Genomic DNA, 55357 nt, shown 5'->3' with positions numbered 1-55357 from the left:
ATGCCGGCGCCGACCTGCTCCATGACCTTGAGGTTGATGGAGAGAAGATCGTCGCGGCTCATGCCGGGCTTGCGCGGCACGCCGGCGGTGACGATGCAGACCTTGGCGTTGTCGAGCGCCTCGTAGGAGTTCGCGCCGGTGTAGTGGGCGTCAAAACCGTCGACCGGCGAGGACTGCGCGATGTCGAGCGCCTTGCCCTGCGGCACGCCTTCGGCGATGTCGAACATCACCACGTCGCCCAGCTCTTTCAGGCCGATGAGATGAGCCAGCGTTCCGCCGATCTGACCGGAGCCAATCAAAGCAATCTTGTCGCGCGCCATGTGAGCCTGTCCTTTAGACACGTAAGGTGGGGAAAACTGAGAGGGTGGTTATCCCTTTCGCCTCCCCCGTTCAAGTCGCCGGATGCCCAATTGTCGGGCTTGGCGCGATAGCAGCCATACAGGTCCGTGATTCCGGGGCGCGCGAAGCGCGAGCCCGGAATGACAGCGCTAGCGAATAGGACTTAAGTCTCTACCAGCCCCTTGGTAGAGCCGCTTGCGGTGGAATCCTTGCGGCCGTGAGCCAGCGCCAGATAGGATTCCGAGCTCATCTCGATCAGGCGCGACGCAGTCCGCTTGAACTCCATGGCCTCGGTGCCCTCGTGGGCCAGGTAGAGCGAGATCGGGTTGGCATCGGCCGAGGCCATCAGCTTCACGGCATTGTCATAGAGCGCGTCGATCAGCGTGATGAAGCGCTTGGCGGCGTTGCGCTGGGACTGGTCCATCACTGGAATATGGTCGACCAGGATAGTGTGATAGTCGTGCGCCAGCCTGAGGTAGTCGGATGCGCCCAGCGGCTTCTCGCAGAGATCGGCAAACGAGAACCGCGCCACGCCATGGGCCGAGCACGGCACGTGCAGGATGCGGCCCTTGATCGAAATGTCGCGCGACTTGCATTTGGCGCTGCCCGACATCCGCGACCAGGCGCGGTCGAGCGCCGCGTCCGCATCGACGTCCGCCGGCGTCAGCCACATCGGCACGCCCTGAAGTTTTTCCAACCGGAAATCGGTGCGCGCATCGAGCCGCGCGACGTCCATGTGGTCGGTGATCTGCTTGATGAAGGGCAGGAACAGCGACCGGTTCAGGCCGCCCTTGTAGAGATCGTCAGGCGCGACGTTGGAGGTCGCGACCACGACGGTGCCGAGCTCGAACAATTTGGCGAACAGGCGGCCCAGGATCATCGCGTCCGCGATGTCGGTGACGTGGAATTCGTCGAAGCAGAGCAGCCAGCTCTCCTCGAAGATCGCGTTGGCGGTCAGCGCAATGACGTCGCCGTCGGCGATCTCGCCGCGCGCGATGCTCTGGCGATAATCGTAGATGCGCTCATGCACGTCCGCCATGAATTCGTGGAAATGCGCCCGCCGCTTGTGCTCGACCGTGGCGTGCTGGAAGAACAGATCCATCAGCATGGTCTTGCCGCGGCCGACCTCGCCATGGATGTAGAGCCCGCGCGGCGCCTCATCCTTGTCGCTGCTGAACAGGCGGGCGAGCAGGCCCTGCTTGCGCTGGGGCTTGTAGTCCGCGAGCCGCAGGTCCAGCGCGGCATAGGCTTCGGCGACTTCGGCTTGCGCAGCATCGGCCTCGATCGCGCCGGAGGCGATCTGGGCCTGATAGGCTTCGCTGAAGGGGGAACTGGGGGTCGAGAGCATGGCCCTTTACCGCCAGAGACGGACGGAAATTGCAACCGCGTATTGACGCAACGGCTTATGCAGTTGTCCGCCCCGCCCGATCAATTGGACTAAGGCTGGAATTTCAAAGAGTTAAGAGACGATGCGGGTTTTTGTTTCGCATCGGACAGCGCTTATATTTGCGCGACCAATATCGCGGAAACCCGACATGGCCCTCATTATCGAAGATTCCGAGACCGAGCACCTAGCCGAGAGCCTCGCAAAGCAGACAGGCGAAACTATTGAAATGGCAACGAAGCGAGCCATTGAAGATCGACTTCGCCGAATTAGCAGCCGACCCCACCAAGCAGCCTTGTTGGAAGACATGGCGGAGATTCGGCGGCGCTGGAGCCAGCTGCCGGTGATCGACGATCGGACAGCCGAAGAGATTGTCGGGTACAACGAACGCGGCTTGTCGCGTTGAACAACTCACCCCCGGAGCGATGGCTCACGCACACAGCTCGTAGGCGTCCTCGACCACATAGGGGCCGCCGCCTGTTGATGCGCGCGACGAGAACAAGACAAAACGTTCCGCCATGAACGCCTTGCTCGGGAAGTAGCCACGCAGCGAGAGATAGTCGGCGACGTCGCGATCGGAGGCATCGTGCAGCCGGGCGAGCGTGACATGTGGGATGAATTTGCGGCCTTCAGGGTTGAGGCCGATCCGCTGCATCATGCGCTCGAGCTCGGCCTGCAATTCCATCAGCGGCTTGCTCGGCGCGATCGTCGCAACGACCGCTCTCGGCTTGCGACCGCCAAAACTCGTCAGTCCCTGCACCTTCACCTCGAAGGGCTTGCGGTCGACGCGAAACAGCATCGATGCGATCTCGTTGGCGGACAGGCCGTCGATATCGCCGATGAAGCGCAGGGTGACGTGATAATTTTCGGGATCGATCCAGCGGGCGCCGGGAAGGCCACCCCGCAAATTGGAAAGCGTCTGGCTGACTTCGGCCGGGATTTCCAGACCAGTGAACAAACGCGGCATCGTTTCGCACTCCCGATGCTTGGGCATGATCCGTGGGACAGACCATATCCAAATTTTAGAGCCGGTGACGAATCACCGGTACCCTGATTCCTATCGCAGTTGTGTGACTCTGCGAAGCATCGCGCGCCTCACCCCGGTAAAACCCTGGGTATGAGGGTTGGCGCTGCCCGCTTTTCAACGTCGTTGCTCAGCGATGGTGCCAAGGAATGCCTCCGCGGTGGGCATGATGTTGCCGACGATGATGTCGACGCCGGCCGCAGTCGGATGAATGCCGTCGGCCTGGTTGAGCTTGGCGTCGGCCGCAACGCCCTCGAGAAAGAACGGATAGAGCGGCACGTCGAATTTCTTCGCCAGGTCCGGATAAATCGAATTGAAGCGCGCGGCATAATCGGCGCCGTAATTCGGCGGCGCCAGCATGCCGCACAGCATCACCGCGATCTTGCGCGCCTTCAGCCGCTGGACGATGTCGGTCAGTGCGGCGCGCGTCAAATCGGGATCGACGCCGCGCAGCGCGTCGTTGGCGCCGAGCTCGACGATGACGCCGTCGGTTCCGTTGGGGACCGACCAGTCGAGCCGGTCGCGGCCGCCCGAGGAGGTGTCGCCGGACACCCCGGCGTTGGTCATGTCGACCTCTATACCCTTGTCCTGCAAGGATTTTTTGAGCTTGGCCGGGAACGCATCCTGGGCCGGGAGGCCAAGGCCCGCACTCAGGGAATCGCCGAGGACCACGAGCTTGATCGGCTTGGCCGCCGGCTGGGCCTGCAACGACGGCGTCGTCGCGATCGTCATCAAACCGAGCATCAACACGGCTATGTGCATGAACAATCCGTAACGCCTCTCGACCGCGCTATCGGAGTTGCCATATGACCGGACCATGGACACTCGCATCGAACCCTCTTCGCTCACCGCAGCCGCGGACACTATCGCCATCTCCAACGTCAATCTCTCATTGGGTACGGGCGCGGCACGCGTTCACATCCTCAAGGATATCAGCTTGCGGGTCGCCTCGGGCGAGACGGTCGGCCTGATCGGCCCGTCAGGTTCGGGCAAATCCACGCTGCTGATGGTGATGGCGGGGCTGGAGCGTCCTGATAGCGGAGAGGTGGTGGTGTCGGGCACGCCTTTCAATGCCCTCGACGAGGACGCGCTGGCCCGCTTCCGCGGCCGCCAGGTCGGCATCGTCTTCCAGTCCTTTCATCTGATCCCGACCATGACGGCGCTGGAGAACGTCGCGGTGCCGCTGGAGCTTGCCGGCAATCCCGACGCCGCAACGCGTGCGGCGCAGGAGCTGCAATCGGTCGGGCTCGGCGACCGCCTGCATCATTATCCGGCGCAATTGTCCGGCGGTGAGCAGCAGCGCGTCGCGCTCGCCCGCGCGCTGGCGCCCGATCCCGCCATCCTGGTCGCGGACGAGCCGACCGGCAATCTGGATGAGGCCACCGGAAAGCAGATCGTCGACCTCCTGTTCAGCAAGCATGCCGAGCGCGGCATGACCCTGGTGCTGGTCACGCACGATTCCTCGCTCGCGCATCGCTGCGACCGCGTGATCCGCCTGCGCTCGGGCCGCATCGACACGCAGTCTGCGCCGGCATGAGCGCCTCGGCCGAACCCTTCGCGAAGCCAAACGGCATCGCGCTGTCGCTGCGTTACGCGCTGCGCGAATTGCGCGGCGGCCTGCGCGGTTTCTACGTCTTCATCGCGTGCATCGCGCTCGGCGTGATGGCGATCGCCGGCGTCGGCTCGGTGTCGGCGAGCCTCTCCGACGGCTTGGCCCGCGAGGGCCGCACGCTGCTCGGCGGCGACGTCTCCTTCGTGCTGTTCCAGCGCGAAGCGAAACCTGAAGAGGTCGCCTTCCTGCGCTCACGCGGCACGGTCTCGACCGCGGCGACCTTGCGCGGCATGGCGCGCGCGGCCGATGGCCAGCTCGCACTGGTCGAGATGAAGGCGGTCGACGACACCTATCCGATGCTGGGACAGCTGACGCTGGCGCCACAGCTGCCGATGTCCGACCTGCTCGCAGAGCGCGACGGCGCGTTCGGCGCCGCCGCCGATCCGACGCTGCTGGCGCGGCTCTCGCTCAAGACCGGCGACCGCGTCACCATTGGCGCCGCGACATTCCAGATCCGCTCAACCGTCGAAGCCGAGCCCGACAAGCTCGCCGGCGGCATCGGCTTCGGCCCGCGCTTCCTGATCAGCGAGGCGGGCCTGCGCGCCACCGGCCTGATCCAGCCCGGCAGCCTGGTGCGCTGGGTCTACCGGGTGAAGCTGCCTGATACGGCGAACAACGAGCGCGCCACCGAAGCCTTCATCGCGGACGCGCGGAGCGCCGCGCCGCAGGCGGGCTGGGAAATCCGCAGCCGCTCCAACGCCTCGCCGCAGCTCGAACGCAACATCAACCGCTTCACGCAGTTCCTGACCCTGGTGGGCCTTGCCGCGCTGCTGGTCGGCGGTGTCGGCGTCGCCAATGCCGTGAAGAGCCATATCGACCGCCGGCTCGAAGTGATCGCGGCGCTCAAGGCCGTCGGCGCCACCGGGCGCGACGTGTTCGGCATCTATCTCGCGCAAGTTCTCCTGCTCGCGGGCATCGGTTCGATCATCGGCCTTGCGCTCGGCGCCGCGATGCCGTTCGCGATCGTCGGCCTGTTCGGCAAGCTGCTGCCGCTGCCGGTGGTGCCGGCCGTGCATGCCGACGAGCTCGCGCTGTCCTTCGTCTACGGCCTCCTGACCGCGCTCGCCTTCGGCCTGTGGCCGCTCGGGCGCGTCCACGACGTGCCGGTGGCCGCGCTGTTCCGCGACACCATCAGCTCGGAATGGCATCGGCCGCGCGCGAGCTATCTCGTGTTCATGGCCGTCGTGATCGCGCTGCTGATCGCGGTCGTGATCGGATTGTCGTTCGACAAGCGCATCGCGGCGGTGTTCGTGGCCTCCTCGGCCGTCGTGTTCGCCCTGCTACGCGGCATCGCCGCCCTGCTGATGGCGATCGCGCGGCGGCTGCCGCGGACGCGGCTGCCGATGCTGCGGCTGGCGATCGCCAACATCCACCGGCCGGGCGCGCTGACGCCCTCGGTGGTGCTGTCGCTGGGGCTCGGGCTCGCCGTGCTCGTCACCATCACCCAGATCGACGGCAATCTGCGCCGGCAGTTCCTCGCAGCCCTGCCGGACCGCGCGCCGTCCTTCTTCTTCATCGACATCCCGAGCACGCAGGCCGAGCAGTTCGACGGTTATCTGCGCCGGATCGCGCCGGGCGCGACGGTCGAGGACGTACCGATGCTGCGCGGGCGCATCGTCGCCGCGCGCGGCGTGCGCGCCGAGGAGCTCAAGCCGACGACCGATTCGGAGTGGGTGCTGCAGAGCGACCGCGGCCTGACCTATACCGGCGAGCTGCCGAAAGGCTCCAAGGTGGTCGAGGGCGAATGGTGGAGCGCCGATTATTCCGGCCCGCCGCTGGTCTCGATGGAGAAGAAGATCGCCGACGGGCTCGGCCTCAAGCTCGGCGACGAGGTCGTGGTCAATGTGCTCGGCCGCGACATCCCGGCTAGAATCGGCAATCTGCGCACCATCGACTGGCAGGGGATGGGCATCAACTTCGTTCTGGTGTTCTCGCCGAACGCCTTCAAGGGCGCGCCGCACACCCATATCGCGACGCTGACGGAAACGGGCGGAACTGCGGCAGGCGACGGCAAGATCATCAAGCAGGTCGCCGACGCCTATCCGATGGTGACGAGCGTGCGCGTGCGCGAGGTGATGGAGACGGTCGGCTCTGTCGTGACCAATCTGGCGCTGGCGATCCGCGGTGCCAGCGCCGTGACCCTGATCTCGGCGATCCTGGTGCTCGGCGGCGCGCTCGCCGCCGGCCATCGCCACCGGGTCTACGATGCGGTGATCCTGAAGACGCTGGGCGCGACGCGGCTGCGGCTGCTCGGCGCCTATGCGCTCGAATACCTTCTGATCGGGCTCGCGACCGCGGTGTTCGGCGTGATCTCCGGCAGCATCGCGGCCTGGATGATCGTGACGCGGCTGATGACGCTGAGCTTCGTCTGGCAGGCCGGCAGCGCGGCGGGCGTGGTCGCGGCCGCGCTTGTCGTCACGGTCGGGCTCGGGCTCGCGGGCACGCTGCTGGCGTTGAACAAAAAGCCCGCCACGGTGTTGCGGAATTTGTGACAAAATGTAGCGGAGGGCCGCGCGAGAGCGAAATCGCACGATTTCTGCGATTAACCACGACTGCTCGTCAGGTTCGCGTCAGGATTGCCGCCAAGGGCGACATTCAGCCGCGCGTGGAAGGTTGCAGCGAATGTGTTAGTTTCCCACATATCGAATGGGTTCGGAGCCCCGATTGTTAGCCAAAATTTAGTCGGTTGGCGTCGGTATCCGAGATAGAGTTTGACGAACCGGCGGCATGGCGACCCTCGTGCCGGACCGGACCAACCAACGGGAATTCGACCATGTCGGACCTAGACCGTAACTACGCTTCTCCTTTCGGCAGGGCCGCCGGGCGTGTTGACGCCGCGACGGTCGATGCCGGCCTGCGCGCCTATATGCTGCGCATCTACAACTACATGAGCATTGGCCTGGCCATCACTGGCCTTGCCGCGCTCGGCGTCTACATGGCTGCCGTGACTGATGTCCCGACCGCGGACGCCGTCCGCGTCGGCAAGCTGTTCCTGACGCCGTTCGGCTACGCGATGTTCGTCAGCCCGCTGAAATGGCTGTTCATGCTCGCGCCGCTCGCCATGGTGTTCGTGATCTCGGCGGGCATCAACCGTCTGGCTCCCTCGACCGCCCAGATCCTGTTCTGGGTGTTCGCGGCGCTGATGGGTATCTCGCTGTCGTCGATCTTCCTGGTGTTCACGCACACCTCGATCGTGCGGGTGTTCTTCATCACCGCGGCCACCTTCGGTGCGCTGAGCCTGTACGGCTACACCACCAAGCGTGACCTGACCGGCATGGGCTCGTTCCTGTTCATGGGCCTGATCGGCATCATCATCGCGAGCCTGGTGAACCTGTTCCTGGCGAGCTCGATGCTGCAGTTCATCGTGTCGGTGGTCGGCGTGCTGGTGTTCGCGGGCCTCACCGCCTGGGATACCCAGCGGCTGAAGAACGACTACATCTACGGCTACGCCTCGGCCGGCGGTGACATCGCAGAGCGTGCGGCCATCACCGGCGCGCTGTCGCTGTACCTGAACTTCATCAACCTGTTCACGCTGCTGCTGCAGCTCCTCGGTCAGCGCGACTAAGCGCAACGACGAGAGAACGGATAGGAACCCCGGCCGAAAGGCCGGGGTTTTTGTTTGGGCGCGGGGGCGCTCGTAGCCCGGATGGAGCGCAGCGAAGCAATCCAGAGTCCCTCCGCGGATGCATTTCTGGATTGCTTCGCTGCGCTCGCAATGACGGGTGTGGCAACACCGTTGCCCCTTTCAGCGGAAGCGGGAAGGCTCTAATCTTGCCCCATGTCCGCACCTGAAATCAGGCCTACAACCGAGGCCGACCTTCCCGCCATCACCGCCATCTACCAGCAGGCCGTCCGCGAGGGCACCGCGACGTTCGAGCTGGAGCCGCCTGACCTCGTGGAGATGACGCGCCGTTATCGCGCGCTGGTCGACGGCGGCTATCCCTATTTCGTCGCCATCCTCGACGGCCGCGTCGCCGGCTATGCCTATGCCGGCGCCTACCGCCCGCGCCCGGCCTACCGCTTCACGGTCGAGAACTCGATCTATCTCGATCCCTCCTTCCACCGCCGCGGTGTCGGATCAAAGTTGCTGGAGCGACTGGTCGCCGAATGCGAGGCGCGCGGCTTCCGCCAGATGATCGCGGTGATCGGCGATTCCGCCAATGCCGGCTCGATCGGCGTGCACACCAGGGGCGGCTTCAAGATGATCGGCACACATCCCAATGTCGGGCTGAAATTCGGCCGCTGGCTTGATACGGTGATGATGCAGCGCGACCTCGGCGAGGGCGCGAGGAGCGTACCGACAAAGTAGGTCTCGTAGGGTGGGCAAAGCGATAGCGTGCCCACCATATCCCGGCGATTGAGAAAGCTCGTGGGCACGGCGCTACGCGCCTTTGCCCACCCTACGGCACCGGTCGTGTGGCTACACCACCGCCAGCTTCCGATCGATCACCAGCAGCACGCGCTCCAGCTCGTGGCCGCGGCGCAGGATCAGACCGGTCGCCGAGATCACGCTGTACATGCCCTGCTTGCGCGCCAGCCGCGGGTCCTTCTCGATGCGGTAGATCGGCACTTCCGAGGCACGGCGATAGACCGAAAACACGGCGCGATCCCTCAGGAAGTCGATGGCATAGTCGCGCCATTCGCCGTCGGCGACCATGCGGCCGTAGAGATTGAGAATACGGTGCAGCTCGAGCCGGTTGAACGTCACCCGGCTCAGTTGCGTCGTCGCCGCGGCGGGGCGCGCCGCCGCGCGCTGCTCGCTCGGATCGGCATCCTCCGACAGACTCATGGAGCGCTTCCTCATCGCACGGCATGACCCGAATCCGCGAAGACCGTCCCCGGAACCTGGATCATGACAGCTGCATGATTGCGCCAACCGGCCACCGCCGCAAGAGGCTCCTGATTCAACCGGTCGAATCGGTTACGAATCGGGGCACACGCTATGGTGGAACTCCCTCGCGGCAAACCGTCACGGGATCGTTAGCAGGAATCATACTCTCGCCGCTTTTCCGCCTAGCGACTGCCGCCCTGCATTGCGAAAAGGCTCACGTGCGTTGACCCGGTCCTTTCGGTTCCGGATTCCTCAGCCCCCAGCCCCCCGGGGTCGAACAGGATCGGGTCTGTACGCGCTACAAGGAGGGCCAACGCAAGTTGGTCCTTTTTTGTTTGTGTCGGGATGTTTCTGCTTCGGCGAAATTCTTCTCTCATCAGCGCCAACGGTCTCTCCCCTGATCCTGAGAAGCCGCGCGTCCTTCGCGCGGCGTCTCGAAGGATCGAGGCCGAGCTGCATGAGCGGGCCTGCATGGTTCTCACGGCGATTCGAGACATCGTCCGGTAGACGCGCGCAAGTGCGCGCTCCTCACCATGAGGTTGGCAGTGAGTACGACGCTAGAGAATTGAAATCAGTGCAGCGACGTGTACGCCGCACCCAGCATCGTGCCGGGCTTGTCGCGGCTGCCGTCCTGGACATAGACCACCGCGCCGTCGACGCCGTCGCGCGTGAGGTTCTCGATCGGCACCGTCCAGCTTTCCGAACGCCCGGTCCAGTCACCGACCTTGAGCAGGTTGCGCACCACGTTGTGATAGGTGACCTGCTGTCCGCGATTCTCGCCGCGGGTGATCGCGATCGGGACCGACTTGGCGATCGAACAGATCCAGACCTCGCCATGCGAGACGGCCGGCTCGTTGCTCGCCGCCACCGACACGTTGATCTGCTTGCCCGCGAGCGACATCGTCACCGGCACACTCATCACACCCGTGCCCTTGTCGGTCTTGCCGATCGCGCTCTCGATGCCGACACGATCGCTGCCGATGACATGGGTGGAGCCGTTGACCACGACCTGCGGCGTGTAGACCTCGCGGTCGCCGCGCATGCGCGAATAAGCCCGCTGCCGTGCAGAGAAGCGCGAATCCGCCAGCGTGTCCTTCCAACCCAGATAGTCCCAATAGTCGATCGGCATGCTCAGCGCGATGATCGACGGGTCTTTGGAGAGATCGCCGATGATCTGGTCGGCGGGCGGGCAGGAGGAGCAGCCCTGCGAGGTAAACAATTCGACAACGGCGCGGGGATCGGCCTCGGCAGGACGGATGACGGCGACGATCGCACAGATGCCGAGAGCTCCCGACCAGAGCACACCGGACCAACGTGAAACCAGATGAGAAGCCGTCATTGTTGTCATGTCGAACGCCGCACACCATTGCTCGTGGAAAGGAGATCTTATCGCCGGATGGTCACCGTAGTCTTACGGGGCGCGACACACCCAACCGCCCAGGCCAACCATCCGAAGGGAGGTTTTCCACCGGGCGGGCCCATCTGGAGCATGCCGCAAACGCACGAAGGCGGCCTTGTGATAGGCCGCCTTCGTTTAACCTTCTACTCACGTCGCGGTGAGCCACCGTTCACAAATTCGCGTTTAGGCCGCGAGCTTGCGCAGCACGTAGTGCAGGATACCGCCGTTCCGGTAGTAGTCGAGCTCGTCCAGCGTATCGATGCGGCAGAGCAGCGAAACGCGCTGCAACGAACCGTCGCCGGAGACGATCTCCGCGGTCAGCTTCTGGCGCGGCTTGAGGTCGCCGACGAGGCCACGCAGCGTGACCTTCTCGTCGCCCTTGAGGCCGAGCGACGACCAGGAGGTGCCCTCCTCGAAGGTCAGCGGCAGCACGCCCATGCCGACCAGGTTGGAGCGATGGATGCGCTCGAAGCTCTGGCAGATCACGGCGCGCACGCCGAGCAGACGGGTGCCCTTGGCGGCCCAGTCGCGCGAGGAGCCGTTGCCGTATTCGGCACCGGCGAACACCACCAGCGGCACCTGCTCCTGCTGGTACTTCATCGCGGCGTCGTAGATCGACATCTGCTCGCCGTCGGGCCAGTGCTTTGTCAGGCCGCCTTCCGGAATATTTCCATCCGCGCCCTTCAGCATGAAATTCTTGATGCGGATGTTGGCGAAGGTGCCGCGCATCATCACTTCATGGTTGCCGCGGCGCGTGCCGTACTGGTTGAAGTCGGCGGGGCGCACCTGGTGCTCGCTGAGATACTTGCCGGCGGGTGAGGTGAGCTTGATCGAACCGGCCGGCGAGATGTGGTCGGTGGTGATCTTGTCGCCGAACATGGCGAGGATGCGCGCCTCGATGATGTCGGTGACCGGCTCCGGCTCCTTCTTCATGCCGTCGAAATAAGGCGGGTTCTGCACATAGGTCGACGACATGTTCCAGCGATAGGTCTCGCTCTCGACGGTCTTGATCTTGCGCCAGTTGGTGTCGCCCTTGAACACGTCGGCATACTTCTTCTTGAAGATCGACGCGGTCACGAACTTCTTCATGAAGGCGTTGATCTCCTTGGTCGTCGGCCAGATGTCCTTGAGGTACACCGGCTTGCCGTCCTTGCCCTCGCCGAGCGGCTCGACCGCGAGGTTCTTGGTGACGCTGCCCGCGAGCGCGTGCGCGACCACCAGCGGCGGCGAGGCCAGGTAGTTCGCCTGCACGTCCGGCGAGACGCGGCCTTCGAAGTTGCGGTTGCCTGAGAGCACGGCGGCGGCGACGATGCCGTTGTCGTTGATCGACTTCGAGATCTCCTCAGGCAGCGGACCTGAATTGCCGATGCAGGTGGTGCAGCCGAAGCCGACCAGGTTGAAGCCGACCTTGTCGAGATCCTTTTGCAGACCGGAATCGGCGAGATAGCCGGCGACGACCTGGCTGCCCGGGGCCAGCGAGGTCTTCACCCACGGTTTTGCTTTCAGGCCCTTCGCGGCGGCGTTACGGGCCAGCAGGCCGGCGCCGATCAGCACGCTCGGGTTCGAGGTGTTGGTGCAGGAGGTGATGGCGGCGATCACGACGTCGCCGTGGCCGATCTCGAAATCCTTGCCTTCGACGGCGAAGCGCTTGCTGGGCTCTTCGGCCTTCTTGTACTCGGTGCCGAGCGCAAGCGAGAAGCCCTCGGCGACCGACGGCAGCGCGATGCGGCCTTCGGGACGCTTCGGACCGGCCATCGACGGCACGACGTCGGCGAGATCGAGCGTCAGCGTTTCCGTGAACACCGGATCGGCCGACTTGGCGGTGCGGAACAGCCCTTGCGCCTTGGCATAGGCCTGCACCAGCGCGACGCGCGGCGCCGCACGGCCGGAGGTCTTGAGATAGTCGATCGCGGCGGCGTCGACCGGGAAGAAGCCGCAGGTCGCGCCGTATTCGGGCGCCATGTTGGCGATGGTCGCCTTGTCGGCGACCGAGAGATTGTCGAGGCCGGGGCCGAAGAACTCGACGAATTTGCCGACAACGCCGAGCTTGCGCAGCATCTGCGTCACGGTGAGCACGAGGTCGGTGGCGGTGACGCCTTCCTTCATCGCGCCCTTCAGCTTGAAGCCGACGACGTTGGGCAGCAGCATCGACAGCGGCTGGCCGAGCATGCAGGCTTCCGCCTCGATGCCGCCGACGCCCCAGCCGAGCACGGCCAGACCGTTGACCATGGTGGTGTGGGAATCGGTTCCGACCAGCGAATCGGGATAGGCGACCTCGAAGGTGGCGGTCTTCTTTCCGACCGTCATCTTCTCCTTCTTGGTCCAGACCGTCTGGGAGAGATATTCGAGATTGACCTGGTGGCAGATGCCGGTGCCGGGCGGCACGACGGAGAAGTTCGAGAACGCCTTCTGGCCCCACTTCAGGAACTCGTAGCGCTCCTGGTTCTGCTTGTACTCTTCGGTGACGTTCTTGCCGAAAGCCTTGTTGTCGCCGAAGAAGTTCACGATCACGGAATGATCGATGACGAGATCGACCGGCACCAGCGGGTTGATCTTCTCGGCATCGCCGCCGAGCTTCTGCATCGCGTTGCGCATCGCGGCGAGGTCGACCACCGCGGGCACGCCGGTGAAGTCCTGCATCAGCACGCGCGCCGGACGGAAGGCGATCTCATGCTCCAGCGACTTCTTGCGCAGCCATTTCGAGACCGCGACGATGTCCTCTTTCTTGACCGAGCGGCCGTCCTCGTTGCGCAGGAGGTTCTCGAGCAGGACCTTCATCGAATAGGGAAGTTTCGAGATTCCCTTCAGACCATTCTTCTCGGCCGTGGGCAGGCTGTAATAGACATAGGTCTTGGCGCCGACCTTGAGGGTCTTTTTGCATTTGAAGCTGTCGAGCGAGGTCATGTAGGAATCCCAATTGTTAGTTATACCCGGCAGGGTATTTTAACACCGTTAGCGTATCAGGCTGGGCCGCTTGCAGGGGCAGGTTGAGTTGCTGCATCAAGTAGTTCCGGGCTTATAGAAGCTTTCTAACCGCGCCGCCACAGCCACAATCGTACCGCAGCATTCGCGAGCCAAAAATTCCCATGCGCTACCCCAAGTTTTCCTGAGGCCCGGCTTTGAGCGGGGTGGCACGAGGCAAGATGCAGCTGTCCGGACGCGGGATCGTTTGTGTGCGCGGCGGCCGCGAGGTGTTTGCCGGGCTCGATTTCGAGGCCGTCGCCGGCGAAGCGGTGGCGGTCGTCGGCCGCAACGGGTCGGGCAAGACCTCGCTGCTGCGGCTGATCGCGGGCCTGCTCGTACCGGCGGGCGGGACGATCGTACTGGACGGGGGCGACGCTGAAATGACGCTGCCGGAGCAGTGCCACTATCTCGGCCATCGCGATGCCCTGAAGCCCGCGCTCAGCGTGGCGGAAAACCTGACTTTCTGGGCCGATTTCCTTGGAGGGGAGCGTTTTGACTTCGCCGAGAGCCTTGCCACGGTGGGGCTCGAACATGCCACCCACCTCCCCGCCGGCTTCCTGTCGGCGGGCCAGCGCCGCCGGCTGTCGCTGGCGCGCCTTTTGACGGTGCGCCGCCCGGTCTGGCTGCTGGATGAGCCGACCAATGCGCTGGACGTGACGGGACAGGATATGTTCGGCGGCCTGATGCGCGAGCACCTGTCGCGCGGCGGCCTGATCGTTGCGGCGACCCATTCCCCGCTGGGGATCGATTCGCGGGAGCTGCGGATCGGGGGTGTGGCGTGAGGCGACACGACCCTCAGCTTTCCGAGCGGCGGGGCCCCGCTCTCTCCGTTCCCTCCCCCCTTGTGGGGTCCGAGGCGAGCGAAGCTCGCTCTCGAGGGCAGGGAGGGGGGTGCCACACGGCAAGACGTCTCGGTTCTAGCCTTCAAAAGGCGGGCGCTCTGTTGCTGGCGATCCGTTTCCAACGAGCATCTCTCCCGGGGCTACCCCTCTCCCCCGCCCTCCCCCACAGGGGGGGAGGGAGCGCAGTCTGCCTGAGGCGCGGGCCGAACCTTCATGGCGACTCCGCCGCCGGAGCCACTCCATGACCGCCCTCACCGCCCTCATCCGCCGGGACATCAGGATCGCGCTCCGCGTCGGCGGCGGGGCGCTGATTGGCGTGCTGTTCTTCCTGACCGTGGTGGTGTTGATGCCGTTCGCGGTGGGGCCGGACCTGGCGCTGCTGTCGCGGCTGGGGCCGGCCATCCTCTGGCTCGGCGCGCTGCTGGCGAGCCTGCTCACCCTCGACCGGCTGTTCATGGCCGACCACGAGGACGGCTCGCTCGACCTGATCACGATGAGCCGGACGCCGCTGGAACTCGCCTGCGCCGCCAAGGCGCTGGCGCATTGGCTGGCCGCCGGCCTGCCGCTGATTGTCGCAACCCCCGTGCTCGGCCTCTTGCTCAACCTCGACATGGTCGCGACCGGCGCGGTGGCGCTGACGCTGCTGGCGGGCACCCCGGCCCTGACCTTCACCGGCATGATCGGTGCGGCGCTGGCGGTGACACTGCATCGCGGCGGGCTGCTGATGGCGGTGCTGGTGCTGCCGCTGTCGATTCCTGTGCTGATTTTCGGGGTTGCGGCCTCGCAGGCCGTGATCGTCGGTCCGATGTCGTTCGGCGCGCCGTTCTCGATCCTGTGCGCGCTGTCCCTGGTCAGCCTCGTGATCGGCCCCTTCGCAGCCGCAGCGAGCCTGCGGCACGGGCTCGACTGAGATGGGCTCGACTGACCTTGACCCCGATCAACTTTCGTCCCTCGCTTTCGTGCTGATTGCCTGAGCGGCCACCGATGATTATCAGGGTACCATGACGCTGATTGACCTCGCCAACCCCACGCGGTTCCTCGCGCTGACAGCGCGGGTCTTGCCGTGGCTTGCGGCCGCGACCGTCCTGCTTCTTGCGATCGGTCTCTATCAAGCCGCGCTTGCGCCCGACGACTACCAGCAGGGCGCGACCGTGAAGATCATGTTCATCCACGTGCCCAATGCCTGGCTGTCGATGTTCGTCTGGGGCGTGATGAGCATCGCCTCGCTGGGCACGCTGGTGTGGCGGCATCCGCTCGCCGACGTCGCCGCCAAGGCCGCAGCGCCGATCGGCGCCGCCTTCACCTTCCTCGCGCTGCTGACGGGCTCGCTGTGGGGTCGTCCGATGTGGGGCACCTATTGGGAATGGGATGCGCGGCTCACTTCTGTGCTGATCCTGTTCCTGATGTATCTCGGCCTGATGGCGCTGTGGCGCGCGGTCGATGATCCCTCGCGCGCCGCACGCGCCGCCGCGGTGCTGACCCTGGTCGGCGCGCTCAACCTGCCGATCATCAAGTTCTCGGTCGACTGGTGGAATACGCTGCACCAGCCGGCCTCGGTGATGCGCATGGGCGGCTCCGCGCTCGACAAGTCGTTCCTGATTCCGCTGCTGGTGATGGCGATCGCGTTCACGCTGCTGTTCGTCACGCTGCATCTGGCGGCGATGCGCAACGAGATCCTGCGCCGCCGGGTCCGCTCCCTGCAAATGATGCAGGCGAGCCGTGTCGCGTTCTCCAGCGAAATGGGCGCCGGTGCGCGCGGGCAAAACGCGTCGAAAGAAATTGGGGCCGCAGGATGATGTCGCTCGGTCCGTACGCATCCTTCATCGTGACGTCCTATGCCGCAGCGGCCCTCGTGGTCGTGATCCTGATCGGCTGGATCGTGCTCGACTATCGCAACCAGACGCAGCGCCTGCGCGAGCTCGAGGAGCGCGGCATCACCCGCCGCTCCGGCCGTAGCGCCGTGGACGCGTCATGAGCGAACGATCGACCTCCGCAGCGCCGCAGCGCCGCACCTTCCTGATGGTGCTGCCGCTGATCGCGTTCATCGCACTGGCACTGCTGTTCTGGTTCCGGCTCGGCAGCGGCGATCCCTCGCGGATTCCCTCCGCGCTGATCGGCCGTCCGGCGCCGCAGACGGCGCTGCCGCCGCTCGAGGGATTGCAAATCGACAACGCGCAGGTGCCCGGCCTCGACCCCGCCGCGTTCAAGGGCAAGGTCAGCCTGGTCAATGTCTGGGCGTCCTGGTGCGTGCCGTGTCATGACGAGGCGCCGCTTTTGACCGAGCTCGCCAAGGACAAGCGCTTCCAGCTCGTCGGCATCAATTACAAGGACGCGTCCGACAATGCGCGCCGCTTCCTCGGGCGCTACGGCAACCCGTTCGGTCGCGTCGGCGTGGATGCCAACGGCCGCGCCTCGATCGAATGGGGCGTCTACGGCGTGCCCGAAACCTTCGTCGTCGGCCGCGAAGGCACCATCGTCTACAAGCTGGTCGGCCCGATCACGCCGGACAATCTGCGGACGGTGCTGCTGCCGCAAATGGAGAAGGCGCTGAAGGCGGCGGGGACCTGAGCACCGCGCTCGTGCCACACGCTCAACTGTCATCGCCCGACTTGATCGGGCGATCCAGTATTCCAGAGACGTCAGTCGTATACGGAAAAGCTGCGGCGTACTGGATGCCCCGGTCAAGCCGGGGCATGACAGCGGTATGTGGAGCGACGCTTCGGCCTATCCCTTCCTCACGTCCCCCGCGTCCGCCTCGCTGGCCTCCAGCGACGCCGGCTCAACACCGTAGCGCTTGGTCAGCGGCATCTGGGCGATGGCGAAGATCATCGTGATCGGGGTGACGCCGAACACCTTGAAGTTCACCCAGAAGTCGGTGCTCTGGGTGCGCCAGACGATCTCGTTCAGCACCGCCATGCCGGCAAAGAACAGCGCCCAGCGCAGCGTGAGGATGCGCCAGCCCTGCGGCGTCAGATTGAACATCTGGTCGAACATGACGGCGATGAAGGAGCGGCCGAACAACAGGCCGCCGCCGAGGATCGCGGCGAACAGGCCGTAGATAATGGTTGGCTTGAGCTTGATGAAGGTCTCGTCGTGCAGCACCAGCGTCAGCGTGCCGAACACCAGCACGATCACGCCCGTGACGATCGCCATGATCGGAATGTGGCGCGTCACCACGTAGGAGGCGACCATCGCCGCGACGATCGCGACCATGAAGGCGCCGGTCGCCGCGAACAGATTGAACTTCGCATTCACGAAGAAGAACACGAGCAGCGGCCCGAGCTCGGTCGCCAGCTTGAACAGCGGATGCGGCTGGGTCTTGTCCATTCTTCAGCTTTCGATTCCGGCGATGGCGCGGGCAAAGTCGCGGGCGGTGAACGGCGCGAGATCGTCGACGCCTTCGCCGACGCCGATGAAGTGCACCGGCAGTTTGAACTTTTCCGCGAGCGCCACCAGAATGCCGCCGCGCGCGGTGCCGTCGAGCTTGGTCATCACGAGGCCGGTGACCCCGGCGGTGCGATGGAAGGCCTCGACCTGCGACAGCGCGTTCTGGCCGACGGTCGCATCGAGCACAAGCAGCACGGCATGCGGCGCAGTGTCATCCACCTTGCGGATCACGCGCACAACCTTTTCGAGCTCGTTCATCAGCTCGGCCTTGTTCTGCAGGCGGCCGGCGGTGTCGATCAGGAGCACGTCGACATTCTGCTCCTTCGCCGCCGTCAGCGCGTTGAAGGCAAGGCTCGCCGAATCCGAGCCCTGCGCGCCTGCGATCACCGGCGTCTTCGTCCGCTCGCCCCACACCTTGAGCTGCTCGATGGCTGCTGCGCGAAACGTGTCGCCGGCGGCCAGCATCACCTTGCGGCCTTCGGAGGCGAATTTCTGCGAGAGTTTTCCGATGGTGGTGGTCTTGCCCGAGCCGTTGACCCCGACCACGAGGATCACGAACGGCTTCTGCGCCGTATCGATCTCGAGCGGCTTTGCCACCGGCGCCAGCACCTTCTCGACCTCGGTGGCGACCACGTCCTTGACCTCGTCCGCCGAGATCGCCTTGTCGTAGCGTCCGGCGCCGACGGCGTCCGCGATCCGCACCGCGACTGAGGTGCCGAGGTCGGCGCGCAGCAGCACGTCCTCGATGTCGTCGAGCATGGCGCGGTCGAGCTTGCGCTTGGTGACGAGGTCGGCGACCGCGGTCCCGAGCGAGGACGAGGTGCGCTTCAGCCCGTTGGACAGGCGGCGCCACCAGCTCAGCTTGGGGGGATCTGACGTGGTATCGTTCATGGTGGCGGTGTGTTAGCCGTTCCGGCTGCCAAACGAAAGTCTTGACCGAAAGTCCTGCAATTGCTCGATGTTCCCCAATTGACGGCCGATGAAATTCTGGCCCGCGTGCTCCATCGCGACGGGCTGATGCTGGTCATCGACAAGCCGGCCGGCCTTCCCGTGCATCGCGGTCCCAAGGGCGGCGCCAATCTGGAGGCCTCGTTCGACGCGCTCTGTTTCGGCCTGCCGCGGCCGCCGGTGCTGGCTCACCGGCTCGACAAGGACACCTCCGGCTGCCTCGTGCTCGGCCGCCACCGCAAGGCAACGGCCTCGCTCGGCCTCCTCTTCAAGCACGGCAAGATCGGCAAGACCTACTGGACCGTGGTCGAGGGGGGCCCCGCCGAGGACGCGGGCACCATCGACATGCCACTCGGCCGGCTCAACGCCGAACGCGGCTGGTGGCAGAAGCCCGATCCGGAAGGACAGAAGGCGATCACGAACTGGAAAGTGATGGGCCGGGGCGACGGCTTCACGTGGCTGGCCATGGAACCGGTGACCGGGCGGACCCATCAATTGCGGGTGCATTCGGCCGCGACCGGCTGGCCGATCTTCGGCGATAACATTTACGGCAACGGCCCGCGTTTCGGCGAGCCGAAGCTGCACCTGCATTCCCGCGAGATCGTGGTGCCGATCTCCCGGAACAAGGAGCCCGTCCGCGTCGTGGCGCCGGCCCCACCCCACATGCACGAAAAGCTCCGCGCCTGCGGCTGGAACGGGGAATAGCCTTTCAGATCCTCATAGTGAGGAGCTTAGCAGTGCCGGGCTACCGGCCCATGGTTTACGAAACGTTCAGTGCTCGCCGCTAATGATGACGGTTGCTTAGAACAAGCTTCTGTAACCGCTCAGGATGAGCAAGGCGTGATGTCCAAGGCCGAGCTATCGATCATCGAAGAGGTCGAATCCGCGATTCGCGCAGGCTCGGCGGAAAAGGGCCTGGAAACGGCCCGGCGCGTCACCGACCTGTTCCTCTCCTCCGCCGGCAGTTTCGACGACGAGCAGATCGCGCTGTTCGACGAGGTGCTCGAGCGCCTGATCGGCACCATCGAGCTTCGCGCCCTTGCCGACATGGGCGCACGCATCGCGCTCGCCGAGATCAGCGCGCAGCTGGCGCCGATCGCGCAGGCGCCGCCCTCCGTGATCCGCCGCCTCGCCAGCAATAACGAGATCCGCATCGCCGGTCCCGTGCTGCAGGAATCCGCCCGCCTCGACGACGGCGAGCTGGTGAAGATCGCATCATCCAAGGGCGAGCCGCATCTGCTGGCGATCGCCGGCCGCTGGTGGCTGAAGGAGATCGTCACCGACGCCTTGCTGGCGCGCCGCTATCCCAGCGTCAGCCGGCGGCTCGCCGCCAATCCCGGCGCGCGCGTCTCCGGAAACGGATTCGCCGCCATGGTCGGGCAGGCCGAGGCCGATCCTGAACTTGCCGTCAGTGTCGGCGTCCGCCTCGACCTGCCGTCGGAGCTGCGCCGCCGATTGCTGCGCTCGGCGAGCGATGCCGTGCGCGCCCGCCTGCTGTCGCGCGCGCCGCCGCATCTGTTCGAGGAAATCCAGAGCGCGATCGCCGCCGTCACCGTCGGTGTCGATCGCGAGATGTCGGGCGTCCGCGATTTCGAAGGTGCCAAGCGGGCGATTGCAATGCTCAAGGCAACCGGCCATCTCAGCGAAGCGACACTGTTCGGTTTCGCCACGCAGCGGCGCTATGAAGAGACCGCCGCGGCGCTGGCGGCCCTGTCCGGATCGACCGTCGAGGTGATCCGCCCGCTGATGCAGAGCCTGCGCGACGACGGCTTGCTGGTGCCGTGCAAGGCGGCGCAGCTCAGCTGGGAGACCACCACCGCCGTGCTCGAAAGCCGTTTTGCCACAGGCGCAATGAAGCCGGCCGATCTTGCAAGAGCGCAAGGTCACTATGCGCGCATGACGCCGGAGAATGCCAAGCGGACGCTGCGGTTCTGGCAGGTCAGGGCGTCGTAGGGGGCGCTGTCGCCAAACTAGCGGTGTCATCCTCCGCGAAAGCGGGGGATCCAATATTCCAGAGACGTCAGTAAGATACGGAGAAGCCGCGGCGTACTGGGTCGCCCGGTCAAACCGGGCGACGACAACACGCTAAGCAATCAGCCGCTCACCATCGCTGCCGGCAATCACAAGCCGCACCACGCTGCCAACCCGCTCGCCCGCGATCGCCGCCGGCAGATAGTGCTCCGTGCGGCCCTGCGTCTCGCTCTCGATCAGCACATTGCGCGTCGCGCCAATCTCGGCCTGCAGCCGCCGCCGAAGCGCCGCTTCACCCGCCGCACGCAGTCGCTTCGCGCGCTCCTTGATCACGCCGCCCGCCACCTGCGGCATCCGCGCGGCCGGCGTGCCGGGGCGGGGCGAATAGGGGAAGACGTGCAGGAATGTCAGGCCGCATTCCTCGACCAGATCGAGCGAGCACGAGAACATCTCCTCCGTCTCGGTCGGGAAACCCGCGATGATGTCGGCACCGAACAGGACATCGGGGCGCAGGCGGCGCACCTGGTCGCAGAACGCGATCGCATCCTGCCGCGAATGCCGCCGCTTCATGCGCTTCAAGATCATGTCGTCGCCGGACTGCAGCGACAGATGCAGATGCGGCATCAGCCGCGCATCGCCGGCGATGGCGTCAAGCAGATCAGCATCCGCCTCGATCGAATCGATCGAGGAGATGCGCAGGCGCTTCAACTCCGGCACGTGCCGCAAGATCTGCTTCGTCAGCATGCCGAGCTTCGGCGCGCCCGGAAGGTCAGTGCCGTAGCTGGTGAGATCGACACCGGTCAGCACGATCTCGGCATGGCCGCGTTCGGCCAGGGTGCGCACCTGCTCGACCACCGCGCCCATCGGCACCGAGCGCGAATTGCCGCGGCCATAGGGGATGATGCAGAAGGTGCAGCGATGATCGCAGCCGTTCTGCACCTGCACGAACACGCGCGGCAGGCCGCTCGTATAGCCGTCGATGAGATGCGGCGCCATCTCCCTCACGGCCATGATGTCGCTGACAGCGATCTTCTCGCCGGTGCCGAGATCGAAGGCATCGCGCGCTTCGCGCCAGGCGGATGACCGCATCTTGTCGTCGTTGCCGACGACGCGATCGACCTCGGTCATGTCGGCGAACATGCCGCTTTGCGTCTGCGCCGCGCAGCCGGTGACGACGATGCGTGCCTCGGGCCGCTCGCGTTTCAGTTTGCGGATCGATTGCCGCGCCTGCGCCACCGCCTCATTGGTGACAGCGCAGCTGTTGATGACGATGGTGTCTGAAAGGCCAGCGCCCTCGGCCTCGCGGCGGATCACTTCGGCCTCGAAGGCATTGAGGCGGCAACCGAAGGTGACGACGTCGACGGCCATCAGGCGGCCGGCGCAAACAGCGCCGGATCGAATCTGCCCTCATATTCGAAGGTCGCCGTGCCGGTCATCAGCACGTGATCGTCGCGTTCGCGCCATTCGATGCCGAGCTTGCCGCCGGGCAGCGTGATCTCGACATTGCGCTCGACCCGCTTCAGGCGGGCTGCGGCCACTGCCGTGGCGCAGGCCGCCGAGCCGCAGGCCTGGGTCAGGCCGGCACCGCGTTCCCAGGTGCGGATGGCGATGTGCTTGTCATCGACGATATGGGCAAGCGTGATGTTGGCGCGCTCCGGGAAGATCGGATGGTTTTCGAGCAGCGGACCGAAACGTTCGAGATCATGGGCGTTGACGTCGTCGACCCAGAAGATCGCGTGCGGATTGCCCATGCTCACCACCGAGGGCGAATGCAGGATCGGATTGTCGATCGGCCCGATCTGCAATTCGATATAGCGGGTGTCGCGGAACTCTTCCGCCAGCGGAATGTCCTGCCAGCCGAACCTCGGCGCGCCCATATCGACGGTGTAGAGATCGGGCGCCGGGCCCTGCCAGGCATTGAGCAAGCCAGCCGCCGTCTCGAACGTCGCGGTGGTCTGCCCGTTCTTCTCGAAGATGCGCCGCACCACACAGCGCATGCCGTTGCCGCAGGCGCCGGCCTCCGAGCCGTCATTGTTGTAGATGCGGATGAAGGCTTCGGTGCCGTCGAGCTGCGGCTTCTGCAGCACCATGAGCTGGTCGTAGGCCACGCCACCGTTGGCGGACGCCACCGCGCGGGCGTCGTCCGGCGTCACCTTTGCTGCGGAATCGCGCATGTCGACAACGACGATCTCATTGCCGATGCCGTTCATCTTGGCAAATGCGTGGTTGGCCAGCGCGCTCATGAAAATTCCCGAATTTCGCCTGTCTTATATGGCGATCCTTGGCGGCTTGGCCAGTGATTTGCCGCCGGGCGCCAGGAGGACTGCCAGGAGAACTGCCATGACGCATCTGTCATGGGACGAATTTGGCAACCGCGTGTTAAAACGGCGAAAGTTCGCCGCGAACCGGGATGCGTGGCCGGGCTCAAGCCGGATTAGGCCTTGGTGGGCAAGGTCTTGCTGATGAAGGGCCCTGGTTAAGGCCTTGGGGAGAATAAAAATGATCAGGTTTCGTCGTCTTGCTCTGGCCGCGCTGATCCCGGCAGCGGCCTTGTCGCTTGGCCTGCCTGAGGTTCTGGCGCAAACCCCGAGCCCGGCACCGGCGGCCTCGGCAAGTCCCTCGCCGGCCCCATCGGCTTCTCCCGCCCCGGCCGCGAGCGCCTCGCCTGCCCCAGCGGCGCCGGCCTCGCCCGCGCCGTCGCCTGCCGCCAGCGCGTCGCCGGCCCCAACAACGTCGCCCTCGCCCGCAGCCAGTGCCTCACCCAGCCCAACGGCCCCACCACCCGCGGCCGCCGCGACACCCGCTCCGGTGCAGACCGCCGATCCCTTCGGCCTGGAAACCACGCTCGAGGCCAAGAAGGTCGTGATGGTCAAGGGCACTGCCAATTGGGACTCGGCCTTCGACACGCTGATCGACGCGTTCAAGGCGCTGAACACGCTCCTGGACAAGCAGGGCATCAAGCCATCAGGCAATGCGATGATCGTCTACACCTCGACCGACGACACCGGCTTCACCTTCCTTGCCGAGATCCCGGTCGAGCAGGATCCCAAGAACCTGTCCAAGGACATGAGCATCGGCAAGTCTCCGGAGGGCAAGGTGCTGAAATTCGTCCATCGCGGTTCCTACGACAACATGGACAACACCTACGAGGCGATCACCAATCACCTCGACGACAAGAGGCTTGAAGCCAAGGACACCTTCATCGAGGAATACCTCACCGATCCCCTGAAGACGGCAGAGGACAAGCTCGTGATCAACGTTTTCGTGCCGCTGAAGTGAGACCAATGAAAAAGACTGCCGTACTTGCTACGTCCCTTGCCGCCGTTTTCGCCGCCACGCTGCTGACAACGCCCGCGCTTGCCGACGATTTTCCATCCGCCATTACGGTGAGCGGCGAAGCCAACATCTCCGCGGCGCCTGATCTCGCGCAGATCGACGCCGGCGTCGCCAACGACGCCAAGACGGCGAAGGAAGCGTCCGACGCCAACAACGCCGCGATGGGCAAGGTGCTGCTGGCGTTGAAGGGCGCCGGCATTGCCGAGAAGGATTACCAGACCTCGCGGCTGTCGCTGCAACCGCAATACGGCCAGAACAAATCCACCGGCGCATCCCCGGTGGTCGGCTTCCGCGCCAGCAACCGTGTCACCGTAAAAATTCGCGACGTGACCAAGGTCGCCACCATCATCGACACGCTGGTCGGCGCCGGCGCCAACGACATCGGCAACATCTCGTTCGAGGTGACGCAAGCCTCGAAGCTGCTCGACGACGCGCGCGAGCAGGCGGTCGTGGACGCCCGCCGCAAGGCCGAGATCTACGCCAAGGCCACCGGCGTGACGCTGGGCGCTCCGCTCAGCGTCACCGAGGGCGGCGGCCCGGTGCCGCTATTCAAGGGGCGGATGGCAACAGCGCCGATGGCAGCGCCGCAAGCCGCGGTTGCGCCCGGCGAGGAGACGCTGTCGGTGACGGTGACTGTGAGCTGGGCGATCAAGGCGAAAGAGCAATAGGTCTCGTGTCCCGGACGCGCTGCAGCGTGAAACGCTGCTGCGCAGAGCCGGGACCCAGCAAGCTACTCGGCACATCGCGGCGGCATGGGCCCCGGCTCTGCAGCGCACCGCTGAAGTAGCGCTGCGCTGCGTCCGGGGCACGAGCGGTGTGCGTGGCGAGACCTAAATCTCCACCACCTGCCCCGGCTGCATCGCCACGAACCGCTCCTGCGGAAGCTTCGCAGCATCCAGCGCCTCGAGCAGCGCCTTGGCCGGCGCGTCGATCGCCTCATCCGTGAGCTGGAACGTGCCGTGGTGATGCCCGAGCGCGGCCTCGGCGCCGCAATCGCGCAGCGCCTTCACGGCGTCCTCCGGGTTCATGTGCTGATCGCGCATGAACCAGCGCGGCTCGTAGGCGCCGATGGGAAGGATGGCGAGGCGCAGCTTGCCGTGCTTCTCTGCGACACGGCGAAAGTGCCGGCCATCGCCATAACCGGAATCGCAGACGACGTAGATTTTCCCGGCCGGCGTCTCCAATACAAAACTCGCCCACAGCGCCTTGTTGCGATCGAACATGCCGCGCGCCGTCCAATGCCGGGTCGGCACCAGGTGCACGGCGATGCCGCCGCCGAGCTCGACGCGATCATGCCAGTCGAAGGCCTCCACCTTGATCGTGGAATCCCAGCTGCGCATCGTCACGTCGTTGCCGAGCGGGGTGACCACGCGCGGAGCAAAATTCTTGGTGAGCCGCGACAGCGTCGCGATGTCGAGATGATCGTAATGGCCGTGCGAGACCAGCACGACATCGATCTTCGGCAGCTTCTCGAAGGCGATGCCGGGATCGTTGTGCCGCTTCGGCCCGGCCCAGGCGACCGGCGAGACCCGCGTCGACCAGACGGGGTCGACCAGGATGTTGAGGCCGCCGGTCTGGATCAGCCAGCTGGCATGCCCGACGAAGGAGAGCCGCACCTTGTCGCCATCGACCCGCGCCGGCGGCGTGTCGGCATGGGGGCTGGGGGCCCAGTCGGGCCAGGTGGCGCGCTGCCGCTTGCCGCCGAGCTGCCAACGCAGCACCTCCCGCAGCGATTTCGGCGGCGCGCCGTCCGGATCGAAGAAGTTCAGACCGTCGAAATGGTCGGAGGCGGGACCGTCATAGGTTTTCATGCGGGACATCCAGAGGGACGGGACACCGACCAGAGCGCCAGCCCCGGCAAGCAGCCCGAAAACGCGGCGGCGGGTGATCGGCACAGGTTGGCTTCAGGACTGGTGGCGGAGGTAAGTCATCACCTTCTATATGGGCGGGCCCAAAGGAAAAGGAACCGACGGTCAAAAGCGACGTATTTTCAGAACCTTACCTTGGCAGAGGCATTCCCGCGCCCTAACTTTCCTTGACTTTTGGGCGTGAGCGGCGTTTAACCCCGCCACTTTCTCGGAAAGGCTTTCTTTTCGACCCGCCGACTGGTCCTCGAGGCCAGAGGTCAACGCCCGACAGCGCTGTGCGCCCTCGGGCGTAAAGGTGTTTGGACGATTGCTTATCCAAGGAAGTGGTCATCGCCCGACTCGATCGGGCGATCCAGTATCCCAGAGGCGGCTCGGCTGGAACCGAGATGCCGCGGCGTACTGGATGCCCCGGTCAAGCCGGGGCCTGACAGCGGTGAGTAACGGAGCGCTCTTCCCGTCGGGAAGACAGCAACAGGACAACGGCATTGTTCGACAATCTGTCGGAACGGCTTGGCGGAATTCTCGATCGTCTGACGGGGCGCGGGGCGCTGACCGAGAAGGACGTCGATGCCGCGATGCGCGAGGTGCGCCGCGCGCTGCTGGAGGCCGACGTCGCGCTTGAAGTGGTGCGCGGCTTTACCGAGCGCGTGCGCGAGCAGGCGATCGGCGCCACCGTCGTCAAGTCGGTCACCCCCGGCCAGATGGTCGTCAAGATCGTCCATGACGAGCTGATCAACACGCTCGGCGCCGAAAGCCAGACCATCGACGTCAATTCCGTGCCGCCGGTGCCGATCATGATGGTCGGCCTGCAGGGCTCGGGTAAGACGACCACCACCGCAAAGCTCGCCCGCCGTCTGGTCCAGCGCGACAAGCGCAAGGTGCTGATGGCCTCGCTCGACGTCTACCGTCCGGCGGCGATGGAGCAGCTGGCCGTGCTCGGCCGCTACCTCGACATTCCGACGCTGCCGATCGTGGCGGGACAGCAGCCGCCGCAGATTGCCAAGCGCGCGCTGGAAGCTGGCAAGCTCGGCGGGTACGACATCGTGCTGCTCGACACCGCCGGCCGCACCACGCTCGACGAAGACATGATGGCGGAAGCCGCCGCGATCAAAGCCGCGGCCAATCCGCATGAAGTGCTGCTGGTCGCCGACAGCCTCACCGGTCAGGACGCCGTGAATCTCGCGCGCGCGTTCGATCAGCGCGTCGGCCTCACCGGCATCGTGCTGACACGAGTTGACGGCGACGGCCGCGGCGGTGCGGCGCTGTCGATGCGCGCGGTCACCGGCAAGCCGATCAAGCTGATCGGCACCGGTGAAAAGACCGATGCGCTGGAAGACTTCCACCCCGATCGTATTGCCGGCCGCATCCTCGGCATGGGCGACGTGGTGTCGCTGGTCGAACGTGCCGCCGCCAATATCGACGCCGAAAAGGCCGCACGCACCGCCGAGCGCATGCGCAAGGGTCAGTTCGACCTCAACGATATGCGCGAGCAGCTGCTGCAGATGGCCAGCATGGGCGGCATCAGCGGGCTGATGGGCATGATGCCCGGTATCGCCAAGATGAAGAACCAGATCGCGGCGGCCGGCATCGACGACAAGATTTTGAAGCGCCAGGTCGCGGTGATCGACTCCATGACGCGCGACGAGCGCCGTCATCCCGATTTGCTCAAGGCCAGCCGCAAGAAGCGTATCGCTGCAGGGTCCGGCCAGAGCGTCGAGCAGGTCAACAAGCTGCTCAAGATGCACCGGAACATGGCCGACGTGATGAAGGCGATGGGCTCGGGCAAGCGCGGCCCGCTCGCCGGCATCGCGCAGGCCATGGGCTTTGGCGGCGGCATGAAGCCGCCCTCGCCGGAAGAGATGAAGGCCCTGCAGGAGAAGATGCAGAGCGGCGGCGGGCAGGGTCTGCCCAATTTGCCGAAGGATTTGCCTGCCGGCTTGCGTCAGGGCCTGCCGAATGTGCCGGGGCTCACGGGCCTCAGCGGAAAGCCGATGCTGCCGGGCCTCGGCGGTTTTCCCGGCAAGAAGAAATGAGGAATTCGTCGCACGGGATCGCACTGGTCCCGCGCAACGCGAAAATACCGATCAACCGAACAAACCGTACTTTGCAAACCGTACTTCGAAGGAGAACTGAATGTCCGTCGTTATCCGCCTCGCCCGCGCAGGCACCAAGAAGCGTCCCGTCTATCACGTCGTCGTCGCCGACTCGCGCTTCCCGCGCGATGGCCGCTTCATCGAGCGTCTCGGCTATTTTAACCCGCTGCTGCCGAAGGACAACGAGACTCGCCTGAAGCTCGACATGGACAAGGTGAAGGCCTGGCTTGCCAAGGGCGCGCAGCCGTCCGACCGCGTGGCGCGTTTCCTCGACGCTGCCGGCGTCAAGAAGCGCGAAGCGCGCAACAATCCCGAGAAGGCCGTGCCGCGCAAGGAGCGCAAGGCGCAGGCCGAAGCCGCCGCGAAGGGCTAAGGCTAGAACATGTCGGCGCTGGTCTGCGTCGCGCGGATCGGCGCCGCGCATGGTGTGCGCGGTGCGGTCAAACTGTGGACCTTCACCGAGGATCCCTTTGCCGTCAGGCGCTACGGTCCGCTGCTGTCCAAGGACGGCAAGCGCCAGTTCGAGGTCGCAACGGCGCGCGAGGCCAGGGATCATCTGGTCGCGACGTTCAAGGGCGTCACGACCCGCGATGAGGCCGAGCGCCTCAACGGCATCGAGCTTTACGTCGCGCGCGAAAAACTGCCCGCGACCGATGCGGACGAATATTACCACACCGATCTGATCGGGCTCGCCGCCGTCACCACGGAGGGCGACGCGCTCGGCCGCGTGCTCGCGATCCACAATTTCGGCGCCGGCGACATCATCGAAATCGCGCCGCCCAAGGGCACGACGATGCTGCTGCCGTTCACGAACGCAGTGGTGCCTGAGGTCGATCTCAAAGGCGGCCGCGTCGTGATCGCGCTGCCGCAGGAGATCGAGGGCGACGACGCTCCCTCGGCGGGTCCCCGCGAACGCGGGGACCCATAACCACGGGCCGTGGTTTTTGGCTAAGCTGATTGCGATGGCAAACCCCTCACCCTGGCGCGCGACGGTGCTGACGCTGTTTCCGGAGATGTTTCCGGGGCCGCTCGGCGTGAGCCTGGCCGGCCGGGCGCTGGCCTCCGGGCTCTGGGAGATCGAGGCGCGGGACATAAGGGCGTCCGCCACCGACCGCCATCGCAGCGTCGACGACACCCCGGCCGGCGGCGGGCCGGGCATGGTGCTGCGGGCGGATGTTCTGGCGGCGGCCATCGATGCCGCCGAGATCGCCCCTGAGCGGCCGCGCCTGCTGATGAGCCCGCGCGGTCGGCCATTGACCCAGGCCCGCGTCACAGAGCTCGCCCAGGGCCCCGGCCCCCTGATCATCTGCGGGCGGTTCGAGGGGATCGACCAGCGGGTGATCGACGGGCGGGGCCTGGAGGAGGTCTCGATCGGCGATTACGTGCTGTCCGGGGGCGAAATCGCCGCTTTGGCTCTGATCGACGCCTGCGTCCGGCTGCTGCCGGGCGTGATGGGCAAGGAGGCCTCGGGAACCGAGGAAAGCTTCTCCGATGGCCTGCTCGAATACCCCCAATACACCCGCCCGCAGCTGTTCGAGGGGGCCCCGATTCCGGAGATCCTGACCTCCGGCGACCACGCCAAGGTGGCCAGCTGGCGGCGGGCGCAGTCCGAGGCCCTGACGGCGGCCCGGCGGCCCGATTTGTGGGCCCAAATCCCACCCAAGCCGGCGAATCGCGCCGGTCGCCAAAAAACACCAAAAAACAAGACAGACGGGTGACAAACGCTCCGGCTTGCCTTATAGGAGCGGCCAAATCCGCAATGGCTGGATAGACGAATTTTGCGCAGCCCCCCGTTTCCAGGGCTGGGCGCGCCGATGGAGATTTACCCATGAACCTGATCAAGCAGCTCGAGCAAGAGCAATTCGACAAGCTGTCCGCCGGCAAGGACATTCCGGAATTCGGTCCCGGCGACACCGTGATCGTCAACGTGAAGGTCGTCGAAGGCGACCGCACCCGCGTGCAGGCCTATGAAGGCGTCTGCATCGGCCGTTCCGGCGGTGGCCTCAACGAGAGCTTCACCGTTCGCAAGATCTCCTACGGCGAGGGCGTGGAGCGCGTGTTCCCGGTGATGTCGCCGATGATCGACTCGATCAAGGTGGTGCGCCGCGGCAAGGTGCGTCGCGCCAAGCTCTATTACCTCCGCAGCCTTCGCGGCAAGTCGGCCCGCATCGTCGAGAAGACCGAGCACGCCAAGGCCGTCAACGAGTAGGCTCCGCCATCAGGCAAGTTTTCGAAAGCGCGGGGCTCGGCTCCGCGCTTTTTTGTTTTGCTCACCGTCATTGCGAGGAACTCTGGCGACGAAGCAATCCAGACTGTCTGCGCGGGCGCATTCCTGGATTGCTTCGCGGAGCCTGTCATCGGGCCGCGCTACGCGCGGACCCGGTGGCTCGCAATGACGAACTTGAAGCCCTCGCGCTTTTACCGCTGCATGCTATATAGCTTCTAGAATGTTTCCAGATCCGACCAGCCTTGCCCCCGTCAAGCGCATCGTCATCGACGATCGCTCGCGGCTGCCTGGCCGGTTCTTCGGACGCTTCGCGACCTCGGCAACGTCAGAGCTTACGCGCGCAGCCTAAAAGCTGCGCTGACGATTTTGTTGCCCGCGCGCCGCGCGCGCCTATCCGCTGACACAACATTCTTTCGGAGCTCAAGCTCATGTCCAAGCCGACCACATTGTACGACAAGATCTGGAACGACCATCTGGTGCACGAGGCCGAGGACGGCACCTGCCTGCTCTATATCGATCGCCATCTGGTGCACGAGGTGACCTCACCGCAGGCGTTCGAAGGCCTGCGCGCGACGGGGCGCAAGGTGCACGCGCCGGAAAAGACGCTCGCCGTCGTCGACCACAACGTGCCGACGACCGATCGCACCAAGCCGAATCCCGATCCTGAAAGCATCGAGCAGATCAAGGCGCTGGCCGAGAACGCCAAGGAATTCGGCATCGAATATTACAACGAGTTCGACAAGCGCCAGGGTGTCGTCCACGTCATCGGTCCCGAGCAAGGCTTCACCCTGCCCGGCACCACCATCGTCTGCGGTGACAGCCACACCTCGACGCATGGCGCGTTCGGCGCGCTCGCGCACGGCATCGGCACCTCCGAAGTCGAGCACGTGCTGGCGACGCAGACGCTGATCCAGAAGAAGGCCAAGAACATGCGCGTCACCGTCGATGGCAAATTGCCGGACGGCGTGACCGGCAAGGACATCATCCTGGCCATCATCGGCGAGATCGGCACCGCGGGCGGCACCGGCTACGTGCTGGAATACGCCGGCGACGCCATCCGCGCGCTCAGCATGGAAGGCCGCATGACGGTCTGCAACATGTCGATCGAAGGCGGCGCCCGCGCCGGCCTGGTTGCGCCCGACCAGAAGGCGTTCGACTTCCTGCGCGGCCGCCCCAAGGCGCCGAAGGGCGCGGACTGGGACGCCGCGATGCGCTACTGGGAGAAGCTGCGCTCCGACGAGGGCGCGCATTTCGACAACGAGCTGCGCCTCGATGCCGCCAAGCTGCCGCCGATCGTGACCTGGGGCACTTCGCCTGAGGACGTCATCTCGGTGACCGGCATCGTGCCCGATCCCGACCAGATCGCGGACGAGGCCAAGCGTCTCTCCAAGCATCGCGCGCTGAAGTACATGGGCCTGACCGCGGGTACGAAGATCACCGACATCAAGGTCGACCGCATCTTCATCGGCTCCTGCACCAACGGCCGCATCGAAGATCTGCGCGCGGCGGCAAAGATTGCTGAAGGCAAGACCGTCTCGGCGCATGTCAACGCCATGGTCGTGCCGGGCTCCGGCATCGTGAAGGAGCAGGCCGAGGCCGAGGGTCTGGACAAGATCTTCCTCAAGGCCGGCTTCGAATGGCGCGAGCCGGGCTGCTCGATGTGCCTTGCGATGAACCCGGACAAGCTGGCTCCGGAAGAGCGCTGCGCCTCGACCTCGAATCGCAACTTCGAGGGCCGCCAGGGCTTCAAGGGCCGCACCCATCTGGTGTCGCCGGCGATGGCGGCAGCGGCGGCGATCGCGGGTCACTTCGTCGACGTCAGGGACTGGCGCTAAGCCACTGCCTGCAATTGTAGCGATCGCGGCAAACCGCCGTTAAACGATCGCCTGACACTCTCGTCCTCGCGAGGTTTTCGCGAGGACGCGCCATGGCCAACAAGCCCGAATATGTCGACCTGATCAGCGAGGCCACGCGCCAGCACCGCCGGCGCGCGCCGCGCTTGCACATCGTCGCCAAGCCCGGGGTCGAGGAGACCTCGAAGCTCAGCCGCTGGCCGCCTGCGATGTTCAAGCAGTGGAAGGTCGAGACCCTGATGCGGTGGAAATCGGCGTCGTGGAAGCTGAAGGATTGGCTGTAGCCGCCGGATAGACAAAGGGCGCCGCTAAGGCGCCCTTTTCACTTTGGTCGTGCTTACCAATACCGATACGGATGGTGCCAGCGATGCCAACGGCAGATCCGGCGCGGGCCGTAATAGGTCCAGATGACCCGGCAGCGGCGCGGATAGTGGTAGTAGGGATAGTAGCCGCCGACATAATAGCGCCGGTGGAAGTGGCGATGGCCGAAATGGGGACGATAGCCCCAGTGGCGGTGATAGCCGCCATAATGACGGAATCCGCCGTAGCGAATGCCGCCGCCGTGGAAGGCCGGCCCGGCGCGGAAGCCGCCGCCATGAAAGCCGCCGCCGCGGAAGCCGCCGAAATGTCCGCCGCCACCGCGGAAGCCACCGCCGCCGTGAAAATGTCCGCCACCACCATGCCCACCGCCGCCGTGCCGGACCTGCGTGACGAGGTCGTCGGCCGCAGCTTTCGTCGCAGGTGACGTCGCCGGATTGATCAAGCTCAGCGCTTCAGCACGATGCGCGCTCCCGGCCGACAGCATCAGCGTCGCCGCAGCCGCAATCCCGAGCAGGCGCATCGGGCCTGCCCGGAGACCCAAACTCCTCAGCATGGACTTCTCCCTGAATTTGGACAGCGGAGTGGCGATGCTCGTTCCCGGCCCGCGTCATCCCTGTTCAATTGCAGTCGCTCCCGGGGTTAAATTGCGGACAGCGATGTGAACGCGCCATGAATGAACGAGGCGGGCGCCGCGCTGCGGCGCTGTGCCGCTACGGGAAGGAAGTTTTGAGATGACCGTCTACGCGATTGCACAATTGAAGATGACCGACCGCGCGGCCTACGATCGCTATCAGGCGCGGTTCTTCGATGTGTTCAAGAAGTACAATGGGCGGCTGCTCGCTGCCGATGAGCGGCCGCGCGTGCTCGAAGGGGCGTGGCCGCACGACAAGCTGGTCATGATGTCGTTTCCGGACGAGACCGCCTTCCTCGCCTTCTCGAACTCACCCGACTATGAGGAGATTTCGCGCGACCGCAAGGCGGGCGCGCAGGCGACCGTATTACTGGTCAAGGGATTTGCGCCCGCCGGCTAGGACGTCACCAGAACGGCCCGTAGCCGAACACGAAGGGCGCGGGCACGCTGTAGGGATAGGGACGATAGTGGACCGGCCGCGCGTAATAGCGGGGATCATGGCGCACGACGGGCCGCGCAATATGTTGGATTCGCGCGTGTCGTCGCACATCGAAAACCGCGATCCCGGCCGAGGCCTCCGGAATCGTCACCCTCGGTGCCGCGGACGCGTAGGGCAGGCCGGCGGCAAGCGCGACGGCAACGGACCATGCAATCCATCTCGCCGTGACGATCCCTTGGGGCATCAGCCGGGGCGCCAGTAGCAGCTCATGCGCGGCACGATCACTGTGCCGCTGGGCCGGAATTCCTGCACATAGGTCGCGTTGCATTCGCGGACCGCATTGGGACCCGGATTGTAGCGCGGATAGACGCCGTCAGGGCTGTAATAGGGCGTGACGCGCAAGCGCGGCGGTCGCTTGCGCGGTGGCGGGGCATCAGGCGGGGCTGCCTGGGCGAGGCGAATCTCGGGGCCGGCGGTCTGGGCCTCGGCGCCAACGCAAAATGGCGAAAACAACCCCATGCACAGTAGCGTCAGCGCTGTTTTCGCTCGCATTTTTCCGCCCACCTGAAACGTCCCGTTCGAGGCCCACGCTCCCCGTTTTGGCGGCGCCCGTCAACCTCGCTGCGCTTTATAAAGCGGGATGCATCAGCGGGAAACCCGCGCTAAGAGAGCCCCATGTGGACGGAATTGAAAGCGCCCTCGCTGGCCGAGATGGAAGCGACGGCACACGAGATCTTCGAGCGCCTGCCGGCGGAATTTCGTAGGCTGTGCGAGGGCGTGATCCTCCGCGTCGACGACTTCCCGACCGAGGAGGTCCTGGACGAGATGGAATGCGAGAGCGAGTTCGACCTGCTCGGCCTGTTCCAGGGTGTCGGCCTGCCGCAGCAGAGCCTTGGCGACGTGGCGCGGCTGCCCAACATGGTCTGGCTCTACCGCCGGCCGATCCTGGATTACTGGGCCGAGCACGACGAGAGCCTCGGCCATATCGTCCGCCACGTCCTGATCCACGAGATCGGCCACCATTTTGGCCTGTCGGACGACGATATGGCGGCGATTGAGGCAAAGGCAGAGTAGACCCGCCCAATTCGGCCTAGGATTCCGGCCCCGATCGCGATAAATACCTGTTCCCCTAGACCCATCCGGGAAAGCGCAACCATGGACAAGTTCACCACGCTGGAAGGCGTCGCGGCGCCGCTGAAGATCATCAATGTCGACACCGACATGATCATTCCGAAGCAGTACCTCAAGACCATCAAGCGTACCGGCCTTGGCAAGGGGCTCTTCTCCGAGCAGCGCTACAAGGATGACGGCAGCGAGAATCCGGACTTCGTTCTCAACCAGCCCGCCTATCGCAATGCCAGGGTGCTGGTCGCCGGCGACAATTTCGGCTGCGGCTCGAGCCGCGAGCATGCGCCCTGGGCGCTGCTCGACTTCGGCATCCGCTGCGTGATCTCGACCTCGTTCGGCGACATCTTCTACAACAACTGCTTCAAGAACGGCATTCTGCCGATCCGCGTCAGCCAGGAAGACCTCGACAAGCTGTTCGACGATGCCGAGCGCGGCGCCAATGCGACGCTGACGATCGACCTGCCGAACCAGGAGATCCGCGGCCCTGACGGCGGCAAGGTCAAGTTCGAGATCGACCCGTTCCGCAAGCACTGCCTGATCAACGGCCTCGACGACATCGGCCTGACGATGGAGAAGAAGTCCTCGATCGACACCTATGAGGACAAGCTCAAGCGCGAACGCGCCTGGGCCTAATACCTGTTTTTCGTTCGAGCCCCGGTGCCGCAAGCGCCGGGGCTTTTTCTTTGCCCTGCTTGTCCTTATAGCTCGCTGATGCTGCCCGAGATCGTCACCTTCTGGCATGGCCCGATGGACGCACTGCGCCAGACCTGTCTGCGCTCGCAGCTGGCGGCCGGCCACAAGGTCACCGTCTACAGCTTCGATACCATTCCCGGCCTGCCCTCAGGCGTCGCCAACGCGGATGCCGAAGCGATCCTGCCGCATGCGTTCTCCGAACGCTTGCGGCCACCGCAACCGGATGGAAGCTGGCGCGACTGGACCACGCTGCAGTTCAGCGATTTCTTCCGCATGAAGCTGATGGCGAAGAATCTCGGCCTCTGGCTCGACGCCGACGTGCTGCTCTTGAAGCCGGTCGATGTCGATCCGGCAAAGCCCTACTTTGCCTGGGAGCGGCCACGCCAGCTCGGCAATTCCGTGATCTACCTGCCGCCCGGGCACGGCATCGTTGCCGCCTTCGAGGAGCTGATGGAGCAGGAGGAGCTGACGCCGAACTGGCTGTCGGTCCGCCATCGCATCACCTTCATGATGCGCCGCCTGCGCGGCGGCTCAAGCCGTCTCTCGGATATCCGTGTCGCAATCTTCGGGCCCGCAGCACTCACCGCGCTCGCGCGCCGTACCGGCGAGCTCGCCTGCGCGCTGCCGAAGCAATCGTTCTACGCCGTGCATGCGGAACCAAAACTGTTCTTCGATCCCTCGAGCTATCTCGGCCTCGTCACCAACCCCGAGATCATCGGCCTGCACATCTCGCCAAAGGGCCGCGGTGGCGAGAAGCCAATTCCGGGCAGCCTGTATGCCTGGGCGGCGGAGCGGTTTCCGTAACTCTCGTGCCCCGGACGCAGCGCAGCACCCCTTGGTGGTGCGCTGCTGAGCCGGGGCCCAGCACGTGGTGAGATGGGTCCCGGCTCTGCGGAGCGGCACTTCGCGCCGCAGCGCGTCCGGGACACAAGGTCGTTTTCCTCGTCCCTTTCCAGTTTGATCCAGCGCAACGCGCCTCTGCATCATTGTGCTTAATTCGCTCCAATTCCGCTGTCCGAAGGGAGCTTTCCATGAGCACCGCAAGCAGGCCATATCCCATCGTCCAGGACCTCATCGATTCCTTTGCGAGCTGGCTGAGGCATCGCCGCGAGCTGAACGAGATGCGGCAGCTCGATCGCGCCGATTTCGACCGGATCGCGAGCGACTTGAGGATCGCGCCTGACGATCTCGAGGAACTGGTCCGCCACGGCAAGCATTCTGCCGACGAGCTGCCAATGATGCTGCAGCAGCTTGGCATCAGCGCCGAAGGGCTAGGCCGCGCGCAGCCGCTGCTGCTCCGCGACATGGAGCGGGTCTGCTCGCTCTGCAACAACAAGGGACAATGCGACCGCGATCTGGCCGACGGCACTGCCGCGGAGAACTATCACGGCTACTGCGGCAACGCCGCGACGCTGGAATCGCTCGATCGCGCCGATGTCGCGCCGCGGTGAGCGGCGCAACGCCGGCTCATTCCGCGTCAGAAGTCAACCGACATCGATAGCCACAGCGTCCGCGGCATGCCGCTGATCACATAGCCGGTCGGATTTCCGATCCAGTAGCGATTGTCGAACAGATTGGTGAGCGACGCGCGGAACGTGGTCGGCCGCCCAGCGAGACTAGTGGCATAGCGTGCCCCGAGGTCGAAGGTCATCCACGCGGGGACGCTCTGGATGTTGTCGGTGCTGACATAGGCCCGGCTGGTGTAGATCGTGCGAGCCGTCGCCGTCAGTCCAGGCAGGAAGGGCGCATCCCACTCGATACCAAGATTGCTCTGCCAGCCCGGAGCACCGACCGCATGATTTCCGTCATAGAGGTGCCCTTCGGTCTTGGTGAGCCGTGCATCGAGATAAGTCACACCGCCCAGAACCCGGACCCCGGGCGCCACTTCGCCGAAGGTGTTGAGCTCGACGCCGCGGTTTCTCTGTTCGCCGTCGAGGCTGTAGATCTTGGTGACGGGATCGACGACGCCGCTCGGCAGGCTGATCTGGAACACCGCCAGGCTCGCGCCGAAGCGACCGAGATCGAGCTTGGTGCCGACCTCGTATTGCTTTGTCTTGAAGGGAGCGAACACCGCGTTGGTGTTGGCTGCGCCGGCCGGCGGCGTGGGTCCGGGCGAAAGACCTTCGATGTAGCTGGCGTAAAAGGACACTTCCTTGATCGGTCGCACCAGCAGGGCCACGGAGGGCGACGTCGCGCTCTGGTCATAGTGCGCGATCTCCAGACCGCTCGCGGGATCAAAGCCGTTCGCAATGACCTGCTGCTGTCTGGCGCCGACGGTCACCTGAAGCATCCCGTTCATCATCGAAAGCGTATCGGCAACGCCGACGCTTCGCAGGCCGAGAAAGTCGGACTTGCCCTCGGCGAAGGACGATATCGGCGTGCCGGGGCCCGCCAGCAGCGTGGGTGTGTAGATGTTGGTGAGATAGTTCCCGTAATTGGTCTGACCGAGCCAGTCGGTTCGGTTCAGGACACTGCCGCTGACCACGACTTCATGGCCGACCGGCCCCGTATCGAATCGCGCCCGAACACCGGCTTCGCCAGACACGGCCTCGGACTTGCCGGTCTGGAAGCGCGACGTTGAAAGTGCGTCGCCCGAAGTCGTGAGGATCGTCGCTCCCGGCGCCTCGCGCTTGTCATAACCGAATTGATTGGCGCCGATGGCGCCGAACATGGTGACGTTGTTGGACAGGTCGTATTCAGCGCGCGTCAGGCCCGTGAGGCTCTTTGCGCGGGCATAGTCGAAGGGCTGGGCGAGATTGATACGAGGATCCGGCGCATTGGGCACGGCAATGCCCTTGACTGGTGTATAGCCGCGCGCCGCAGCTTTCATCCAGTCGTCCTGATAGATGACATCGGCCGACCACCGGAAGCGCTCGCCGCGGTGGTCGACACCGAGCGAACCGACACCGTCACGCACCGATTGGCGGTCGATCGTGGTGTCTCCACCATTGAACCCGCCATTGAACCGGACGCCCCATTCCTTCTGATCCCCGTAGCGGCGCGCCACGTCGACCTCCGTGCCAAAGCGGGCGTTCGACATGTAGCCGACGGTCAGGCGCGTCAGATCTTCGTAAGCACGTTTGGTCACGACATTGACGCTACCGCCGATGCTTCCCTGAGGGGCCATGCCGTTGAGGAACGCGCCCGGGCCCTTGAGCAATTCGATACGCTCGATCGGCGCCGGGTTGACACGGTAGGCCGGCACCAGACCGTACAGCCCGTTCAACGCGATCTCGCTGTTCTCGACCCGGAAGCCGCGAATGGTCAGTGCGTCATAGCGGTTGCTGCTGCCGATTGCCGCGCGGACCGACGGATCGGAGTTGGTCAGAACCTCGGCGACGCTGGTGGCCTGCTGGTCACGGATGGTCTTCTCCGTATAGCTGGCGAGGCTGTATGGCGTATCCATGTAGTCTTTGTTGCCGAGCAGGCCGAGCTGGCCGCCTCGCGCGACTTGTCCGCCGACATACGGTACCGGCAATGCGGCGCGCTGCGCGCCGATCGTCGCAGGTGCGCTCGCTGCCGGCGCGCGCTCGGGCCGATCGGCCTGACGCCTCGCGCGCACTGCGTTCGATGAAGGCTGCCTCCGGGCGGGCGCAGCGCGGCGCTCCGGCGCAGATACGGCAACCGGAGGAAGCGACTGTCCGGATCCCGCCGACGGTTGAACGTTGGATTGTTGTGCGAATGACGATGTCGTGGTCAGCAGCATCGATACCGACACGAGCCAAAATTCGCGCGCGCCATTCCAATCGTGAATCATAGTACCCCGGAGTCTTTTTCTTATTAGTGCCCCGTCTCATCGCGCCGACGAGACACAGAGTGCAATAAACAGCCAGGCGAGCATCGCCAAATAGAAGGCATCTAATGTATTGAGCGAGATCTCGGCGCGAGACGCAGACGAGACGTTGTCGACTGATGTTTTGATTTCACGGCGTCCAACGCTGGGAGCCGCGAAACATCAAGATCACGCGTGCATTCGCACGAGGCGCTTCCGCGCAACATCAACTCAAAGAGTGCACGCAGAGGCCGCGGCGCGGCGGATGCGGGTGATTGTCACAGTCCGTCGGACGAACGTGTCGAGACGCGAGATGACGTTGTTGGACGCAAGAAGGCCTCGTCGCATGACGAGGTGTCAGCGCGCACAGCCGCAATTGCTGCCCGACATGGAGCGCTATGCAATCACAAGGGACAATGCGACCGCGATCTTACTGAGGGCACCGCCGCGGAGAATTATCACGGCTATTGCGGCAACGCCTCGACACTAGAATCGTTCGATCGCACCGCATTGAGGCGGCGTCAGCCGCAGGAAGTCATCCAACTCTAGATTCTTGTTTTTGACGCGTTATCTTCACGCGAACCGCTACCCGCTTCGGTCGAAAGCGCTCTAGATCGCGCCATTTCGCGCGCAAGCATCGCGCTGGGCAAATCCCTTCACGAGCTTTCTGCACGCACGATAGCGCTCTTCCATGCTCGTCCCAGTGACATTGCTCGGCGGACTCGGTCCGGCCGCGCTTTCCTTTTTGGCGGCACGAGGCTGCGAGACTTTCTCGCGTTGGGTTGAAGGCTCGACCTGCTCTGGCGCCGGTACAAGCTGCCAGACCGGGCGAAGCTCGATAGTCGCGGTCTCTGACGGATTCTCCTTTTTGAAGGAAGACAGCGCCAAGACGTTCTTGTCCAGCTTGACCGTGACCGGCGTTCCATTGATGGCGAATTTATCGTTCTCGATAAACTCGGCGAACGATTTGTATCCCGCCACATCCTTCGCCCAGGATTGTTTCGTGGGCGGGCCCCAGAGGTAGTATCCCCTGGCCAAGCCCGTCGCGGAGACCCCCGTGATGATCAGCATGGCATAGCGTCCCTTGCCATTGGTCCACCCACGCTTGTTGGACCACACGCCGACAAACCTGGAATTGGCGTTCAGCGGATCGTTCTGATCGGGCGAGATGGTGAAGCTCGGCAATTCGAGTTTTTGAGCTGCCGCGATGGCAGCGACTTTCTGACTATCCTCCGGCGCAAATAGATTTCGGACGACGGTCTTTACGTCAGACCCTTTTCCATCAGACCCTTGTTTTCCATCAGACCCTTGGCGCCCGGTGGCGTCCGGTTTCGGAGGGACGGCCGGAGATGCGAGCGCCGCAACTTCGTTGGCCTTGAATTTCTTCATCCGGCGGCGCGCTTCGTCGACATGGCTGCTGCGGGGATATCTGGCCAGAAAATCCTCATAGAGACCTGCCACTGTCGCCGTCTCGATCGCCAGCCAAAACTTCTCGTCTTCTGCGGGACTTGCGGGCGCCGGAGCCGACGCGGCCGGCGCCGGGGCGGACACGACTGGTGCCGGAGCGCTCGCGGCAGGAGCTCTCAGGTAAATCTCTTCCTTCGACAAGGAGCCATACACGAAAGGCTGCTGTTCGCGCTTGGTCGCCGCCATCACGTCATCGCGAACCCGGCGAAACAGAAACGATATCTCCAGGCCCGGCGTTTCGATGTGGCGAAGAAGCGACGCCGTAAAGGGGCTGTTGCGACCCTCGCCATCGCTCGCCGTGGTGCCATCGCGGGCGGCATACGCGATCAGGACATTGTCGGAAGGTTCGGTCGGCGCGAGCCCGCGCGGCACGGCCCGGGTGCTGATCGAGCGTTTCATCTTCGCGGCAAAGGGATTGTTGCGGCATGCGTCCAGGATCACGAGCCCCAGCTTCCCTGCCCTCGAAACCTGAAGGCTCACCGAGCGCAGGCTCACAGCCTCGCTCTCGATATCGGCGTCGCTCCGCAGTTCCGCGCTGATGGGAATCAGCCAATTCTCGCCGCCAACCTCCATGCCGTGCCCGGCGTAGAATGCGACGGCGATATCGGATGCTTCGGCAGAGCGGCCGAAGTCGATGACGGCCTTCCTCATCTCTTGCGCGGTCGCGTTCTTGACCAGCGTGACTTTGAAATCCAGTCGCTCCAGCGCGCGGCCGATGTCGGCCGCATCGCGAGTCGGGTTCGGCAACTCCGGCACCTTCTCATAGGCCCCATTGCCGATGACAAGAGCAACCCGAGACTGCGCAAGGGCCGGCTGAGTGAACAAAAGCGACGTGACGAGAAGGACGGCTGCCCCAAAAAACCGCATCAATGGATTGCCCAGACCTAATGATCTAATAACAGCTTTGAGGGTAGCACCCCTGTTCACCACCGCAACGGGAAAAGCCTCGACTATCTGCCGGACCGTTGATGGTGACGATCAGCAGAGCTCCCACCTCGTGGGCAACTCGCCGAGTGGCAATGGGGCGTTAATAGTATGATGTATGCAACATCTTGTTTGCGCGGCGAGGATACCGGAAAGGCCACCGCAATTATCCGTGCTTGATCTCGCCTATCGGCTCTGTTTGGATCATTGCCATTGACCAATTCGGATTTCGGACAATCATGGCAAATGAAATAGACGGACCTCGTCGTCCATTGGGGGCTCGTCCACACAAGGACACGTCGACCGTCCACCACGCGGGCATCGGGAATCGGCTACTGGCGGCGCTGCCGCCGGCGGATCTCGGCTTGCTCACGCCCTACTTCCAGAAGGTCTCGTTCGAACCCGATGCCGTCCTGGTGCGCTCGGGCGATGAGCTCGACCCGGTTTATTTTCCCCATAGCGGCGCAATCGCCTTCATGCTCGATATGCCGGACGGGCAAACGGTCGCAACCACCTTGATGGGACGGGAAGGCGCTTTGGCCTCGTTCTCCGTGCTTGGCCCGTCGCTTTCATCCGTGACCGCGGTTACTCGCATAGCCGGCACAGCATCGCTGATTTCCGCCGCCAAATTTCGCGCCGCCTTTGCGCAAAGCACAGCCATCAGGAACGTCGTGCAGGTCCACGCCCGCGCGGTGTTATTGCAGCTCCAGCACGTAGCCGCTTGCAACGCGCTGCACCGGGTGGATGGCCGCATGGCGCGGTGGCTCCTGCAGCTTCACGACCGCGTGCCCGATGACCGGCTTCCGGTGACTCAGGAGGCGCTTGCGCAACTGCTTGGGGTGCGACGGACGACAGTAACCCTGACGATGAGCAAGCTACGCGAGGCCGGCGCGGTCCCGTCCGACGGACGCGGGTTTGTAGAGATCGATCGGGCGCGGCTCGAGAAGGTCGCATGCGATTGTTATGCGCTCATGCAGCGCAACATCGATCGGATGTATTGCGAGGAATTGGCCGCACCGTCCTCTGCTCTTGGCGAACAGAAGATGGCCGTTTGTCGCTGAAAAGCGGATATCGCTTTTTCGAGTTGACGCTTCAGCCCTTGCTCATTGCGGCAATCGCATCCGCGATTGCGATCGTGCGCCGGGCCATGTCGGCGTGCAGTCGCTCGACCATCGCACCATCCAGCCTGATCGCGCCGCGCGAGACGTTCTCCGGCAGCTCGAACGCCGCGATGATTTTTCGCGCGCGCGCGACCTCCTCCTCGGGCGGCGTGAAGATCGCGTTGCAGGCGTCGATCTGCGAGGGGTGGATCAGCGTCTTGCCGTCGAAGCCGAGATCGCGGCCCTGCGCGCATTCGGTGGCAAAGCCGTCGGAATTGGCGATGTCGCTGTAGGGACCGTCGAGGATTTCGAGGCCGTGGGCGCGCGTCGCCAGGATGCAATGCGTGATCATCGGGATCATCGCGGCGCGGCCTGGCAGCATCTTGATGCGCGTTTCGCGTGAGATGTCGTTCGGGCCGAACACGAAACCGGAGAGACGCCGCGATTGATCGCGCCCGGCCTCGGCCAGCTCCTCCGCGTGCAGCACGGCGCGCGCGGTCTCGATCATGGCCCAGACCTTCACCGTCGGCGCCGCGCCAAGCTCGGTAAGACGGAGGCCGATCGTATTGAGATCTTCGACACTTGAAACTTTTGGAACCAGGATGCCGTCGGGCGAGGCCTTGGCGGCCATGGCGAGATCGTCGGCCCACCAGGGCGTGTCGAGACCGTTGGTCCGGATCAGGATCTCGCGCTTGCCGAACCCCTTGGCCGCGATGGCCGCCGCGATTCCATCGCGCGCCACCGCCTTGGCGTCGGGAGCGACGGAATCTTCCAGATCGAGGATCAGGCCGTCGGCGGCGAGATTGCGCGCCTTTTCCAGCGCGCGAGGGTTGGAGCCGGGCATGAACAGATGGCTGCGGCGCGGGCGGGTCATGCAAGCGTTCCCTTCGGTTTCCTCAGGCGGTTGTAGAGCACGATCCGGAAAACTGTGCAGCGGTTTTCCGGCAAGGATCATGCTCAAGCAAACAGCCACAGGCGATAACATCTGGCCTGCCTATTCGAAAGGCTTGTTCGCCCCGGCGGTATATGTTTAGGCATAGGCCATGACCGCATTCCCAGAGCATTTGCTGGAAGGCTACAGGGCCTTCGCCACCCAGCGGCTGCCGACCGAGCAGACCCGCTACCGCGACCTGTCGGTGAAGGGGCAGTCGCCGGAAGTGATGGTGATCGGCTGCTGCGACAGCCGCGTCTCGCCCGAGGTGATCTTCGACGTCGGCCCGGGCGAATTGTTCGTGGTCCGCAACATCGCCAATCTGGTGCCGGTGTATCAGCCCGACGGCAACGCGCATGGCGTCTCGGCGGCGCTGGAATATGCGGTGACGGTGCTGAAGGTGAAGCACATCGTGGTGCTCGGCCACGCCCAATGCGGCGGCATCCGCGCCTTCGTCGACAAGATCGAGCCGCTCACGCCGGGCGACTTCATCGGCAAATGGATGCAGATGTTCATCAAGCCGGGTGAAGTGGTCGAGCAACGCGACCATGAGAGCATGGCGCAATTCGTCGAGCGCATCGAGAAGGCCGCGGTGTTCCGCAGCCTGGAAAACCTGATGACGTTCCCGTTCGTGCAGAAGGCGGTCGACAGCGGCCAGATGCAGACCCACGGCGCCTATTTCGGCGTCGCGGAGGGATCGCTGTTCGTGCTGGACAAGGCGAGCAAGGAATTCAAGAGGGCGAATGGTGAGTAGCGAATGGCGAGTTGCGCATAGAAATCTCTATTCGCCATTCGCTACTCACCACTCGCCTGCTTTCAGGCCGCCTGCTTCTTCGCGCTGATCAGCTTGCGGTTGATCAGCACTTCCGCGATCTGGATCGCGTTGAGGGCTGCGCCCTTGCGGAGGTTGTCGGACACGCACCACAGCACGAGACCGTTCTCCACCGTCGCGTCCTCGCGGATGCGGCTGATGTAAGTCGCGTCCTCGCCGGCCGCTTCGTAAGGCGTCGCGTATCCGCCGGGCTCCTGCTTGTCGATGACGAGACAGCCGGGCGCCTTGCGCAGGATATCGCGCGCTTCATCCGCACTGATCGGATTCTCGAACTCGATGTTGACGGCTTCGGAGTGGCCGACGAACACCGGCACGCGCACGCAGGTGGCGGAGAGCTTGATCTTGGGATCAAGGATCTTCTTGGTCTCCGCCATCATCTTCCACTCTTCCTTGGTGTAGCCGTCCTCCATGAAGACGTCGATGTGGGGGATGACGTTGAAGGCGATGCGCTTGGGGAATTTCTTCGCGACCAGCTCGTCATTGGTGTAGACGGCCTTGGTCTGCGAGAACAGCTCGTCCATCCCGTCCTTGCCGGCGCCCGACACCGATTGATAGGTCGAGACCACGACGCGCTTGATGGTCGCCTTCTCGTGCAGCGGCTTGAGCGCGACCACGAGCTGCGCGGTCGAGCAGTTCGGGTTGGCGATGATGTTCTTCTTCTTGAAGCCTTCGGTCGCGCCAGCGTTCACCTCCGGCACGATCAGCGGCACGTCCGGATCCATGCGCCAGGCCGACGAGTTGTCGATCACGACCGCGCCGGCGGCGCCGATCTTCGGCGACCATTCCTTCGACACCTCACCGCCGGCCGACATCAGGCAGATGTCGACGTCGGAGAAGTCGTAATGCTCGAGCGCCTTGCACTTCAGGGTGCGGTCGCCATAGGAGACCTCGACACCGACGCTGCGGCGTGACGCCAAGGCCACGACCTCGTCCGCGGGGAATTTGCGCTCGTCGAGAATGTTGAGCATTTCCCGTCCGACATTGCCGGTCGCGCCGACGACTGCGACTTTGTAACCCATCGTTCACTCTCCGATGAAAAAGCCCGTTCCCGAAGCTGACGCTTAAACAGGAAGAGCAGCGCTTCTATGCGAGAACCGGCCTCAAGACAACGTTGGACCATGCCTGAAGGCCGTGGATGCAGTCGCCTGAGGCCAGCACGGCCGTTAGCCCTACCCGGATCCACCTGACGCTCTTGGCTATCGCCGACGAGGTCGTCGGCACGCTGGCGCATCTGATCGCCTATGTGGGGGCGCTCGCGCTGTTTGCCATCCTCGCCCTCGCTGCGCTCGGCCAGCTGCCCGAGCTGCGCGGCGAAGATCCCGCAGACAAGCCGGGCTGGAGCACGGCCGATCGCTCGCACCCGGCCTTCGCCCTGAGCCGGATCGATTCATCAGAAAAAACAGCCTCTTACACCATCCTTCGGCATCCCGAAGGCGGCCGCAAAGACGTGATGCGCTGGGCGAGCGCGGCGGACCAGCCGCTGGCCGAGCTCGAAATCTATCGGGAAGGCGGCGAATTCGACGTGGCCCGTCCTGTAGCGATGGACCTCGCCATCCAGATGGGCCTCGGGGCGGCGACCCCGCTCGAGCAAGCCGGCCTGATCGAGACGAAATTCGGCCCCGTCGCCCTGTTCCGGCCGATCGGCACGGACAAGCGGACGCCGGCCTGCCTCGGCTACCTCAAGCGAAACGAGGAGCCGGCCTTGCAGATCTCCGGCTTCTCCTGCCAGGGCGACACAATGCCCGCCCGGCGTGCGGCGATCGCCTGCACGTTGAACCGGCTGACGCTGCTGACCTCCGGCAACGAGCCGAAGCTGGCGGAATTGTTCGCCCGTGCCGAGCTGAAGCGCCGTGCTTGCGACCTCGTGGGCTCGCCGGACTGGCTGCTGGGCGCCGCCAACGCGCAATTGCGCGGGGCGCTTTGACCGGCATCAAGCTCAAGTGGCTGGTATTGATGCAACTTTTGCCAGCGCGCACGATTATTCCAAGCTGGTGTGACCCAATAGACCTAGTTGCGCTCACCCCGGCCGGGCTAGTATGGGAGTGAAATCGACTGGCGGCCTGCCGCCTGAAGGGGACGTGATGAGCTCGAAATTCTCTGCCAAATTGGCGACCTTGTTTGCAGCGGGCGCCGTGATTGCCATGTCCTCTGTCATTGGTTCGGCGACGCCGGCCTCGGCCGACAACAAGACCAAGCGCTACGACGAGCGTGGCCGGCACTATTACGGCCCGAGCGGCCCCAACGCCGTCTATCAGCAGGGCCGCACCCGCATCTACGTGAGCAAGCGCTCCTGGCTCGACGGCGGCACCGAGGTCAATCCGGGCGACCGCAAGTTCTCCGACTACGCCTTCCCGCCAGCGGTTGGCTATCCGTCCTTCGCCCGCGAGAATCTCAACCGCCCGATCGACCGCCAGCCGCTCTCGCCGCCGCAGGACGTCGGCGGCTATCCGCAGAATTTCCCGCTGTACTGAGCGGAGTTATCGACCGAATCAAAATGGCCGGGCTCGCGCCCGGCCATTTTTGTTTTTGCGAGGTGCCGTAGGGTGGGCAAAGGCGCCCTTGCGCCGTGCCCACGATCTTTCGGCAATCGCGACAGAAGACGTGCGCACGCTTGCGCTTTGCCCACCCTACGATTCTGCCGCTGGAGCAAAAGCCGGGTCGTAACGCTCGCAAAACTCCTCGATCGCTTCGGAGCGGAAATCGGCGAGGCGCTCGAAGATGAGCTCATCCGGCCAATCCCACCAGGCGATGCGGCGCAGGCTGTCCGCGACGGAATCAGGAAAGCGCTTGCGGATCGGACGCGCGGGAACGCCGCCGACGATCGTGTAGGGCTCGACGTCGCGGCTGACGACAGCGCCTGCCGCAATCACCGCGCCGTCGCCGACGTTCACGCCGGGCAGCAGGATGGCGGCGTGCCCGATCCAGACATCATTGCCGACGATGACCCGGTCGCCGCGGCGGTCCGCGAAGAAGTCACGGTCGCGCGTCACGCCCGCCTCGTAATATTCCGGGCAATAGGTGAAGCGATGCTGGGACGGCCGGCCCATCGGATTGGGCGCACCGATCCGCACCGAATTGGCGATGGCCGTGAACTTTCCGATTTCCGCGTCGGCGACGTCACAATTCTCGCCGAGATAGGAGTAGTCGCCGAGCGAGGCATATTCGATGCGGGTATGGCTGAGGACCTCGCAGCGCCGCCCGATCTGCGCCTCGCGCTGGCGCACCGTGTCATGGATGATGGTTTCCGCGATCTTGGGGCGGGGTGAAGCATCCATGAATCAGCTCCGGGAGCAGGTGCCGTAGGGTGGGCAAAGGCGCAACGCGCCGTGCCCACCATCTCTTTCTAATCGCACTCAGAACGTGGGCACGCTTCGCTTTGCCCACCCTACGAGAGCTGAGCTTGCCGCTTACGCGTGCAGCTTCTGCAATTCCTTCAGAATCGCTTCGCCCATCTGCGTGGTCGAGGCGGCCGTGGTGCCCTCCGACTTGATGTCGGCGGTGCGCAGGCCGCTGGCGAGCACCGCGGCGATCGCGGCGTCGACCTTGTCGGCGAGCGCGCCCATGTCGAAGGAGTAGCGCAGCGCCATGCCGAACGACGAGATCATCGCAATGGGATTGGCGAGGCCCTGGCCTGCGATATCGGGCGCCGAGCCGTGCACCGGCTCGTACAGCGCCTTGCGCTTCTTGGTCTTGACGTCGACCTCGCCGAGCGAGGCCGAGGGCAGCATGCCGAGCGAACCCGTCAGCATCGCCGCGATGTCGGACAGCATGTCGCCGAACAGATTGTCGGTGACGATGACGTCGAACTGCTTGGGCGCCTTCACCAGCATCATGCCGCCGGAATCGGCGAGCTGATGCTCGAGCGTGACATCAGGGTATTCGCGCTTGTGGACCGCCGTCATGACCTCGTTCCAGAGCACGCCCGACTTCATGACGTTGCGCTTCTCCATCGACGTCACCTTGTTCTTGCGCTTCCTGGCAAGCTCGAAGGCGACGCGGCCGATGCGCTCGATCTCATAGGTGTCGTAGACCTGGGTATCGACGGCGCGCTTCTGGCCGTTGCCGAGGTCGGTGATGGTCTTGGGCTCGCCGAAATAGACGCCGCCGGTGAGCTCGCGCACGATCATGATGTCGAGGCCTTCGACCGCCTCGCGCTTCAGGCTGGAGGCATCGGCCAGCGCCGGGTAGCACACGGCGGGACGCAGGTTGGCGAACAGAGCCAGATCCTTGCGTAGGCGCAGCAAGCCGGCTTCAGGGCGCACCTCGTAAGGAACGGCATCCCATTTGGGACCGCCGACCGCGCCGAAGATGATGGCGTCGGCCGCAAGCGCCTTGGCCATGTCGCCCTCGGAGATCGACACCTTGTGCGCGTCATAGGCGGAGCCGCCGACGAGGCCGGTATCGGTCTCGAACTTGGCGATCCCGGCCGAATTGAGCCAATCGATCAGCCGCTTCACCTCGCCCATCACCTCGGGGCCGATACCGTCGCCGGGAAGCAGCAGCAGTTTGTGGGTCGCCATGGTCGTTTCCTCTGAGATCGATTTCGGCCGGAGTGCTAGAGCGGCGTTGCGCACTTGGCAAGACACCATTGCCGGGGTGCGGCTGTGCAAGGCGGACGGAGCCTGCCACACTGGGTAGGCCGGAGTATCCCCTTGCACACGCCTGACCGCCTACCGCCCGACGCGCACCCCGCGCGGCTGATCCTGACCCTGTCGCTGGCGGCCACCGTCGGGCTCGGCATCGGCCGCTTTGCCTATGCGCTGGTGCTGCCCGACATGCGGGAGGACCTCGGCTGGTCCTATTCGGCCGCCGGATTCATGAACACCATCAATGCCGTCGGCTATCTCGTGGGCGCGCTTGTGGCCTCGCGCCTGATCCAGCGCGTCGGCTGGGCGGCCGCGATCCGCGGCGGAACCCTGGCCTGCGTCGCCGCGCTCGCCATTTGCGCGCTGACGGGGAATTTCGTCGCGCTGAGCCTGGCGCGCCTCGTGCTGGGTCTCGGCGCCGCGGCCGGCTTCGTCGCCGGCGGCGCGCTGGCGGCGACCATCGCGCAATCGCGCCCGGAGCGGGCCAATTTCCTGCTCAGCCTGTTCTATGCCGGACCCGGCATCGGCATTCTGTCCTCGGGGCTGATCGCTCCGTTCACGCTGCAATATTTCGGGCCGGGCTCGTGGTGGATGGTGTGGTGGGCGCTGACACTGCTCTCGGTCGCGATGACCGTGCCGCTGTTCCTGATCCGCATCGAAAGCGGCGCGCGTTTCTCGGAAGGCAGCCACGCCGCCTTCGCGATTCGTCCCGTGCTGATCTACCTCGCCGGCTATTTCCTGTTCGGCGCGGGCTACATCGCCTACATGACCTTCATGATCGCCTATGTGCGCGACGGCGGCGGCGGGGCCGCGGCGCAGGCCGCGTTCTGGGGCCTGATCGGCCTGTCCGCCTTCGTCACACCCTGGGCCTGGCGCGGCGTGCTGGCGCTCGACCGCGGCGGATTGGCCACCGCCATCATCCTCGGCACCAATGCACTCGGTGCGGCCCTGCCGATGCTCGGGCATTCGCCGGCATGGCTCGCGGTCTCCGCCGTGGTGTTCGGCGTCGCCTTCTTCGCCGTGGTCGGCTCGACCACCGCCTTCGTGCGCTTCAACTATCCGCCGGCGATGTGGCCGACCGCGATCGCTGCGATGACGATCTCGTTCGGCGTCGGTCAGACGCTGGGGCCGATCGTGGTCGGCGCGATCACGGACGCGCTGGGGAGCTTGAGTTACGCGCTGAATGTGTCGGCGGCGCTGCTGGCGCTGGGCGCGGTCGCGGCGCTGTGTCAGCGGAAGGTGGGGCCAGCCAAGGAATCGGTGCCGTAGGGTGGGCAAAGGCGCACTTGCGCCGTGCCCACGATCTCTCTCGGATTGCAACAAGCGCGTGGGCACGCTTCGCTTTGCCCACCCTACGACAGCGCGCCTAGCTCCCGCTAAACGAATTATACCCCTGGTCTTCCCAATAGCCGCCCTTGTAGTCGTTGGTGACTTCCATCGAGACCACGTATTTCGGGTTCTTGAAGCCGAGTTTCGTGGGCACGCGGATCTTCATTGGGAAGCCGTAGGCACGCGGCAGAATCTCTTCCGCGTATTTGAACGTCATCTGGGTCTGCGGATGCAGCGCGCTGCGCATGTCCAAGGGCGAGTTGTAGCCGTCCTTGTCGGCGCACTGGAACCAGACATATTTCGCGCGCGTGTCGGCGCCGATCAGTTTTAAGAAATCGCGCAAAGGCGTGCCGGTCCAGCTGCCGATCGCGCTCCAGCCCTCGACGCAGATGTGACGCGTGATCTGCGTCACCTGCGGCAGCTTGTAGAGTTCGTCGAGCGTCCAGGACTTCTTGTTGTCGACGAGGCCGCGCACTTCGAGCTTCCAGTCTTTGCCATCGATGTCGGGCGCGTCGTCGAGATCGTAATAGGCATTGAACGGGAACGGCTTTGTGATCGCGCTTTCGGGGAAGGTCGGCGCCAGCGCGTCGGGATTGAAGATGAAGGCCTGCACCGCGTCGTTGAACTTCGAGACCTGCGACAGCAGCGTATCGGCCGAGGACGAGTCCACGACGTCGCAGCCGGTCAGCAGCGTCAGCGCACCTAAGCTGGCGCCGCCCGCAATGAAGCGGCGACGGGTAAAATCCGGCATCGTCTTGATGGCGTCCTTGATGAGCAGCCGCTTGTCGACGCCGGGGATCAGGAATGAGCGCTTGGCCATGATAATTCTCCTAATCAGCGGCCAATGATCATCGCACGCAGGCTCTTGGGCACCAGCAGCGCGAGCAGGACGTGAATGACGAGGAAGGCGCAGATCGCGGCCATGCAGAAGAAGTGCACGTAGCGCGCGGTCGGATAATCGCCGAACAGCATCACGAGATAATAGAGCTGCACCGGCTTCCACATCCCGAGGCCGGAGAGCACGATCAGCACGCCGACCACGATGATGCCGGCATAAAGCAGGCGCTGCACGTAATTGTAGACGGTGAGGTCGTCATGCCCGAGCTTGAAGGTCAGCGCTGCCCTGACGTCATGGAGCACGCCTGACGGGGTGATTGGAAACAGTTTCTTGCGGAAACGGCCAGTGGCGAAGCCCGTGACGAGATAGGCGAGGCCGTTGATCATCAACAGCCACATCGCAGCAAAGTGCCAGAGCAGGCCGCCGCCGAGCCAGCCGCCGAGCGTGTACTCGCGCGGGAAACTGAAGCCGAACAGCGGCGAGGCGTTGTAGATCTGCCAGCCCGACAGGATCATCAGGATCATGGCCAGCGCATTGACCCAGTGCATGACGCGGACCCAGGCCGGCTGGATCACTTTGGCCGGGGCGGCGCTGACCTGCTCGTCGGTGACTGTGAGGCTCGACATGATGGTTCCGTCCTGAACGTCGTTTGACACCGATTATACGCCGATGCGCCCGCTTTCGTTACGCCCTGTCCGCCATCGAATCGATAGCGTCGCGCTATGGCGGTCACAATAAAGCGAGCCGGGTGCCCCGGCTCGCCGTTTCGTCGCATCCTGTTCGGGGGATGAAACAGGATCGCGCGGTGTTACGTCGCCGGCATCAGCACGGTGTCGACCACATGGATCACGCCGTTGGACTGGTTGACGTTGGAGATCGTGACCATCGAGGTGCCGCCCTTGGCATCGACGATCCAGGTCTTGCCGTCCATCTTCTTGACCGTCAGTTCCTCGCCTTCAGCGGTCTTCAGCTTCTTGCCCTCGGTGAGGTCGGAGGCCTCGAGCTTCCCGGGCACGACATGGTAGGTGAGGATCTTGGTCAGCGTCGCCTTGTTCTCCGGCTTGACCAGATTGTCGACGGTGCCGGCCGGCAGCTTGCCGAAGGCGGCGTTGGTCGGCGCGAACACCGTGAACGGACCCTTGCCTTCCAGCGTCGGCACCAGGCCGGCCGCCTTCACCGCCGCGACCAGCGTGGTGTGGTCCTTCGAGTTCACGGCATTCTGGACGATGTTCTTGGACGGGAACATCGCGGCGCCGCCGACCATGACGGTCTTCTCCTCGGCGCGGGCAGGCGCGACGACGGTCGCGGTGATGGCCAGGGCGCTGAAGGCGGCGGCGGCGAGATAGGCAATGCGCTTTGACATGGAAAGTCTCCCGATTGAATTGTAACCGGCGATGGCCGGTCTTGAGTTGGGGCAACAACGGCGGCTGCGACCTGTTGGCGTGAAGCAGCAGCGCCGTCGTTGGACCGAACTACGGGAGGGTTCGGGTTGCGGTTTCGGAGAAAAATTCTTTGTGATGCGTGAAACTATGGCGCGGCATGTCCGTGTGATGCGCGAGCACGCCAAGCGGCCGGTGCCGTAGGGTGGGCAAAGCGCAGCGTGCCCACCAACCGCAAATGGAGAGAGGTAGTGGGCACGGCGCCTCGCGCCTTTGCCCACCCTACGGCAATGTGCCCGTTGAGACAGTGTACGAACCTCAATCCCTGTTGTTCGGCGTCTGGATGAATCCGCGATTATGCGTCGGGCTGATCAGCACCTCGTTGATGCAGACCCTGGCCGGCATGCTCGCGATGAAGGCGATGGTGCGACCGAGATCTTCGGATTGCAGCATCCTGGCCTGCTCGTCCTCGCTCGGCACCACCGGGCGCTGTTTGAGGATCGGCGTCGCTACCTCGCCCGGCATCAGGCAGCAGGCGCGCAGGCCGTTGACGCATTCGTCCATGTTGAAGGAATGGGTCAGCGCCAGCACCGCATGCTTGGTCGTGGTGTAGGCCGGGCCCGGCATTTTCGAGACGTGGCGGCCAGCCCAGGACGAGACGTTGATGATCGCGCCGTCCTGCTGCTTGCGCATCGTCGGCAGCACCGCGCGCATGCAATAGAGCACGCCGTTGAGATTGACCTGGACCAGTGTGTCCCAGCCCTCCAGTTCCATGTCCTTCCAGCTGCGCTTGGGAACATTGATGCCGGCATTGTTGACCAGGAGGTCGATGCGGCCGTGCCTGGCGACGATCTGATCGGCGGCTTTCTGGGCTTCCGCAGCGCTGGACACGTCCAGCGCGATGGCCTCGGCCGCCCCGCCCGCCTTGGTGATCTTGGCAACCACGGTATCCAGGGCGTCCTTGCGCCGGCCCGAGACCACCACGATCCAACCGTCGGCCGCCAGCGCCTCGGCGCCGGCCTCTCCGATCCCGCTGCCGCCGCCCGTGACCCAGGCCACGCGTTTCCCAGCTTTTGTCATGCAAACTGTCTCCGTTGCTTCATCGGGGCGGTTTTTGCTAATCCAGCCCTCGGTTTGACCGGCCTTCGCCGGCGAGGAATGTTGCATGAACCCAGCTGCCAACGCCAACCTGTTCTCCCGCCTGTTCGACGGCCTGGACGATCCGAAGCGCCTCGCGATCGAGACGCATGACGGCGGCCATATCAGCTATGGCGAGCTGATCGCGCGGGCCGGACAGATGGCGAATGTGCTGGTCGCGCGCGGCGTGAAGCCGGGCGACCGCGTCGCGGTGCAGGTCGAGAAATCCGTCGCCAATATCGTGCTGTATCTCGGCACGGTCAGGGCCGGCGCGGTCTACCTTCCGCTCAACACCGCCTATACGCTCAACGAGCTCGACTACTTCATCGGCGATGCCGAACCGTCGCTGGTGGTCTGCGATCCCTCCAAGGCCGAAGGCCTCGCCCCGATCGCCGCCAAGGTGAAAGCCGGGGTCGAGACGCTCGGAGCTGACGGCAAGGGCTCGCTGACGGAAGCCGCCGACAAGGCCAGCCCAGAATTCACGACTGTCGCGCGGGCGAACGACGATCTGGCGGCCATCCTCTACACCTCGGGCACCACCGGCCGCTCCAAGGGCGCGATGTTGACGCATGATAATCTGGCGTCGAACTCGCTCTCGCTCGTTGGCTACTGGCGCTTCACCGACAAGGACGTGCTGATCCACGCACTGCCGATCTACCATACGCACGGCCTGTTCGTGGCGACCAACGTGACGCTGTTCGCGCGGGCGTCGATGATCTTCCTGCCGAAGCTCGATCCGGATTTGATGATCAAGCTGATGGCGCGCGCCACGGTGCTGATGGGCGTGCCGACCTTCTACACGCGCTTGCTCCAGAATCCTGCGCTGTCGAAGGAGACGACCAAGCATATGCGGCTGTTTATCTCGGGCTCGGCGCCGCTGCTGGCGGAGACCCATCGCGAATGGTCGGCGCGCACGGGGCACGCGGTGCTCGAGCGCTACGGCATGACCGAGACCAACATGAACACGTCGAACCCCTATGACGGCGAACGCGTCCCCGGCGCAGTCGGTTTTCCCTTGCCCGGCGTCTCCGTGCGCGTGACCGAGCCCGAGACGGGCAAGGAGCTGCCGCGCGAGGAGATCGGCATGATCGAGGTCAAGGGCCCGAACGTCTTCAAGGGCTATTGGCGCATGCCAGAAAAGACCAAGTCCGAATTCCGCGACGACGGCTTCTTCATCACCGGCGATCTCGGCAAGATCGACGCCAAGGGCTACGTCCACATCCTCGGCCGCGGCAAGGATCTCGTGATCTCCGGCGGCTTCAACGTCTATCCCAAGGAGATCGAGAGCGAGATCGACGCCATGCCCGGCGTGGTAGAATCCGCCGTGATCGGCGTGCCGCATGCCGATTTCGGCGAAGGCGTTACGGCGGTGCTGGTCTGCAACAAGGGCGCCGATGTCACCGAAGCCGCCGTGCTGAACGCGCTCGACGGACGGATCGCGAAGTTCAAGATGCCCAAGCGCGTCTTCGTCGTCGACGAGCTGCCGCGCAACACCATGGGCAAGGTGCAGAAGAACATCTTGCGGGATACGTACAAGGATATTTACGCGAAGAAGTGAGGGGACTCGTCGCAGGTTGCGACGAGGAGCATCCACACAACGCGCTGTCATGCCCCGACTCGACCGGGGCATCCAGTACGCCGCAGCCTTTCGAGGCAAGCACTGCCGTCTCTGGAATACTGGATCGCCCGATCAAGTGTTCAGCCCGGGGACATGACCGACGGGTGTTCGGGGACATGGCCGACACTTTCTCCGCTCGCCAAGTCGATGATAG

Annotated in this window: 57 protein-coding genes (1 of these 57 cut by a window edge); 32 read left to right on the top strand and 25 right to left on the bottom strand. The window is 64.6% G+C overall.

From position 1 onward, the window contains the following. Positions 1-320, bottom strand: partial view of a malate dehydrogenase gene (gene mdh, locus RAD10_RS35490; protein ID WP_008145224.1) — the beginning only. Its footprint begins 649 nt before the window's first position; 320 of the gene's 969 nt are visible here — the first part of the coding sequence; it begins with the start codon at positions 318-320; its stop codon lies off the left edge, out of view. Between the two features lie 182 nt (positions 321-502). After that, on the bottom strand, positions 503-1687 hold the full coding sequence (gene zapE / locus RAD10_RS35485; RefSeq protein WP_461621075.1) for a cell division protein ZapE: 1185 nt from the start codon (positions 1685-1687) through the stop codon (positions 503-505). A gap of 187 nt (positions 1688-1874) precedes the next feature. Between zapE and RAD10_RS35480 the strand changes: the two genes are divergently transcribed. Continuing rightward, positions 1875-2129, top strand: coding sequence for a type II toxin-antitoxin system VapB family antitoxin (locus RAD10_RS35480; protein WP_461621074.1), 255 nt, complete (start codon positions 1875-1877; stop codon positions 2127-2129). A 24-nt stretch (positions 2130-2153) separates the two neighbouring features. Here RAD10_RS35480 and thpR read toward each other — a convergent pair whose 3' ends face one another. Beyond that, complete coding sequence (thpR, locus tag RAD10_RS35475; protein ID WP_091965126.1) at positions 2154-2690, bottom strand: RNA 2',3'-cyclic phosphodiesterase; 537 nt, start codon at positions 2688-2690, stop codon at positions 2154-2156. Positions 2691-2864: 174 nt separating this feature from the next. Next, a complete protein-coding gene (locus tag RAD10_RS35470; protein WP_461621073.1) occupies positions 2865-3509 on the bottom strand; it encodes an arylesterase in 645 nt (214 codons plus the stop codon). A gap of 55 nt (positions 3510-3564) precedes the next feature. On the opposite strand from RAD10_RS35470, the gene RAD10_RS35465 reads away from it, so the two are divergent. The 4 genes from RAD10_RS35465 to RAD10_RS35450 all read left to right on the top strand — a co-directional run bounded on the left by RAD10_RS35465 (position 3565) and on the right by RAD10_RS35450 (position 8668). Further along, positions 3565-4284: an ABC transporter ATP-binding protein gene (locus tag RAD10_RS35465; RefSeq protein WP_104465446.1), complete on the top strand. Its 720-nt coding sequence runs from the start codon at positions 3565-3567 to the stop codon at positions 4282-4284. After that, complete coding sequence (locus RAD10_RS35460) at positions 4281-6851, top strand: ABC transporter permease (RefSeq protein ID WP_461621072.1); 2571 nt, start codon at positions 4281-4283, stop codon at positions 6849-6851. Before RAD10_RS35465 ends, RAD10_RS35460 begins: the two co-directional genes overlap by 4 nt. A gap of 281 nt (positions 6852-7132) precedes the next feature. Then, positions 7133-7924: a Bax inhibitor-1/YccA family protein gene (locus RAD10_RS35455; protein WP_028139228.1), complete on the top strand. Its 792-nt coding sequence runs from the start codon at positions 7133-7135 to the stop codon at positions 7922-7924. Between the two features lie 213 nt (positions 7925-8137). Then, positions 8138-8668, top strand: coding sequence for a GNAT family N-acetyltransferase (locus RAD10_RS35450; RefSeq protein WP_461621071.1), 531 nt, complete (start codon positions 8138-8140; stop codon positions 8666-8668). A gap of 111 nt (positions 8669-8779) precedes the next feature. Here the strand turns inward: RAD10_RS35450 and RAD10_RS35445 are convergent, their stop codons facing one another. From RAD10_RS35445 to acnA, 3 genes are all read right to left on the bottom strand, one after another. Continuing rightward, the gene (locus RAD10_RS35445) at positions 8780-9148 is read right to left on the bottom strand and encodes a DUF2794 domain-containing protein (protein WP_091964958.1); all 369 of its coding nucleotides are present in this window, start codon (positions 9146-9148) and stop codon (positions 8780-8782) included. A gap of 613 nt (positions 9149-9761) precedes the next feature. After that, positions 9762-10538 (bottom strand): DUF1223 domain-containing protein, encoded by a 777-nt coding sequence (locus tag RAD10_RS35440; protein ID WP_461621070.1) that lies wholly within the window; start codon positions 10536-10538, stop codon positions 9762-9764. A gap of 234 nt (positions 10539-10772) precedes the next feature. Then, on the bottom strand, positions 10773-13493 hold the full coding sequence (acnA, locus tag RAD10_RS35435; protein ID WP_461621069.1) for an aconitate hydratase AcnA: 2721 nt from the start codon (positions 13491-13493) through the stop codon (positions 10773-10775). Between the two features lie 239 nt (positions 13494-13732). Here acnA and ccmA point away from each other — a divergent pair, with 239 nt between their 5' ends. From ccmA to RAD10_RS35410, 5 genes are all read left to right on the top strand, one after another. After that, positions 13733-14335 (top strand): heme ABC exporter ATP-binding protein CcmA, encoded by a 603-nt coding sequence (gene ccmA / locus RAD10_RS35430; protein WP_461621068.1) that lies wholly within the window; start codon positions 13733-13735, stop codon positions 14333-14335. A gap of 301 nt (positions 14336-14636) precedes the next feature. Then, complete coding sequence (gene ccmB / locus RAD10_RS35425) at positions 14637-15305, top strand: heme exporter protein CcmB (RefSeq protein ID WP_461621067.1); 669 nt, start codon at positions 14637-14639, stop codon at positions 15303-15305. Between the two features lie 91 nt (positions 15306-15396). Continuing rightward, a complete protein-coding gene (locus RAD10_RS35420) occupies positions 15397-16191 on the top strand; it encodes a heme ABC transporter permease (RefSeq protein WP_461621066.1) in 795 nt (264 codons plus the stop codon). After that, the gene (gene ccmD / locus RAD10_RS35415) at positions 16188-16370 is read left to right on the top strand and encodes a heme exporter protein CcmD (RefSeq protein WP_461621065.1); all 183 of its coding nucleotides are present in this window, start codon (positions 16188-16190) and stop codon (positions 16368-16370) included. The genes RAD10_RS35420 and ccmD overlap by 4 nt, the downstream gene beginning before the upstream one ends. Then, positions 16367-16963: a DsbE family thiol:disulfide interchange protein gene (locus RAD10_RS35410; protein WP_461621064.1), complete on the top strand. Its 597-nt coding sequence runs from the start codon at positions 16367-16369 to the stop codon at positions 16961-16963. The genes ccmD and RAD10_RS35410 overlap by 4 nt, the downstream gene beginning before the upstream one ends. A 156-nt stretch (positions 16964-17119) precedes the next feature. Here the strand turns inward: RAD10_RS35410 and RAD10_RS35405 are convergent, their stop codons facing one another. Then, entirely contained in the window at positions 17120-17722 is a 603-nt protein-coding gene (locus tag RAD10_RS35405) for a septation protein A (protein WP_461621063.1), read from the bottom strand. Positions 17723-17725: 3 nt separating this feature from the next. Next, complete coding sequence (ftsY, locus tag RAD10_RS35400; RefSeq protein ID WP_461621062.1) at positions 17726-18673, bottom strand: signal recognition particle-docking protein FtsY; 948 nt, start codon at positions 18671-18673, stop codon at positions 17726-17728. A gap of 60 nt (positions 18674-18733) precedes the next feature. On the opposite strand from ftsY, the gene RAD10_RS35395 reads away from it, so the two are divergent. Beyond that, positions 18734-19435, top strand: a complete 702-nt coding sequence (locus RAD10_RS35395; RefSeq protein WP_461621061.1) for an RluA family pseudouridine synthase — start codon at positions 18734-18736, stop codon at positions 19433-19435. A gap of 138 nt (positions 19436-19573) precedes the next feature. Beyond that, entirely contained in the window at positions 19574-20683 is a 1110-nt protein-coding gene (locus tag RAD10_RS35390; protein ID WP_461621112.1) for a DUF2336 domain-containing protein, read from the top strand. Positions 20684-20815: 132 nt separating this feature from the next. On the opposite strand, the gene mtaB is transcribed toward RAD10_RS35390, so the two are convergent. Together mtaB and dapF are read right to left on the bottom strand one after the other, a co-directional pair. Next, the gene (gene mtaB, locus RAD10_RS35385) at positions 20816-22069 is read right to left on the bottom strand and encodes a tRNA (N(6)-L-threonylcarbamoyladenosine(37)-C(2))-methylthiotransferase MtaB (protein ID WP_461621060.1); all 1254 of its coding nucleotides are present in this window, start codon (positions 22067-22069) and stop codon (positions 20816-20818) included. After that, positions 22069-22944, bottom strand: coding sequence for a diaminopimelate epimerase (gene dapF / locus RAD10_RS35380; RefSeq protein WP_461621059.1), 876 nt, complete (start codon positions 22942-22944; stop codon positions 22069-22071). Before dapF ends, mtaB begins: the two co-directional genes overlap by 1 nt. Before the next feature lie 256 nt (positions 22945-23200). On the opposite strand from dapF, the gene RAD10_RS35375 reads away from it, so the two are divergent. Next, complete coding sequence (locus RAD10_RS35375) at positions 23201-23980, top strand: GyrI-like domain-containing protein (RefSeq protein ID WP_461621058.1); 780 nt, start codon at positions 23201-23203, stop codon at positions 23978-23980. A 5-nt stretch (positions 23981-23985) separates the two neighbouring features. Then, on the top strand, positions 23986-24705 hold the full coding sequence (locus RAD10_RS35370; protein ID WP_461621057.1) for an SIMPL domain-containing protein: 720 nt from the start codon (positions 23986-23988) through the stop codon (positions 24703-24705). 162 nt (positions 24706-24867) lie between these two features. Here the strand turns inward: RAD10_RS35370 and RAD10_RS35365 are convergent, their stop codons facing one another. Beyond that, entirely contained in the window at positions 24868-25932 is a 1065-nt protein-coding gene (locus RAD10_RS35365; RefSeq protein ID WP_461621056.1) for an MBL fold metallo-hydrolase, read from the bottom strand. Positions 25933-26390: 458 nt separating this feature from the next. Here RAD10_RS35365 and ffh point away from each other — a divergent pair, with 458 nt between their 5' ends. The 7 genes from ffh (at position 26391) to RAD10_RS35330 (ending at position 32362) form a co-directional block, all read left to right on the top strand. Continuing rightward, a complete protein-coding gene (gene ffh / locus RAD10_RS35360) occupies positions 26391-27938 on the top strand; it encodes a signal recognition particle protein (protein ID WP_461621055.1) in 1548 nt (515 codons plus the stop codon). Between the two features lie 100 nt (positions 27939-28038). Next, entirely contained in the window at positions 28039-28371 is a 333-nt protein-coding gene (gene rpsP, locus RAD10_RS35355; protein WP_008133080.1) for a 30S ribosomal protein S16, read from the top strand. Between the two features lie 9 nt (positions 28372-28380). Next, the gene (gene rimM, locus RAD10_RS35350) at positions 28381-28926 is read left to right on the top strand and encodes a ribosome maturation factor RimM (RefSeq protein WP_461621054.1); all 546 of its coding nucleotides are present in this window, start codon (positions 28381-28383) and stop codon (positions 28924-28926) included. A gap of 34 nt (positions 28927-28960) precedes the next feature. Further along, on the top strand, positions 28961-29716 hold the full coding sequence (trmD, locus tag RAD10_RS35345) for a tRNA (guanosine(37)-N1)-methyltransferase TrmD (protein WP_461621111.1): 756 nt from the start codon (positions 28961-28963) through the stop codon (positions 29714-29716). 110 nt (positions 29717-29826) lie between these two features. After that, positions 29827-30207 carry a 50S ribosomal protein L19 gene (rplS, locus tag RAD10_RS35340; RefSeq protein ID WP_097660627.1) on the top strand — a complete coding sequence of 127 codons (381 nt, stop codon included), beginning with the start codon at positions 29827-29829 and terminating at the stop codon, positions 30205-30207. Positions 30208-30653: 446 nt separating this feature from the next. Then, positions 30654-32060: a 3-isopropylmalate dehydratase large subunit gene (leuC, locus tag RAD10_RS35335; protein WP_461621053.1), complete on the top strand. Its 1407-nt coding sequence runs from the start codon at positions 30654-30656 to the stop codon at positions 32058-32060. A 92-nt stretch (positions 32061-32152) separates the two neighbouring features. Continuing rightward, complete coding sequence (locus RAD10_RS35330) at positions 32153-32362, top strand: hypothetical protein (protein ID WP_461621052.1); 210 nt, start codon at positions 32153-32155, stop codon at positions 32360-32362. A gap of 53 nt (positions 32363-32415) precedes the next feature. On the opposite strand, the gene RAD10_RS35325 is transcribed toward RAD10_RS35330, so the two are convergent. Beyond that, positions 32416-32952 carry a hypothetical protein gene (locus tag RAD10_RS35325; protein ID WP_461621051.1) on the bottom strand — a complete coding sequence of 179 codons (537 nt, stop codon included), beginning with the start codon at positions 32950-32952 and terminating at the stop codon, positions 32416-32418. Positions 32953-33130: 178 nt separating this feature from the next. Here RAD10_RS35325 and RAD10_RS35320 point away from each other — a divergent pair, with 178 nt between their 5' ends. Continuing rightward, entirely contained in the window at positions 33131-33430 is a 300-nt protein-coding gene (locus RAD10_RS35320) for a DUF1330 domain-containing protein (protein ID WP_461621050.1), read from the top strand. Between the two features lie 4 nt (positions 33431-33434). On the opposite strand, the gene RAD10_RS35315 is transcribed toward RAD10_RS35320, so the two are convergent. Both RAD10_RS35315 and RAD10_RS35310 read right to left on the bottom strand, forming a co-directional pair. Further along, entirely contained in the window at positions 33435-33713 is a 279-nt protein-coding gene (locus RAD10_RS35315) for a hypothetical protein (protein ID WP_461621049.1), read from the bottom strand. Then, complete coding sequence (locus RAD10_RS35310) at positions 33713-33988, bottom strand: hypothetical protein (RefSeq protein WP_018318910.1); 276 nt, start codon at positions 33986-33988, stop codon at positions 33713-33715. Before RAD10_RS35310 ends, RAD10_RS35315 begins: the two co-directional genes overlap by 1 nt. 156 nt (positions 33989-34144) lie before the next feature. Here RAD10_RS35310 and RAD10_RS35305 point away from each other — a divergent pair, with 156 nt between their 5' ends. The 4 genes from RAD10_RS35305 (at position 34145) to RAD10_RS35290 (ending at position 36741) form a co-directional block, all read left to right on the top strand. Beyond that, complete coding sequence (locus RAD10_RS35305; protein ID WP_461621048.1) at positions 34145-34543, top strand: metallopeptidase family protein; 399 nt, start codon at positions 34145-34147, stop codon at positions 34541-34543. A gap of 81 nt (positions 34544-34624) precedes the next feature. Then, the gene (leuD, locus tag RAD10_RS35300; protein ID WP_104465435.1) at positions 34625-35230 is read left to right on the top strand and encodes a 3-isopropylmalate dehydratase small subunit; all 606 of its coding nucleotides are present in this window, start codon (positions 34625-34627) and stop codon (positions 35228-35230) included. Between the two features lie 78 nt (positions 35231-35308). Continuing rightward, a complete protein-coding gene (locus tag RAD10_RS35295; RefSeq protein ID WP_461621047.1) occupies positions 35309-36094 on the top strand; it encodes a glycosyltransferase family 32 protein in 786 nt (261 codons plus the stop codon). Positions 36095-36321: 227 nt separating this feature from the next. Next, positions 36322-36741 (top strand): hypothetical protein, encoded by a 420-nt coding sequence (locus tag RAD10_RS35290; RefSeq protein ID WP_461621046.1) that lies wholly within the window; start codon positions 36322-36324, stop codon positions 36739-36741. A 26-nt stretch (positions 36742-36767) separates the two neighbouring features. On the opposite strand, the gene RAD10_RS35285 is transcribed toward RAD10_RS35290, so the two are convergent. Further along, positions 36768-38852: a TonB-dependent receptor gene (locus RAD10_RS35285; RefSeq protein ID WP_461621045.1), complete on the bottom strand. Its 2085-nt coding sequence runs from the start codon at positions 38850-38852 to the stop codon at positions 36768-36770. A gap of 819 nt (positions 38853-39671) precedes the next feature. Continuing rightward, complete coding sequence (locus tag RAD10_RS35280; RefSeq protein WP_461621044.1) at positions 39672-41396, bottom strand: caspase family protein; 1725 nt, start codon at positions 41394-41396, stop codon at positions 39672-39674. Positions 41397-41818: 422 nt separating this feature from the next. Here RAD10_RS35280 and RAD10_RS35275 point away from each other — a divergent pair, with 422 nt between their 5' ends. Beyond that, on the top strand, positions 41819-42514 hold the full coding sequence (locus RAD10_RS35275; protein ID WP_461621043.1) for a Crp/Fnr family transcriptional regulator: 696 nt from the start codon (positions 41819-41821) through the stop codon (positions 42512-42514). Between the two features lie 31 nt (positions 42515-42545). On the opposite strand, the gene RAD10_RS35270 is transcribed toward RAD10_RS35275, so the two are convergent. Further along, positions 42546-43427 (bottom strand): HpcH/HpaI aldolase/citrate lyase family protein, encoded by an 882-nt coding sequence (locus RAD10_RS35270; protein ID WP_461621042.1) that lies wholly within the window; start codon positions 43425-43427, stop codon positions 42546-42548. Between the two features lie 169 nt (positions 43428-43596). Between RAD10_RS35270 and RAD10_RS35265 the strand changes: the two genes are divergently transcribed. Continuing rightward, positions 43597-44238, top strand: coding sequence for a carbonic anhydrase (locus tag RAD10_RS35265; RefSeq protein ID WP_461621041.1), 642 nt, complete (start codon positions 43597-43599; stop codon positions 44236-44238). Positions 44239-44300: 62 nt separating this feature from the next. Here RAD10_RS35265 and RAD10_RS35260 read toward each other — a convergent pair whose 3' ends face one another. Then, positions 44301-45335, bottom strand: a complete 1035-nt coding sequence (locus RAD10_RS35260) for an aspartate-semialdehyde dehydrogenase (protein ID WP_183261167.1) — start codon at positions 45333-45335, stop codon at positions 44301-44303. A gap of 116 nt (positions 45336-45451) precedes the next feature. On the opposite strand from RAD10_RS35260, the gene RAD10_RS35255 reads away from it, so the two are divergent. Both RAD10_RS35255 and RAD10_RS35250 read left to right on the top strand, forming a co-directional pair. Further along, a complete protein-coding gene (locus RAD10_RS35255) occupies positions 45452-46240 on the top strand; it encodes a hypothetical protein (protein ID WP_461621040.1) in 789 nt (262 codons plus the stop codon). Between the two features lie 157 nt (positions 46241-46397). Next, entirely contained in the window at positions 46398-46787 is a 390-nt protein-coding gene (locus RAD10_RS35250) for a hypothetical protein (protein WP_461621039.1), read from the top strand. A 156-nt stretch (positions 46788-46943) separates the two neighbouring features. On the opposite strand, the gene RAD10_RS35245 is transcribed toward RAD10_RS35250, so the two are convergent. Next, positions 46944-47591 carry a DapH/DapD/GlmU-related protein gene (locus RAD10_RS35245; protein ID WP_461621038.1) on the bottom strand — a complete coding sequence of 216 codons (648 nt, stop codon included), beginning with the start codon at positions 47589-47591 and terminating at the stop codon, positions 46944-46946. 132 nt (positions 47592-47723) lie between these two features. Continuing rightward, complete coding sequence (leuB, locus tag RAD10_RS35240) at positions 47724-48836, bottom strand: 3-isopropylmalate dehydrogenase (RefSeq protein WP_461621037.1); 1113 nt, start codon at positions 48834-48836, stop codon at positions 47724-47726. 132 nt (positions 48837-48968) lie between these two features. On the opposite strand from leuB, the gene RAD10_RS35235 reads away from it, so the two are divergent. Further along, on the top strand, positions 48969-50171 hold the full coding sequence (locus tag RAD10_RS35235) for a YbfB/YjiJ family MFS transporter (RefSeq protein WP_461621036.1): 1203 nt from the start codon (positions 48969-48971) through the stop codon (positions 50169-50171). A 97-nt stretch (positions 50172-50268) separates the two neighbouring features. Here the strand turns inward: RAD10_RS35235 and RAD10_RS35230 are convergent, their stop codons facing one another. The 4 genes from RAD10_RS35230 to RAD10_RS35215 all read right to left on the bottom strand — a co-directional run bounded on the left by RAD10_RS35230 (position 50269) and on the right by RAD10_RS35215 (position 53528). Continuing rightward, the gene (locus tag RAD10_RS35230; RefSeq protein WP_461621035.1) at positions 50269-51051 is read right to left on the bottom strand and encodes a molybdopterin-binding protein; all 783 of its coding nucleotides are present in this window, start codon (positions 51049-51051) and stop codon (positions 50269-50271) included. 14 nt (positions 51052-51065) lie between these two features. Then, positions 51066-51695 carry a cytochrome b/b6 domain-containing protein gene (locus RAD10_RS35225; RefSeq protein WP_461621034.1) on the bottom strand — a complete coding sequence of 210 codons (630 nt, stop codon included), beginning with the start codon at positions 51693-51695 and terminating at the stop codon, positions 51066-51068. Positions 51696-51877: 182 nt separating this feature from the next. Further along, a complete protein-coding gene (locus RAD10_RS35220; RefSeq protein ID WP_461621033.1) occupies positions 51878-52432 on the bottom strand; it encodes a fasciclin domain-containing protein in 555 nt (184 codons plus the stop codon). 334 nt (positions 52433-52766) lie between these two features. Then, positions 52767-53528: an SDR family oxidoreductase gene (locus tag RAD10_RS35215; RefSeq protein WP_461621032.1), complete on the bottom strand. Its 762-nt coding sequence runs from the start codon at positions 53526-53528 to the stop codon at positions 52767-52769. A gap of 85 nt (positions 53529-53613) precedes the next feature. Here RAD10_RS35215 and RAD10_RS35210 point away from each other — a divergent pair, with 85 nt between their 5' ends. Continuing rightward, positions 53614-55143, top strand: coding sequence for a malonate--CoA ligase (locus tag RAD10_RS35210; protein WP_461621031.1), 1530 nt, complete (start codon positions 53614-53616; stop codon positions 55141-55143). Positions 55144-55357: the final 214 nt, after the last annotated feature.

Source organism: Bradyrhizobium sp. 23AC (assembly GCF_054863025.1).
This window is presented reverse-complemented; position numbering and strand designations above follow the sequence as displayed.

Coding starts and splice junctions, on each gene's coding strand:
- RAD10_RS35255 (WP_461621040.1), top strand. CDS start 45,452: ATGCAGTCGCCTGAGGCCAGCACGGCCGTTAGCCCTACCCGGATCCAC.
- RAD10_RS35370 (WP_461621057.1), top strand. CDS start 23,986: ATGAAAAAGACTGCCGTACTTGCTACGTCCCTTGCCGCCGTTTTCGCC.
- RAD10_RS35460 (WP_461621072.1), top strand. CDS start 4,281: ATGAGCGCCTCGGCCGAACCCTTCGCGAAGCCAAACGGCATCGCGCTG.
- RAD10_RS35455 (WP_028139228.1), top strand. CDS start 7,133: ATGTCGGACCTAGACCGTAACTACGCTTCTCCTTTCGGCAGGGCCGCC.
- RAD10_RS35245 (WP_461621038.1), bottom strand. CDS start 47,591: ATGGATGCTTCACCCCGCCCCAAGATCGCGGAAACCATCATCCATGAC.
- RAD10_RS35465 (WP_104465446.1), top strand. CDS start 3,565: ATGGACACTCGCATCGAACCCTCTTCGCTCACCGCAGCCGCGGACACT.
- RAD10_RS35325 (WP_461621051.1), bottom strand. CDS start 32,952: ATGCTGAGGAGTTTGGGTCTCCGGGCAGGCCCGATGCGCCTGCTCGGG.
- ccmB (WP_461621067.1), top strand. CDS start 14,637: ATGACCGCCCTCACCGCCCTCATCCGCCGGGACATCAGGATCGCGCTC.
- RAD10_RS35450 (WP_461621071.1), top strand. CDS start 8,138: ATGTCCGCACCTGAAATCAGGCCTACAACCGAGGCCGACCTTCCCGCC.
- RAD10_RS35440 (WP_461621070.1), bottom strand. CDS start 10,538: ATGACAACAATGACGGCTTCTCATCTGGTTTCACGTTGGTCCGGTGTG.
- RAD10_RS35330 (WP_461621052.1), top strand. CDS start 32,153: ATGGCCAACAAGCCCGAATATGTCGACCTGATCAGCGAGGCCACGCGC.
- mtaB (WP_461621060.1), bottom strand. CDS start 22,069: ATGGCCGTCGACGTCGTCACCTTCGGTTGCCGCCTCAATGCCTTCGAG.
- RAD10_RS35470 (WP_461621073.1), bottom strand. CDS start 3,509: ATGCACATAGCCGTGTTGATGCTCGGTTTGATGACGATCGCGACGACG.
- RAD10_RS35220 (WP_461621033.1), bottom strand. CDS start 52,432: ATGTCAAAGCGCATTGCCTATCTCGCCGCCGCCGCCTTCAGCGCCCTG.
- RAD10_RS35310 (WP_018318910.1), bottom strand. CDS start 33,988: ATGGGGTTGTTTTCGCCATTTTGCGTTGGCGCCGAGGCCCAGACCGCC.
- RAD10_RS35270 (WP_461621042.1), bottom strand. CDS start 43,427: ATGACCCGCCCGCGCCGCAGCCATCTGTTCATGCCCGGCTCCAACCCT.
- RAD10_RS35420 (WP_461621066.1), top strand. CDS start 15,397: ATGACGCTGATTGACCTCGCCAACCCCACGCGGTTCCTCGCGCTGACA.
- RAD10_RS35265 (WP_461621041.1), top strand. CDS start 43,597: ATGACCGCATTCCCAGAGCATTTGCTGGAAGGCTACAGGGCCTTCGCC.
- RAD10_RS35375 (WP_461621058.1), top strand. CDS start 23,201: ATGATCAGGTTTCGTCGTCTTGCTCTGGCCGCGCTGATCCCGGCAGCG.
- rplS (WP_097660627.1), top strand. CDS start 29,827: ATGAACCTGATCAAGCAGCTCGAGCAAGAGCAATTCGACAAGCTGTCC.
- RAD10_RS35225 (WP_461621034.1), bottom strand. CDS start 51,695: ATGTCGAGCCTCACAGTCACCGACGAGCAGGTCAGCGCCGCCCCGGCC.
- RAD10_RS35445 (WP_091964958.1), bottom strand. CDS start 9,148: ATGAGTCTGTCGGAGGATGCCGATCCGAGCGAGCAGCGCGCGGCGGCG.
- ftsY (WP_461621062.1), bottom strand. CDS start 18,673: ATGAACGATACCACGTCAGATCCCCCCAAGCTGAGCTGGTGGCGCCGC.
- leuB (WP_461621037.1), bottom strand. CDS start 48,836: ATGGCGACCCACAAACTGCTGCTGCTTCCCGGCGACGGTATCGGCCCC.
- RAD10_RS35480 (WP_461621074.1), top strand. CDS start 1,875: ATGGCCCTCATTATCGAAGATTCCGAGACCGAGCACCTAGCCGAGAGC.
- rimM (WP_461621054.1), top strand. CDS start 28,381: ATGTCGGCGCTGGTCTGCGTCGCGCGGATCGGCGCCGCGCATGGTGTG.
- RAD10_RS35295 (WP_461621047.1), top strand. CDS start 35,309: ATGCTGCCCGAGATCGTCACCTTCTGGCATGGCCCGATGGACGCACTG.
- RAD10_RS35315 (WP_461621049.1), bottom strand. CDS start 33,713: ATGCCCCAAGGGATCGTCACGGCGAGATGGATTGCATGGTCCGTTGCC.
- RAD10_RS35410 (WP_461621064.1), top strand. CDS start 16,367: ATGAGCGAACGATCGACCTCCGCAGCGCCGCAGCGCCGCACCTTCCTG.
- ccmA (WP_461621068.1), top strand. CDS start 13,733: ATGCAGCTGTCCGGACGCGGGATCGTTTGTGTGCGCGGCGGCCGCGAG.
- RAD10_RS35290 (WP_461621046.1), top strand. CDS start 36,322: ATGAGCACCGCAAGCAGGCCATATCCCATCGTCCAGGACCTCATCGAT.
- leuD (WP_104465435.1), top strand. CDS start 34,625: ATGGACAAGTTCACCACGCTGGAAGGCGTCGCGGCGCCGCTGAAGATC.
- rpsP (WP_008133080.1), top strand. CDS start 28,039: ATGTCCGTCGTTATCCGCCTCGCCCGCGCAGGCACCAAGAAGCGTCCC.
- RAD10_RS35320 (WP_461621050.1), top strand. CDS start 33,131: ATGACCGTCTACGCGATTGCACAATTGAAGATGACCGACCGCGCGGCC.
- RAD10_RS35250 (WP_461621039.1), top strand. CDS start 46,398: ATGAGCTCGAAATTCTCTGCCAAATTGGCGACCTTGTTTGCAGCGGGC.
- RAD10_RS35210 (WP_461621031.1), top strand. CDS start 53,614: ATGAACCCAGCTGCCAACGCCAACCTGTTCTCCCGCCTGTTCGACGGC.
- RAD10_RS35405 (WP_461621063.1), bottom strand. CDS start 17,722: ATGGACAAGACCCAGCCGCATCCGCTGTTCAAGCTGGCGACCGAGCTC.
- trmD (WP_461621111.1), top strand. CDS start 28,961: ATGGCAAACCCCTCACCCTGGCGCGCGACGGTGCTGACGCTGTTTCCG.
- leuC (WP_461621053.1), top strand. CDS start 30,654: ATGTCCAAGCCGACCACATTGTACGACAAGATCTGGAACGACCATCTG.
- thpR (WP_091965126.1), bottom strand. CDS start 2,690: ATGCCGCGTTTGTTCACTGGTCTGGAAATCCCGGCCGAAGTCAGCCAG.
- RAD10_RS35305 (WP_461621048.1), top strand. CDS start 34,145: ATGTGGACGGAATTGAAAGCGCCCTCGCTGGCCGAGATGGAAGCGACG.
- ccmD (WP_461621065.1), top strand. CDS start 16,188: ATGATGTCGCTCGGTCCGTACGCATCCTTCATCGTGACGTCCTATGCC.
- dapF (WP_461621059.1), bottom strand. CDS start 22,944: ATGAGCGCGCTGGCCAACCACGCATTTGCCAAGATGAACGGCATCGGC.
- RAD10_RS35215 (WP_461621032.1), bottom strand. CDS start 53,528: ATGACAAAAGCTGGGAAACGCGTGGCCTGGGTCACGGGCGGCGGCAGC.
- zapE (WP_461621075.1), bottom strand. CDS start 1,687: ATGCTCTCGACCCCCAGTTCCCCCTTCAGCGAAGCCTATCAGGCCCAG.
- RAD10_RS35230 (WP_461621035.1), bottom strand. CDS start 51,051: ATGGCCAAGCGCTCATTCCTGATCCCCGGCGTCGACAAGCGGCTGCTC.
- acnA (WP_461621069.1), bottom strand. CDS start 13,493: ATGACCTCGCTCGACAGCTTCAAATGCAAAAAGACCCTCAAGGTCGGC.
- RAD10_RS35280 (WP_461621044.1), bottom strand. CDS start 41,396: ATGCGGTTTTTTGGGGCAGCCGTCCTTCTCGTCACGTCGCTTTTGTTC.
- RAD10_RS35390 (WP_461621112.1), top strand. CDS start 19,574: ATGTCCAAGGCCGAGCTATCGATCATCGAAGAGGTCGAATCCGCGATT.
- RAD10_RS35260 (WP_183261167.1), bottom strand. CDS start 45,335: ATGGGTTACAAAGTCGCAGTCGTCGGCGCGACCGGCAATGTCGGACGG.